A 49185-nucleotide genomic window follows, 5' to 3' on the forward strand; every position below is an offset into this window, starting at 1 on the left:
TCCCGAACGGCGTCTTCCCGAACGGCGTCTTCCCGAACGGCGGCCTCCAGCGCGGCGGCCTCCTGGGCGGCCGGATCGGGAGCCGGCTCCTCGGCGGCGTCCAGCACGGGCTCGGGCTCCGGCTCCGGCCTGGGAGCGTCGTCGGAGACCGGCTGCGCGTCGGCGTCCACGACCCGCTCGGCCGCCTCATCCTCGTGCGGTGTTTCGGGCGCGTATGGCGCTTCGGCCGCGTGCGATGCGGCCGCGTGCGATGCGGCCTCGTGCGGTGCAGGCTCGTGTGGTGCTTCGGCCTCGCGGGGGTCGTGGCGTTGGTCGGCGGTGAGCGCGACCTCGGACGCAGGCTCGACGTCCGCGACATCCGCGAGTTCGGCTGCCTGCTCCTCGGCAACCGGTTGCTCGGCGGCGTGCTCCTCGGCCGCGAACTCCGGGGCGGCGTGCTCCGGGAGGGCGTGCCGCTCGTCGGAGTCGCGGTCCTCGACGCCCTCAGCGGCGTGCTGCGCCGCGACCGGCTCGGAGACCGCCTCTTCGGCCCGCTCCTCGCGCTCCGACGCCGCAGCGGCCGACTCAGCCGCGTCGGCGACGTACGAGTGCTCAGGTTCGTGCGCGACGACAGGCTCGTGCGCGACGGCAGCGTGCTCGGCGGGCTCGTGCGCGACGGCAGCGTGCTCGGCGGGCTCGGAAACGACGGCCACGGGGGCCGGAGCCGCTTCCCGGGGACCGGGTGCGGCCTCTTCGCCGTGCGGGTGCGCGATGCGTACCAAAACAGCCGAGAACAGCGTGTTCAGCACCGGCCGAGCCTGGATGAAGGGCTGGTCGACCAGCTCCCTGCTGGTCAGCGCGAGCAGCCCGGCCCAGGAGCCGGCCCGGTCGAGGGCGATCGCCACCGCGGGCTCGTCGGCCTCCTCGGGATCGAGCACGTGCAACGCGGGCAGGACGTCGCCGATCGCCGCCGCGGGCCAGTGCTCCAGGGCGATCTCGGTGAGCAGCTCGCCCAGCGGCTCGGGGCCGATCGCGGCCAGGACGCTCGGCATGGGCAGGCTGCGCCACCACGCGTCCGGCAGGTCCGGCTGCCCGGTGAGTAGCGTGATCGTGGACGCGTCGCTCCACCTCAACGGTGGTACGAGGTCGCTCAGGCAGAAATTCATCCCGTTCCGTTCACCAGCCCCTCACGCCGCCGCAGCGGTGCAGCCATAATCACGCCGCCCACGGAACAGACCATAGTCCGGCAAATCAGCCCTACGCATCATGCACGACGCATCAACGTCGAACAGCGGCAAAGCGTAGACGCACGTAGTCGGCCATCCAGCCAGTCTCCCTGCGAAGTGCGGGCGCGGCCAGTTCGTTCACACGACGGAGCAGGGGCTCCACGATGTCGGGGGGAAGCCCTTCGAGCACCGATGCGGCGAACATGCGCACCCAGTCGGCGGCCCCGCCAGGACACTCGTCCAGGGGAGTGGGCCGGTCGAAGTACTCCAGCAACCTGACCACGAACCCCTCCTGCTCGAGGCGGCGGGCGTACTCGGCAGGCGTGGGAAAGTACCACGGGAGCTCGGGTTCGCGCAGGCCGTATTCGCGCCAGGCGGTCAGCATCGCCGCGGTCAGCTCCGCGCAGTTGCCCGCCCCGCCCATCTCCGCGACGAAGCGCCCGCCGGGCTTGAGAGCCTCGCGGACGCTGGCGATCACGGCGGCGGGTTCGCGGCTCATCCAGTGCAGCGCCGCGTTGGAGAAGACCGCGTCGTACGGGTTGACGACCGTGAAGTCGTGCCCGTCACCGACGATGAAGTTGATGCCGGGATACTGCGCGATCGCCTTCTCGATCATCGCGGCCGAGCCGTCGATGCCGAGCACCTCCGCGCCCCTGAAGGCGATCTGCCCGGTCAGCACCCCTGTGCCGCACCCGAGGTCGAGCACCCGCTCGCCGGGCCGCGGGTCGAGCAGGTCGACCAGCGGGGCGCCCTGCGTGGAGACGTAGCCGAAGCTGCTGTCGTAGGCGCGACTGTTCCACCGCTCCACGCTCGGTGTGTCATATCGCAAGACGATCAGCTCTCATTCGGTCAGACATCGGGCCCCCGTGGCCGTGCTGTCCGTTCACTTTAGAGCCTGATTGTCCCTACGACATATCAAGTCACTTCGGACTCATCCCACGCTCTTGGCCCACTCCTTCCTCAGGTATGCCTTCGCGGCGTCTGCCTGCGGAATCGTCATCAGCACGGGCGGTCCGGGCGCCTTGGGCAATTTCGCGGCCTGCTCGGTGTCGAGGGTGCCCTTCATGAGCATCGCCTCGCCGCGCGCGGGCCTGGCGAAGCCCTTCTGGAGCAGGTTCTGGCCCTCGTCGGAGTACAGGAACTCCTGCCACAGCCGGGCGGCGGCCGGGTGCGGGGCCGCCTTGCTGATCGCCTGCACGTGGTAGCCGCCGAGCGCGGCGTCGCGCGGGATCGTCACCTTCCAGGAGTCGGGGTGGGCCGCACCGCGGGCCGCGTTGAGGTGGTCCCAGGCCACGATCACGTTGGCCTTGGCCGGTTCGGTCAGCCGCCCGGCCTGCTTGAGCTTGCCGAACAGCGTCACGCCCTGCTCGGGCTGCGGCGCGCCCGCGCGCATGGAGGCCGCCATGACGCCGTCGAACGCCGCCGCCGAGCGCAGCGGGTCACCGTCCAGCGCCACCCGGTAGCCGGGCTTGAGCAGGTCGGCGAAGGAGGCCGGCGGCTTGACCGCGCGCGGGTCGTACCCGATGGACATGTAGCCGCCGTAGAGGGCGTACCAGCCGCCGGACGGGTCCTTGACGTGGTCGGGCAGGTCGTTCCAGCCCTGCACCTTGTACGGCGCGAACCGGTCGGCCCCGGCCACCGCCACGTCCATGGTCAGGTCGAACACGTCGGGCTTGAGGCGCGGGGCGATGTCGAGCTCCCGCCCGCTGCTCGCGCCGGGCTCCAGCTGGTTGACCTTGAGGTCGTACTTGTCGGCGAAGGCGTCGATGATCTCGCCGTAGTTGACCCAGTCGCGGGGCAGCCCGATCACGTTGAGCTCACCCTCGTGCCTGGCGGTCTCGGCCAGGCGGTCGATGCTGCCGAAGCCGGCCTTCATCGAGCCGGCCTGGGCGTTGATCGGCGGCAGGTCCTTGGTCTCCGTGGTGCCGGAGTCGGTGGACGACGCGCCGCATCCGGCGCTGGCGAGGATGGCTGCTGCGGCGGCGCAGGTACGTACAGTCACCCGACAAATACTTACCGCTGTATTCGCCCAGGTCGAGGAGGCGCGGCCGGAACGACCTTGGCGGCCACGAGTGTCTCTTCTGGGATCTCCACCACCGTGCCGTCCCTTTTGCGAACTTGGAGCACTCCGTCCGCCCACGACACGAGGATGCCGACCGCGTCGCGGAATCCACCGGGGACGCGCCTCCGCGTGGTGATTCGTGCGCCTATATCCTGGCTAGTAATCGCGATGACGAGGCGTCCGGCCACGAGTTTGCCACCCTCCGTTTCGGCCAGCTGGCAAGCACGGCAATACTAGGGCGTAGCAAACCGCGGTCAGATTCATGCCATGGTGCGGAGAAGAAGGAGCTCGAGGTGACCTACGTCATCGCGCAGCCTTGCGTGGACGTCCTGGACAAGGCGTGCATCGAGGAGTGCCCCGTCGATTGCATCTACGAGGGCGAGCGCATGCTTTACATCCACCCCGACGAGTGTGTGGACTGCGGCGCGTGCGAGCCTGTGTGCCCCGTCGAGGCGATTTTCTATGAGGATGACCTTCCCGAGCAGTGGAAGGACTTCTACAAGGCGAACGTGGACTTCTTCGAAGACCTCGGCTCGCCCGGTGGCGCCTCGAAGGTCGGCAAGATCGACAAGGACCACCCGGTGGTGTCCGCCCTGCCTCCGCAGGGCGAGGACCACTGAGCCGGTCACGCTGACGCCCGTGTACGGGGGCATCCGGGCGGATGCGCCCCGTTCGCGTGGCGTGCCCACGCGCCCCGGTACGGCAATGCGACACCCTGGAGAATCGTGAACAAACTGCCAGACTTCCCCTGGGATCGGCTGGAGCCGTACAAGGAGCGGGCGCTGGCGCATCCCGACGGGATCGTGGACCTGTCGATCGGCACACCGGTCGACCCCGTGCCGCAGATCGTCCAGAACGCCCTGGCCCAGGCGGCCAACAGCCCCGGCTACCCCTTCACGCACGGCACCAAGGCGCTGCGTGAGGCCGCCGCCGGATGGCTGGGCCGCAGGCACGGCGTCACGGTCGATCAGCAGGACGTGCTCCCGCTGATCGGCTCCAAGGAGTTCGTCGCCTGGTTGCCCACCTACCTGGGCGCCAAGCGGGTGGTCTTCCCCGAGCTGGCCTACCCCACCTACGACGTGGGCGCCCGGCTGGCGGGTGCGCACGGCACCGCCTCCGACAGCACGCTCGCGCTCGGTCCCGAACCCGTGGACCTCATCTGGGTCAACTCCCCAGGCAACCCCACAGGGCGCGTGCTGCCGGCCGAGCACCTGCGCAAGGTCGTGGCCTGGGCGCGCGAGCGCGGCGCGGTCGTGGCCTCCGACGAGTGCTACATCGAGCTGGGCTGGGAAGAGCGGCCGGTCTCGATCCTGTATCCCGACGTGTGCGGCGGCTCCCACGAGGGGCTGCTCGCCGTCCACTCGCTCTCCAAGCGCTCCAACCTGGCCGGTTACCGGGCCGGGTTCGTGACGGGCGACCCCGTCCTGGTCAAGCGGCTGCTGGAGACGCGCAAGCACGCGGGCATGCTCATGCCCCAGCCCGTACAGGCGGCGATGGCGGTGGCCTTCGCCGACGACGGGCACGCTGAGCAACAGCGCGAGCTGTACGCGGCCCGCCGCGCCCTGCTGCGCCCCGCCCTGGAGAAGGCCGGGTGGAGCATCGACCACTCGACGGCCGGTCTCTACCTCTGGGCGACGAACGGGCAGAGTGCCTGGGATCAAGTGGGCAAGCTCTCCGAAAACGGCATTTTGGTCGCGCCCGGTGAGTTCTACGGATCGGCAGGTGGACGGCACATCCGCATCGCCGTCACCGCCACTGACGAACGGATCGGTGCGGCGGTGCGCCGCCTCCAGTAGGATCGCCCGTCATAAGCCCCCAGAACGGGCTTGCACCCATACTTTTAACAGGCTTACGCCGATGCAGACCGCGAGTGGAGCGAGCTGATCGATGAGCGTGACCTCCATGGTCGTACTCGGGCTGAGCATCGCCACCGTCCTGCTGCTGCTCGGGGCCTTTTGGGCCACGCTGCGGCAGGACAGGAAGGGCCGCGACAGCGCGCCGCCCGCCGAGGTCGCCGCGATCGAGCCCCCGCTGGCGGCGCCGGTGAGCGTCCATGCGCATGCCGGCGCCGACTACACCGACCCCCGCACGATCCGGGTCGGCGATCGGATCGAGGTGCACGGGTCGCCCGCGCGCGTGCTCGGCGCCATGCACATCTCCTGGCAGGGGCAGCAGTGGGTGGAGTACCTGCTGCGTGACGCCAACCGGCGGCTGCAGTGGCTGTCGGTCGAGGTGCGCGCGGGGGAGCCGCCGCACCTGGAGGTGCAGCTCTGGACGGACGTGCCCACGGAGGGCATGGTCCCGGCCAAGAGCATGCTGATCATGGAGGGCATGGAGTTCTTCCCGATCGACCGGGGCACGGTCGCCTTCAGGAGCGAGGGCGACACGGGCAACCCGGACAGGGGACTGCTGGACTTCGCCGACTACCGGGCCGCCGACGGGCGGCTGCTGTCCTTTGAACGCATCCAGGGCCGCTCCTGGACCGCCAGCTACGCCCAGCCCCTCCCGCCCGGCTCCATCGCGATCGTCCGGCGCGCGTCTTAGGACAGCTCCACCCGCTTGGACCCCGCCTGGCCGCCCTGCTGCCAGCCCTCGACCTCGAAGCCGTTGGACCAGGTGGCCCCCTGGTAGCCGACGCGGGTCAGCGCGTACTTCTCGGCGTGGGCCACCGACCAGGCCGCCACCAGCCAGCCGCGTCGCTTGGTGACGATCGCCGTGCTGCCCAGCGCCCTGGTGAGCTGTTTGCGCGCCTCGGCGGTCTTCGGGCGCGGTGCGGGGGTCTTGCCGGAGGAGGGATACCAGCAGTGCAGGGCCTGCGGGACGCGGCCGGTGAAGGCGGCGGCGAGGATCTTCGCGTCCGTCTCGTGCGGGGCGTAGGCGTACCCGCCCGCCGAGCGCTGTACCTCCTGCGCAGCCTCCGCCAGCGGGATCTTCCGGTAGTTGTCGACCTCTTCCAGCGCCTTGAAGAACCTGTTGGTGGCGTAGACGGGGTCCATGATCTGCTTCTTGGTGCCCCAGCCCTGCGACTCGCGCTGCTGGAACACCCCGACCGAGTCACGGTCGCCGAAGTCGATGTTCTGCAGCTTCGACTCCTGCAGCGCCGTCGCGTACGCGATCACCACGGCCCGCTCGGGCAGCTTGCGCCGCGCCGCGACCGCCGCGATGGTCGCCGAGATCTGGGCCTGCTCGGGGAAGAGGTTGAGCACGCCGTCGTCGGTCTTGACGGTGCAGTACGCCTCCGGCACGGCCAAGGGTTTGGCCTTTTTCAGCAACTGGTACAGAACCGCGGATATGCCAATGGCGAGCACGACGACGATGATCGCGATAGTGATGACTCCACGGGAGAAGCGCAGGCGCACGCTGAAAAACTACCCTTCCGGATAAGCTCCGTGGCCATGAGTCACGTGAGCACCTCGTCACCGTTGCCCTCGGTGGTGGACGAGCTCTGGGAGCGCCGGGCGGAGTTGTCGCCCTCGGACGTCGAGGCGCGCCACCGGGTGGTCGGCGCGGTGGACCTGCTCGACCAGGGCAAAGCCCGGGTCGCCAGGCTCGTCGGCGACGAGATCGTGGTGGACGAGCGGGCCAGGCGGGCCATCCTCCTCAGCTTCAAGGTGCTCGGCATGGCTCGCTCACAGGTGGGAGATTTCCAGCACAACGACAGGATCCCGCTGAAGAGCTCGTTCGACGGCGTGCGGGTGGTGCCGGGGGCGATCGCGCGCTGGGGCTCCTACCTGGCGCCCGGCGTGGTGCTGATGCCGTCGTTCACGAACATCGGCGCGTACGTGGACGCCGGCACGATGCTCGACACCTGGGCCACGGTCGGCTCCTGCGCCCAGATCGGCAGGAACGTGCACCTGTCGGGCGGGGTGGGCATCGGCGGCGTGCTGGAGCCGCCCGGCGCGGTGCCGGTCGTGGTCGAGGACGACGTGCTGATCGGCAGCCGGGCGATGATCGTGGAGGGCGCGAGGGTGGGCCGGGGCGCGGTCGTCGGCGCCGGGACCATACTCTCCGGATCGATCCCGGTGATCGACACCGAGACCGGCGAGGAGCTGGGCCGGGGCAGGATCCCCGCATGGTGCGTGGCCGTGAGCGGCACGCGGCAGAGACAATTCCCCGGCGGCACGTTCGGACTGCCGTGCGTGCTGGTGATCAAGAGGCTGGAGCCGGGGCTGAGACACGACAAGGCGGCGCTCAACGAGGTGCTGCGCGAACACGGAGTTAATACCTGATGCTTGACCTGACCCAGGACGTACGCGACCTGACCGCCGCGATCGTGGACATCGAGTCGGTGAGCGGCGCGGAGAAGCCGCTGGCCGACGAGGTCGAGCGGGCGTTGTCGGCGCTGCCGCACCTCACGGTGACCAGGTCGGGGGAGACGGTCGTCGCCCGTACCGAGCAGGGGCACTCCGAGCGCGTGCTGATCGCCGGGCACCTGGACACCGTCCCCGTCGCCGGCAACCTGCCCAGCCGGGTGGAGGGCGACCTGCTCTACGGCTGCGGCACCTCCGACATGAAGGCCGGCGTGGCCGTCGCGCTCAAGCTGGCGGCCACCGTGCCCGCGCCCGCCAGGGACGTCACCTACGTCTTCTACGACTGCGAGGAGATCGAGGCCGAGCGCAACGGCCTGACCAGGGTCGCCAGGGACCACGCCGACTGGCTGGCGGCCGACTTCGCGGTGCTGATGGAGCCCACCGACGGCGTGATCGAGGGCGGCTGCCAGGGCACCCTGCGCGCCGAGGTCACGGTGCCGGGCAAGCGGGCGCACAGCGCCAGGTCGTGGTTCGGGGTCAACGCCATCCACGGCATCGAGCCGGTGCTGGCCAGGCTGAACGCCTACGAGGCGCGGCGGCCGGTGGTGGACGGGCTGGAGTACCACGAGGGGCTCAACGCGGTCGGCGTCAGCGGCGGGGTGGCCGGCAACGTCATCCCCGACCTGTGCGTGGTGACCGTCAACTACCGCTTCGCGCCCGACCTGTCGATCGAGAGCGCCCAGGACCACGTGCGCGAGGTGTTCGACGGCTTCGCGGTGAGCTTCGTGGACGCCGCCCCCGCGGCCCGCCCGGGGCTGACGCATCCGGTGGCGGCGGCCTTCACCGCGGCCGTCGGCGGCACCCCGCGTGCCAAGCTGGGCTGGACGGACGTCGCCCGCTTCTCCGCGCTGGGCGTCCCCGCCGTCAACTACGGCCCGGGGGATCCGAACCTGGCGCACCAGCAGGGGGAGTACGTGTCGCTGTCGAAGATCGTCGAGAGCGAGCGGGCGATGCTCGACTGGCTGCACATATGAAAGTGGCCTTCCTCGCCGGCCATTTGGCGGGGAAGACCACTTTCAGTCCCGAGCAGCACCCTCATGCGGTTAGACGCGGGTGGGTCGAAATTCGGTTCCACGCTTCTTTCAAGATTTTTTAGAGAGCTGTTCTGCCCGGGTTACCAGGGGTTTCGCCGCAGAAGGCAGTCTGAGTACCCGTACGAAAGCAGTCGCGTGCCGGAGGGGCTAGCGTGAGCCGCATGGAACAGACTCGTCGGGAACGCCGTCAGGGCCAGGCCGTGGTCCGCGGCAACCTCGTCCCCAGCTCCACCCACGACCAGCGGCTGCTGGCCCGCCACCAGGGCCCGTCCGACTGGGTGCACATGGATCCGTGGCGGGTGCTGCGCATCCAGGCCGAGTTCGTGGAGGGCTTCGGACAACTCGCCGAGTTGCCGCCGGCCGTCACCGTCTTCGGCTCGGCACGTACCAAGCCCGACTCGCCCGAGTACGGGATGGGCCGAAAGCTCGGCCGGTCGCTGGCCGAGGCGGGCTACGCCGTGATCACGGGCGGCGGCCCCGGCGTCATGGAGTCGGCCAACAGGGGCGCGCGCGACGTCGAGGGCGCGGTGTCGGTCGGGCTCGGCATCGAGCTGCCGTTCGAGCAGCGCATGAACGACTACGTGGACCTGGGCATAGAGTTCCGCTACTTCTTCGTCCGCAAGACGATGTTCGTCAAGTACTCCTGCGGCTTCATCGCCCTGCCCGGCGGCTTCGGCACGCTGGATGAGCTGTTCGAGGCGCTCACGCTGGTGCAGACGCACAAGGTCACCTCCTTCCCCGTGGTGCTGATGGGCACCGAGTTCTGGGGCGGGCTGCTCGACTGGATCAAGGGGACGCTGCTGAGCACCGGCAAGATCGCGGCCCAGGACCTCGACCTGATCAGCGTCACCGACGACGTGAACGAGGCCGTGCGCATCATCGCCGAAGCCGACCTGGCCCGTTCCAAGCAGCGCGAGGAGGAGCTGGAGGCCGCCGCCGTCCAGACCGCGGAGCCCCAATAGGCTCTCGTGACGTGAACATCTGCGTCTACTGCGCCTCCAGCCTCAACATCGACGACAAGTACATCGAGCTCGCCGCCCGTGTCGGCACCGAACTCGCCAGGAGAGGACACACCCTCGTGAGCGGCGGCGGCTCCATCTCCTGCATGGGCGCCGTCACCTCGGCCGCCCGCGCGGCCGGCGGGCGCACGATCGGGGTGATCCCGCAGGTGCTGGTGGACATGGAGGTCGCCGACACGGAGTCCCACGAGCTGATCGTCACGGCCGACATGCGGGAGCGCAAGGGGATCATGGACGCCCGCTCCGACGCGTTCCTGGTGCTGCCCGGCGGCATCGGCACGCTGGAGGAGCTGTTCGAGATCTGGACGGCGCGGGTGATCGGCATCCACGACCGGCCCCTGGTGCTGCTGGACCCCTTCGGCCTGTACGACCCGCTCAAGAAGCTCATCGACGGCATGTACGAGCAGGGCTTCACCCGCCCCGACGTCTTCGACGCGATCTCCTGGACCTCCTCCATGGAAGAGGCCTTCGACCACCTCGAATCGCGCACGCAGCCGGTCCGGCCGAGCGTCGCCGAACTCGGCGAGGCCACCGGCTGACCTGCGCGGCAGCCGCGCCACCGAGATCACGGACGCACCGCACGCGGCAAGTGCGGGACCTCGTGCCCCGATGGGTGAGTACGATGCCAATGTGCTGGTCATTCTCGCCATCGCCGCCATCGCCATTTTGGCCTGCGTGGTCTTGGTCTCCCTTGGCAGGGGCGGTGAGCTGACCGAGTTCCCGCCCGACGTGCCGCCGCTCGACCTTCCCGAGGCCGGGCAGCTCACGGCTGTCGATTTCATGGCGCTCCAACTGCCGGTCAACCTGGTCGGCTATCACACCCAGAGCGTCGATGAGACCCTGCGCAGGGCCGCCACCGCGATCAGCGCGCGCGACACCCGGATCGCGGTGCTGGAGCAGCGCGTCTCCGAGTTGTTGTCGAGCCGGTTGCACGCGCGGCAGGAGATCTACGCCGCGCCCGGGGCGGGGCCGCGTACCGAGCACGAGCCCGAGGCGCCGGCCGTGCCCCGCGAGCTGCCCGAGTCGGGCGACCCGGTGTCGGCCAGCGGCGCCACGGTGGCCTGGGACGGCGGCGCGCAACTGCGGCACCTGCCCGAGGAGCCGGAGTGGCGGGTGCCCGAGCCCGACGGGCAGGCGGAGGCGCCCGAGAGCGAGCCCGCCGCCGAGGCGAAGCCGGAAGACGAGCCCGCCGCCGAGGCAAAATCGAATGAACAGCCCGCCGCCGACGTGAAGGCGGACGAAGAGCCCGCCACCGAGGCCAAGGCGGACGAAGAGCCTGTCGCCGATGTGAAGGTGGACGAAGAGCCTGTCGCTGAGGCGAAGGTGGACGAAGAGCTGGAAGCCAAGCCGGGGGAGGGCGCGCCGGACGGCGAGGAGCCCGTGCGGGCGGCCGTCGCCAAGGACGGTGACGAGCGATCGTGAGTGAGCCGATCCGCTGCTTCTGGCCCGGCATCGCCGACCCGATGTACCTCGCCTACCACGACGAGGAGTGGGGCACCCCGGTCGAGGGCGACGACGCGGTCTTCGAGCGGGTGTCGCTGGAGGCGTTCCAGTCGGGCCTGTCCTGGCTGACGATCCTGCGCAAGCGGGAGAACTTCCGCGCCGCCTTCGACCGCTTCTCCATCGTCAAGGTGGCCGGCTACACCGAGCAGGACGTCGAACGCCTGCTCGGCGACGCGGGCATCATCCGCAACCGGGCCAAGATCGAGGCCGCCGTCAGCAACGCCAGGGCCGCCCTCGACCTGCCGGGCGGCCTGTCGGAGCTGGTGTGGCGGCACGCCGACCCCGGCTCACCCGTGCCCAGGACGATGGCCGACGTGCCCGCCGTCACCCCCGGCTCCAAGGCGCTGGCCAAGGAGCTGAAGAAGCACGGGTTCAAGTTCGTCGGCCCGACCACGGCCTACGCGCTCATGCAGGCGATCGGGCTGGTCAACGATCATATTGAAGGCTGCGTGGCCCGTGCGCGCTCAGCTCCACGCTGTGTGAGCGCCCCAGCGAGCCGCCGACCGCGACGGTGACGACCGGCTTCTTGCCCGTCCGCACCTTGACCGTGTCGTCGGCCCGGACCACCCAGCGCGCCGCGCGGTCGAGCGTGAGCGTCACGACGTCCACGGTCCTGCTCGGGTCGGCCACGGCCAGCAGGAGCCGTTCGCTGGCCCTGCGCAGCATCACCACGCACGGCGCGTCCGCCTGCACGATCCCGGCCTCGCCCGGCGCCCAGAACGTGGCCCCGAACAGCGCCCGCGTCTCTATGGCCTGCAGGCGGCCGGTGTTGGCCAGCACCCGGACGGGCCTGTTGCCGCGGAAGGAGCGGGTCCGCTCGCGGGTCGCGTTCGGCAGCAGGACGTAGGAGTAGCCGGCCTCCAGCGGATTGACGCCGTGGTCGAACCAGAACGTCACGTAGCGCCGCGTGACGGGCTCGAACGCGCCCGCGGTGTCGTCTCCGGTGTTGATGTCGCGCCAGCGGCCCGTACGCGTCTCCACGAGCATCCTGGCGCCCTCGAACACGTAACCGCCCGTCCCCGGCAGGTGGGCCCACCCGTCGCCCAGGTGCGGCCGGGCGTCCGTGGCGCGGTTCTCCATCACGGTCTCGATCGCACGGTCGTCGGAACTGCTGATGCCGCTGCCCAGCGCCACCACGGCCGAGTCCAGGAAGAACCACGACTTGTGCGCCCGCAGGCTCACCCCGTCACCGGCCAGCTCCATGGCGGTGACGCCGTAGCGGTCCTCCAGCACCACCCCGCCCGCCCACGCGTTGGCCGGGCGGTAGGCGCGGAAGTCGAGGTCCGCGCGCTCGCGCGGGTCCACCGTGGTCCCCGGCAGCCGGTACGGGTCCACCGTCGGCCAGAAGTCGTGCCCGTAGTGGCCCTGGTCGCCGGTGTAGATGTAGGTCATGCCGTCGCCGGTGTACCAGCCGTGCCTGTTCTCCCCGTTGATCGCCTCGTAGGCGGCGATCCGCTGTGAGGACATGCTGATCGCGACCGCCCAGCCGGGCCGCCGGTGCACCACGCGTTCCATCGAGGGGAACACGAAGTGCCCGTCGGTCGCCGGCGCGGCCTCGACGCTCTTGTCGTCCAGCACCGCGATCGCCCGCCGGGTCTCCGGCACGTCCGCGTGCCGCAGGTAGGGACGGACCTTGCCGCGCTCGATCCACCCCTTGGCCAGCTCCCTGAACCGGCCGCGGTACGGCTCGGGCGCGCTCTGCGCCAGCAGCAGCACCGCCCCGATCGCCCCGTGCCCGGCCACGCTGTCGGAGAAGGCCTGCCTGCTGGCCGCCCGCCCCCTGACGGTGTCCATGAGCAGCCCGTCGTGGATGAACGGCGCGAAGGAACGCTCCACCGCGTCCAGCACGACCTGCCGCCCGGGATCGGTGACCTGCCAGGGCGACCCGTGCAGCAGCGCCACGGTCTCGGAGACCGCGATGAGCAGGGAAAGCCCGTAGGAGCCCGTGTAGGCGACGTCGCCGTGCTGGATGAAGGAGCCGTCGGGGTAGAAGCCGTCGCCGGAGCCCGCGTAGGCGAAGACGCTGTGCCGCCCGCCGTCCCGTACGTCGGAGAGCCCGTCGCGCGCCTGCGCCAGCTTGTCCGCGCTGCGCCCCGCCACGCCGCGGAAGGCGACGATGGAGGCCTTGTCGGCCCGGTTGGAGCCGCTCTCGCTGGCCTCGGGGTATCCGGCGCGGCGGTCGGCGTCGGGGCAGAACCGGTCGATGGCCCGCAGGTACGCCGCCAGCCTGTCCTCGTCGAGCCGGTCGCCGAGCAGCACGCACACCCGGGCGAGCTGGGCGGGCGTGCCGATCTCCCAGAACCACCAGTTGCCCGTCTCCGGCAGCCCTTCGTTGTAGTGCCGCTCGTGGAGCAGGTCGAGCGCCCGGACCACCTTCTCCGCCACGGCGTCGTCGCCGTGCTGGGCGGTGCCGGGGGTGGCCCAGGCGGTGGCGATCACGCGCAGCCTGCCGTAGCTGCCCGTCACGTTCCCCGGCCGGCCTTCCAGCGGCAGGTCCGGCCAGATCAGGCCGGGCACCATCTGCGCCAGCCAGCCGGCGGCCTGCTCGCCCAGCGCGGACAGCGGCCGGTGGTAGGAGGGGTCGGAGGAGTCGAACGCGCCGCCCGTGAGCAGGGTCATGGCGGTCGTGCGGAGGGGCTCGAAGTCCTGCGGGGCAGGCGGCTTCGAGGCGTCGTCGGGGCGCATGGCGCTAGCTTTACCTATGCGAGCGTGATTGATCAGTTACTCAGCGTTGAATGTCGGGACTTCTTTCGCTAGGAACGCTCGCGTGGCGTTGCCGTGATCCACGGTTGCGACGCACATGTCCTGGATGTCGGCCTCCATGGCCAGCGTGTCGGGCAGTGCGTGCGTGGCGGCGTAGGCCAGCGCCCGCTTGGTGGCGGCATAGGCCAGGGTGGGGCCGCTCGCGAGACGTACGGCCAGCTCATTGGCGGTCTTGAGCACGTCGTCCGCCGGGACCACGCGGGTGACCAGGCCCAGCTCCAGCGCGCGGGCCGCGTCGAGCGGCTCACCGAGCAACATCATCTCGGCGGCGCGGCCCCGGCCGACCAGGCGCTGCAGCGTCCACGACGCGCCCGAATCGGGCGCCAGGCCGATGCCGGCGAAGGCCATCGCGAACTTGGCCCGATCGGAGGCCACCCGCAGGTCGCAGGCGAAGGCCAGGGACGCACCCGCGCCCACCGCCACGCCGTTGACCGCGGCCACCACCGGCTTGGCCATGGTGGTGATCAGCTCCACGATCGGGTTGTAGTGCTCGCGCAGGGTGTTGGCCAGGCCGCGGCCCTCCTCCAGGTTGCCGGCGTGCTCACGCAGGTCCTGGCCCGCGCAGAAGGCCCGGCCCGAGCCCGTGAGCAGGACGGCCCTGACCGCGCGGTCGCCGGCCGCCCGGCGCAGCGCGTAGAGCAGGGCCAGTTTGACCTCGACGGTCAGCGAGTTCATCGCGTCGGGGCGGTCGAGGGTGATGGTGGCGACGGCGTCGGCCACGTCATAGCGGATCAAGTCACAACTCCCTGTCCACGTCGTAGCGGATCAAGTCACAACTCCCTGTCGACGAACGCGGCGGCCGCGGGCAGCAGCCTGGTGGCCTCCTGCTCGAAGTAGGCCCTGGCCTTCTCCCCGGGCCAACCGGCGGGCAGCAGCTCGGACGGCAGGCCAGGGTCGCGGAACAGGAAGTTGCGCCAGCCGTGCACGAGCCGGCTCCGCGTGGCGAACACCTGGTCGGGCGGGGCCGCCTCGGGCAGCGTGCTGATCAGCGTGACAGCCTCGGCGTGCCAGTGCTCGTACGCCTCGCCGATGGCGGTCAGATCCCAGGCCCTGGCGACCAGCTCGCGCGGATCGCCCTCCAGCGCCGCGTCGAACCTGTCGGCCCGCACCCCCTCACCGTCGAGCAGGTTGTCCAGCTCGATCGAGGAACGCGGCCCGATCCAGGTCGTCTCCGACAACGACGCGTAGCCCAGGAACGTCAGATCGGCCCGCAGCCGCTCCCTGCGCGGCCGCTCCTTGACCGGCTCGAAGACGATCAGATGCCAGCGGCCATGCCAGGTCAGAGTCCCAGCTCGGTAAATTCTCAGCGCGGCCTCATCCAGCCGCCTGACACACTTCGGCGTCAGCCCGTAGCCCGCTCCGTGGGGCAGTCTCAGCGGGCGCAGCCACCCCTGACGCACCATGCGCGAAACCGCCGTACGGACCGCGGGAGCGGCGATTTCCAGGGGTTTCATCAGCCGCACGAGTGCGGCGACGGACGCCTGGCCACCGCGCGAGCGCAGATGGTCCCCATAGAGGTCGAACAGAGCGGCGCGAGCGTGCACGAAGTCCAGTTTGGACGTCATCGCACGCCTCGACAACGCATTCTGGGAGGAGATCGTTACCCATGAGGGCTCTCGATGCGGGAGAATAGGACATCACAGAAGACGTGAATGCGCCGACCACCCCTTTCGGGGGTCGGTAATCGCGGGCCGCGGGAGCCCAAGGCAGGAAGGGATGCACGCATGGCGGCGATGAAGCCGCGGACCGGCGATGGTCCGCTCGAGGTCACCAAGGAAGGGCGCGGCATTGTCATGCGGGTCCCCCTGGAGGGTGGCGGCCGGCTCGTCGTGGAGATCTCCGCCGACGAGGCAAAGGCGCTCGGCGAGGCGTTGAAGAACGTCGTCGGCTGAGCGCTCCCGACAGACAACTTGATTTACGACCCTGGCGTGGTCCGGCGCCAGGGTCGCTGACGTTTGAGGAGAAGGTCCGTGCCCATTGAGACCACTGCGACGGTGGTCGCCGAGGTTCCCGACGACGCCGAACTGCTGGCGGTCCCGTACGACTCCGGCCTCAGCCCCGCGGTCGAGCTGCATCTTCCCGTGTCCGGCCTGCTGGCCCACTACGACGCCAAGGGCGAGGCGGGGGAGATCGTCGAGGTTCCGGTGGCGCGGCCGGGCGGTGTGGGACGGGTCCTGCTGTACGGGGTCGGCGACGCCTCGCCGCGCGCCCTGCGCACCGCCGCCGCCGCGCTGACCAGGAAGGCCAAGGGCAAGGACACGCTGACCGTGGTGACGCCCGGCGGCGACGTGGCCGTGTTCGTGGAGGCGGCGCTGCTGGCCGCGTACACGTACAGGATCGGTGTCAGCGGACGGAAGCCGGTGCGCCGGCTGGTGCTCGCCGGGGCGGACGAGGAGCCGGTGCGGCGCGCGCGGACCGTGGCGGAGGCGGTGGCGCTGGCCCGCGACCTGGCCAACACCCCGGCCTCCGTCAAGGACCCCGCCTGGCTCGCCGAGCGGGCCGCCGAGGCCGGCGTGCCGGTCGAGGTCTGGGACGAGGAGCGGCTGCGGGCCGACGGGTTCGGCGGCATCCTGGCCGTGGGGCAGGGCTCGGTCAGGCCGCCCAGGTTCATCCAGCTCTCCTACACGCCGGATGAGCCGGCGGCGCGGCACGTGGTGCTGGTGGGCAAGGGCATCACGTTCGACTCGGGCGGGTTGTCGCTCAAGCCGACCGAGAACATGAAGACCCAGAAGACCGACATGGCGGGCGGCGCGGTCGTCATCGCCGTGCTGGGCGCGCTGGCCGCGCTCAAGGCGCCGGTACGCGTCACCGGGCTGGTCGCCGCCGCCGAGAACATGCCCTCCGGCACCGCGCAGCGGCCCAGCGACGTCATCAAGCACTACGGCGGGCGCACGGTCGAGGTGCTCAACACCGACGCCGAGGGGCGGCTGGTGCTGGCCGACGCGCTCGCCTACGCCGACGCCCACCTCGACCCCGACGCGGTCGTGGACATCGCCACCCTCACCGGGGCGATCACGGTGGCGCTCGGCCGCAGCATGGGCGCCGTCTACTCCTCCGACGACGCGCTGGCCGAGCAGCTCGTGACGGCGGGGCAGGCCGCCGACGACCGGCTGTGGCGGATGCCGCTGGTCGAGGACTACGCGGGCGCGCTGGAGTCGCCGATCGCCGATCTGGCCAACGTCGAGTCCGGCTCCAGGTTCGGGGCCGGGTCGATCACGGCGGCGCTGTTCCTGCGCGAGTTCGCGGGCGAGCGGCCGTGGGCGCACCTCGACATCGCCGGGGTCGGGCGCAGCACGGTGGACGAGGGCGTACTGACCAAGGGCGCCACCGGATTCGGCGTGCGTGTGCTCCTGGAGTGGCTCACCAGAAGCTGACCGGTGAGTCGGCTCAGTCGGCGATCTTGATGGCGGCGAGCAGGCCGTCGCCGAGCGGCATGAGCACCGAGCGCAGGCGCTCGTCCGACTGCACCAGCTTGCCCACCTCGCGCAGCGTCACCGTCTCAGGGTCGCGTTGCGCGGGGTCGGCCACGCGGTTGTGCCACAACATGTTGTCGAAGGCCACGATGCCGCCCACCCGCAGCAGGCGTACGGCCTCGGCCAGGTAGTCGACGTACTCGTGCTTCGCGCCGTCGGCGAACACCATGTCATAGCCGCCGTCCGACAACCGCGGCAGCACGTCGAGCGCGCGGCCGGAGATCAGCCGCACCCGGCCGCCGGAGAAACCGGCCTCCGCGAACGCCTGCCTGGCCAGCCGCTGGTGCTCGGGCTCGACGTCGACGCTCGTCAGAGTGCCGTCCGTACGCATGCCGCGCAGCAGCCACAATCCCGAGACCCCGCAGCCCGTGCCGATCTCGACGACCGACTTGGCGTTGACCGCGGTCGCCAGGAAACAAAGGGCCGCGCCGCCGCCGGGAAGGATGGGCACGGCACCCATCTCCAGCCCGCGCTGCCGCGCCGCGTGCAGAGTCTCATCCTCGTGATGGAACTGCTCCGCATAGGCCAGAGTGGCCTCCACCGGAGTGGTCATCGGCCTCCTCCCCCACTTTCGTGCGATTGGTCCACGAGATTGGCACCGATCGCAGCCTATGGGAGACGCGGCATCACGGGAACTCAGGAGGCCCGCAAGGCGTTGCAGGTTTAAACGGGCTTTGCCGGTCCGGAAGGCAGGCAGTGCGCACGAAGGGACGAAACCAGGCACTATGGCGGTAGCGGTGGTCCCAAAGAGAGGAGTTCTGGTGGACGAAAGCGACCACCAGACCGATACTCCCGTGTCGTCTGAATGGACTCCTCCGACGTGGGAGGAGGTCGTGCGGACACACTCCGCGCGCGTGTATCGGCTGGCGTACCGGCTGACCGGCAATGTCCACGATGCCGAGGACCTCACCCAGGAGGTCTTCGTCCGGGTTTTCAGGTCGCTGTCGAGCTACACCCCCGGCACGTTCGAGGGGTGGCTGCACCGGATCACGACGAACCTGTTCCTCGACATGGCGCGGCGCAAGCAGCGCATCAGGTTCGAGGGGCTGGCCGACGACGCCGCCGAGCGGCTGCGCGGTCGTGAGCCCTCTCCGGCGCAGGCGTTCGACGACGCTCATCTGGAGCCCGACATCCAGGCCGCCCTCGACGCGCTCGCCCCCGAGTTCCGGGCCGCGATCGTGCTGTGTGACATCGAGGGCCTGTCTTACGAGGAGATCGCGGCCACGCTCGGCGTCAAGCTGGGTACGGTCCGAAGCCGTATTCACCGTGGCCGGGCGCAGTTGCGGGAGGCGCTCGACCATCGGGCCCCCCGTAATTCTCAACTCCCCCCGACCGTGATCCGTGGGGAGGAAGTCTGACATGGCCCATCTTGGAGAACGCGTTTCGGCGCTGGTCGACGGTGAGCTCAACCACACAGAGCGCGAACGTGCGCTGGCTCATCTGACATTCTGCGCTGACTGCCGGCGCGAGGTGGAGTCGGTGCGGGCGCTGAAGACGCGCCTGCGCTCGCTCGACACCCCCGGCATGCCGGCCGACCTGACCATGTCCCTGCTCCGGATGGCGGAGCCGGGCGGGCCGCTGCCGCCGAGGGAGCGCCCTTTCCCCCACCGTACGTTCGGGGGCGTGCCCATTCCTGGGCCCCACACCATCGCCCCCCTGGACAACCGCCCGCGCAGGGACGCGGCCGGTGGGGCGTCGGGCCCTGGCCGCGGGGGTAGGCGGCGCACGACGTACGTGGCGGTCGGGATGGTCTCCGCGGCCGTGGCGATCGGCACCTTCTTCGCGGCCTCCGGCGTGGGGCAGAACAATCCGGCTCCGCCGGTTGAACTGTTCCAGCAGCAGGCTCGTACTACGCCTACGAACGCTCCATCGTCCGCCACACCTTGACCTTCCGGTCATGCCGGGGGAAAACGGTTGGCGTAGTCGGCGGCAGGCGGGGCATACGATCTGGGTTCGGGAATTGTCATAGGCAAGTCCTGACAAAAGCTTTATAGCCCTCGTATGCCGCAGGAGCGAGGATTGCGGTGGCCGAGCCAAGGAGTGGTGAGACTTAGATGACCGACGAGACGCGCTCCACCGAAGGACGCATGCCGTCGGACTCCCCCGAGCCACAGGGGCGGCCGGACTTCCTACCCGCCGACGACGGAACCGACCAGCAGGGCAGGCGGCCCGAGCCGCCCGCCTCCTTCGGCGGTTCCTGGGGCGACCCGTCGGGCCGCCCCAACGCCTTCGGCGCGCCGCCGTACGAGTCCTTCTCGTCTGACTCCCCGCCCTCTGGCGGCCCGTCCCCCTCTTTCGGCCCGCCTGACGGAGGAGCCCCCTACGCCGACTCTCCCGCGGGTGGCCGTCCCTACATCGACGCCCCGCCCCCGAGCGGCTCCCCGTACGCGGACATCCCGCCGCCCAGCGGCCCCGCCTACCGGGACGTGCCGCCACCGGCCGGCCCCTCGTACGAGACGTCCGCCCCCTCGTACGAGACGTCCACCCCGGACAACGCCACCCAGACCGGCCCCCAGTTCGGTGCCTCCTCCTTCGGCCCGCCTGACGGAGGCGCCCCGTCCTTCGGCCCGCCCGAGGGAGGAGCCCCCTCCTTTGGCCCGCCCGACGGAGGCACCCGTTCCTACGACAGCGGCCCGTCGTTCGGGCCGCCGGACGGAAGCACGCGCGCCTACGACGACAACCCGTCGTTCGGGCCGTCCGATGAGGGTGCCCGCTCCTACGACAGCGGTCCTTCGTTCGGGCCGCCCGATGGGAGCACACGCGCTTACGACAGCCCCTCCTTCGGTCCTCCCGACAACGGAACGCGCGCCTACGAGGGCCCGTTCTTCGGTTCGCCGGACGGGGGCGCACGTTCCTATGACGGCCCGCCGTTCGGTTCGGGTGGCGGCGGCCGGCCCCCCTACGGCGGGGGCCCGACCCCGCCGCCGCCTCCTCCCAAGGCGCTCGGCATGGGCCCCGGCTGGGCTCCGCCGCCGCCGGGCGGGCAGGGCACGACGGCCAGGCGAGGGCCGAGCACCGTCTTCATGATCTCGATGGCCGTGATCATCGCGCTGCTGGCCTCGCTGCTCGGCAGCCTGGGCACGTACGTGCTCACGAAGCCCTCCAGCTCCAACGACCCCTCCTACAGCCTCGGCCCGCTGCCCACCGGCGCCACCAACCGCGCGCCCGACTCGGTGGCGGGCGTCGCCTCGCGGGTGCTGCCCAGCGTCGTCTCGCTGGAGGTGGGCAACGGCAGCAGCACCGAGGGCGCGTCGGGATCCGGGTTCCTGATCAAGAACGGCTACGTGGTCACCAACAACCACGTGGTCTCGCTGGCCGCCAAGGGCGGCGAGATCCGGATCATGTTCAACAACCGCAAGACCACCTCGGCCCGCATCGTCGGCCGTGACCCGGGCTCCGACCTGGCCGTGGTCAAGCCGGAGGAGACGTTCGGCACGCCGGAGATCACCCTGGGCAACTCCGACCAGGTGGTGGTCGGCGACCCCGTCATCGCCATCGGCTCCCCGCTGGGCCTGACCGGCACGGTGACGACCGGCATCGTCAGCTCGCTCAACCGCCCGGTCATCGCCGGCGACGACACGGGCACCAGCAGCGAGGAGCCCGCCTACATCAGCGCCATCCAGACCGACGCGGCCATCAACCCGGGCAACTCCGGCGGGCCGCTGGTGAACGGCAGGGGCGAGGTCGTCGGCGTGAACTCGGCGATCGCCACGCTCGGGCGCTCGATGAGCAGCCAGAGCGGCAGCATCGGCCTCGGCTTCGCGATCCCGGTCAACCAGACGCGGCGGGTGGCGGAAGACCTGATCACGACCGGCAAGGCCAAGCGACCCAAGATCGGCATCGTGCTGGACAAGGACTACCGGGGCGTTGGCGTACGGATCAACTCCGAGCCCGCCGGCGGCCAGCAGCCCGTGACCGAGGGAGGCCCCGCCGACCAGGCCGGGCTGAAGGCCGGTGACGTGATCCTGGAGATCGACGGGCTGGCGCTGCAGGACGGCAACGAGCTGATCGCGCTGATCCGCAGCAAGGAGCCCGGCTCCAAGATCAGCATCAAGTTCCAGCGCGACGGCCAGGAGCGCACCGCCACGCTGACCGTGGTCGCCGAGGAGGGGCCCACCCCGACGCCGTCCTGACGGCCCTTCATCGACCGGGGTCCTCATCGACGATCCGGCAGCGCCGCGGGAGGCCCACCGCCCCCCGCGGCGCTTTCGCCGGTGACGAGCCCTTGAGGTCCCCTGGGGGCATGGGTGATATGGCCCGGGGCTGACGACCGACCTACCCCCTGGAGCCCTTAGTCTGTGGATAGGCCGGGGTTGTCCTCGGAGAGGGTTTGACTGCGGTAGGAGCTGACGGTGTTCGGACTCGGGTGGATGGAGATCGGAGCGCTGATCGTGATCGCGCTGCTCGTCTTCGGTCCGGAGAAACTGCCGCAGGCCGCCGCGCAGGCGGGCAAGACGCTGCGCAACCTGCGCCGGATGGCCAACAACGCGCGTGACGACCTGCGTGCCGGTCTGGGCCCGGAGTTCAAGGACTTCGACCCGACGGACCTCAATCCGCGCAATTTCGTCCGCAAGCATCTCCTCGACGACCTTGAGGACGACTGGAACAACAACAAGCAGGCTCAGCTGGAGCCGGTCGGGGTGACTCCGTACGGGGCTGAGCCGGTCGATGAGCTCGGCTACGGCGAACTGCCGCCCTACGACGCCGAAGCCACCTGACAAAGCCGCACACCGCCGTACAGCGGCACCCACCACCCAACCATCCGGCACCCGCACGTCAACCACCTCGGCAGCCGTATGCCGCCGTGTAGGGACACGAGAACGGGCCCGCTCGGTGAGCGGGCCCGTTTGTTGTCGGAAGCCGGGCCGGGCGGCCCGTGAAGTGGGGTCAGCGGTGCGGGGCGAGGCCGAGCTGCAGGCCCTTCAGGCTGGAGGAGCGCTTGCTCAGGGCGCCCGCGATGTTGCGCAACTCGCTGGCCGCGGGGGAGTCGGGATCGGTCAGCACCAGTGGCTTGCCCTCGTCGCCGCCCTCGCGCAGCCGCAGGTCGATGGGCACCTGGCCGAGCAGCGGCACCCGGGCGCCCAGCGTGCGGGTCAGCGCGTCCGCGACGGTCTGACCGCCGCCCTCGCCGAACACCGCGATGCGCTCGTCACAGTGGGGGCAGGGCAGCCAGGCCATGTTCTCGATGACGCCGGCGATCTGCTGGTGCGTCTGGGCCGCGATCGAGCCGGCCCGCTCGGCCACCTCGGCGGCGGCCATCTGCGGCGTCGTCACGACCAGGATCTCCGCCGACGGCAGCCGCTGCGCCACCGAGATGGCGATGTCGCCCGTGCCGGGAGGCAGGTCGAGCAGCAGCACGTCGAGGTCGCCCCAGTAGACGTCGGCCAGGAACTGGTGCAGCGCCCGGTCGAGCATCGGGCCGCGCCAGACCACGGGCGTGTTGCCCGGCGGCTTGAACATCCCCACCGAGATGACCTTGATGTCGTGGGCCACCGGCGGCATGATCATGTCCTCGACCTTGGTGGGCCGCTCGGCGGCGCCCAGCATGCGAGGAACGCTGTGGCCGTAGATGTCGGCGTCGACGATGCCGACCTTGAGTCCGTTCGCGGCCATGGACGCGGCCAGGTTGACGGTCACGGAGGACTTGCCCACCCCGCCCTTGCCGCTGGCCACCGCGAACACGCGGGTCAGCGAGCCGGGCTGGTTGAACGGGATCTCCTTCTCGGGTCCGCGGTCGCCGCGCAGCTTGGTCTGCAGCGTCTTGCGCTGCTCGGTGCTCATGACGTCGAGTTCGATCTGGACGCCGGTCACACCCTCGACCTTGGCGACGGCGTTGGTCACGTCGCGGGTGATGGTGTCCTTCATCGGACAGCCGGCCACGGTGAGGTAGACGCCTACGCGCACCGCCCCGTCGGGAGCGATCTCGATGCTCTTGACCATGTCGAGATCCGTGATCGGGCGACGGATCTCGGGGTCGATGACGGTGGACAGTGCCGCCGTCACCAGTTCCTGGGTTGGTGCCATCGAAGTCTCGGCACGAGGGAGTGCCGTCCCTCCTTAGTCGGTCTATGTGTGGCAGGCGCTGGAGCCCAGCGAGGGTGCCCCTCCATGGTATGAACCCGAGCCCGCGCGTAGTTAATTCCGCACGCTGCCGTTTGCTCATGCGTGGAGAAGTCCGCGCCGTCAGCGTCCTAAGGCTACCCCGGTGGCTCGTCCGCGCGACGAGAGCCTGCTGAACCCTATCGGCGCTCCGGCTCGCTCTCCCGCTCCTGGGCGTTGTCCCTGAGCTCCTCCAGCAGTTTGCCGAGCTCGGAACGCAGATAGTCGCGGGTGGCCACCTCGTTCAGCGCGATGCGCAGGCCGGCGATCTCGCGCGTCAGGTACTCGATCTCGGCCTGGTTGCGGTCGGCGGATTCGCGGTCCTGCTCGTACTGGATGCGGTCGCGGTCGTCCTGCCGGTTCTGGGCCAGCAGGATCAGCGGCGCGGCATAGCTGGCCTGCAGGGACAACATCAGCGTCAGGAAGATGAACGGGTAGGGGTCGAACTTCAGGCTCGGGGGCGCGGCCACGTTCCAGCACACCCAGACCGCCACGAACACGGTCATGTACACGATGAACCGGGCGGTCCCGAGGAACCGGGCGATCTGTTCGGACAGGCGGCCGAAGGTCTCCGGGTCGTAGTGCGGGCGCAGCGAGCGGCGCAGGGCCTTGGGCTGGTCGAGTCGGTCAGTCGTCACGGTCGTCGGCCCTCTCTCGCCAGTCTTCCGGAAGCAGGTGGTCCAGGACGTCGTCCACGGTCACCGCTCCGACGAGACGGCCCAGCTCGTCCACCACGGGGGCGGCGAGGAGGTTGTAGTTGGCCAGGTAGTAGGTGACCTGGCGCAGCGTGAACTCGGGCCTGATCGGCGTGATCGAGGGGTCGATCACGCCCCCGAGCAGCGTGGAGGGCGGTTCGCGCAGCAGCCGCTGGAAGTGCGCGACCCCCAGGTACGCGCCGCTCGGCGTCTCCGTCGGCGGCCTGGTCACGTAGACCTGGGCGGCCACCGCGGGCGTCAGGTCCTGCTGCCTGAGGTGCGCCAGCGCGTCGGCCACGCTGGCGCTGGGCGGCAGGACCACCGGCTCGCTGGTCATCACGCCGCCCGCGCTGTCCTCCGGGTAGGTCAGCAGCCGGCGTACCGGCTCCGCCTCGTCCGGCTCCATCAGCGCGAGCAGCTCGGCGGCCTTGTCCTCGGGCAGGTCGTGCAGCAGGTCGGCGGCGTCGTCGGGGCCCATCTCCTCCAGCACGTCGGCGGCCCGCTCGGGCGCCAGCGTGCCGAGGATGCCGATCTGGTCGTCGGGCGGCAGTTCCTCCAGCACGTCGGCCAGCCGCGTGTCGTTGAGCGCGGCGGCGATCTCGACGCGCCGCTTGCTCGGCAGGTCGTGCAGCGCGCTGGCCATGTCGGCGGCCCGCAGCGACTCGAACGCGGCGATCAGCCCGGCCGCGCCCTGGTCCTTCTGCAGCGTGTCGAACCCCGAGACCTCTTCCCAGTCCACGATGCGCGGCTCGCGCCGCCTGCCCTTGTACAGGGCGACCTTGGCGATCTCCCAGGTGGACGGCTTGGTCTCGGCCATGGCCACGTCGTAGACCGTCATGGGCTGCTCGCCGAGGTGTACGCGCAGGTCCAGCATCTGGCCGATGACCAGGGTCTCGGTGGCGCGCTGCTCGAACCTGCGCATGTTGAGCCGGCCGGTGAAGACCACGGATCCGGCCTCGATGCCGCGTACCCGGGTGATCGGCAGGAAGACCGCGCGGCGCGGCTGCATCTCGACCACGAAGCCGTGGACGGCGGGCCGGCGGCCGATGCGCAGCCCGGCCACGATGTCCCTGACCCGGCCGATCTGGTCGCCCGCCGGGTCGAAGACCGGGGTCCCGGGGAGACGGGCGACGAAGATCTTCACCCGGCCAGGCTACTTGATGGCCATGCGGCCCCATTGCACCCGGGGCGTCCGACATGTCAGTATCAAAACCGCATAACGGTAATTACTCAACTGGGGTGTGCGATGAGGTATGCGGGGCTCGCGCTCGCGTTCGTGTCCGCCTGGTGTTTCGCCTTCTCGGGACCCATGGCGAAATATCTCATCGCGGCCGGGGTGACACCGATCGAGGCGGTCTGGACGCGGATGGCCGGCGCGGGGTTGCTGCTGGTGGCCGTGCTGGCCGTCGTACGGCCGCGGGCGTTGCGGATCCCCGGGTCGCGGCTGCCGTTCTTCGCGCTGTACGCGGTCATGGCGGTGGCCGGGGTGCAGGCGCTCTACTTCGTGGCGATCACCCGGCTGCCTGTGGGGGTGGCGCTGCTGCTGGAGTTCATGGCGCCGGTGATGGTGGTGGCCTGGGTACGGCTGGTCCGCAAGGTACGGCTCGCGCGGCACGCCTACCTCGGCGCGGTCGTCGCCGTCGTCGGCCTCGGGATCGTCGTCGAGGCGTGGCAGGGGCTGCGGCTGGACGCCCTGGGCCTGCTGCTCGGGCTGCTGGCCGGCGCGTGCTGCGCCGGATATTTCCTGATGAACGATAGCTTCGGCGACGACGTGGACCCGCTCGGCCTGATCGCCTGGGGCATGACGGGGGCGGCCGTGGTGCTGATCCCGTTCGCCCGGCCGTGGAACATCCCGTGGGACGCCTTCACGGTCACCGCGGCGCCGGAGAGCGGGATGCGGCTGCCGGTGCTGGCCGCGTACCTGTGGATGGTGCTGATCGCCACGGTGGTGGCCTACATCCTGGGCGTCAACGCCGTGCGGCGGCTGTCGGCCGCGGTGGGGGCCACCGTGGCGTCCCTTGAGGTGATCGGCGGCGCGATCGTGGCCTGGGGGCTGCTCGGCGAGGCGCTCGGCGTGTTCCAGATCGTGGGCGGCCTGATCGTGTTGTCGGGCGCGCTCCTCGCCCAGATGGCCACGCCCGGCACCAAGCCACAGCCGGAACTGCCACAGCCGGAACCTGTGGCGGACCTGACGGCACCGGACGACCCGGCGGCCGAGACGGTCATCACCCGGAGCTGAGCAGCGCAGTCGGCCGGGGCGAGCAGCGCAGTCGGCCGGGGCCAGCGGCGCTGTCGGCCGGGGCGAGTAGCGCAGTCGGCCGGGGGGAGCCGCCCCGTCAGCGTTCGGGGGTGAGCCGCCAGACGGTGGACTCGCGGGCCCAGCGCTCGGTCAGGTGCTCGCTGTCGCGGGCGTTGAGCCGCTCCTTGGCCAGCACCGCCAGGGCGTCACCCGCCGCGGCCTGGTCAACGGCGGACACCGCCGCCTCGAACTCCACCAGCCGCGCCCCGTTGTCCTTGCTGCGCAGCGTGACGTGCACCCGGTCGAGCGCGTCGAGGCCGGGCAACTGCTGCTCCTCGCCCCCGGTCACGAGGTAGATGGCGCCTTCGTGCCAGGCATGCCAGGCCAGGCGGGGACGGTCGAGGGTGAGCCAGAGGATGCCGGACTTCTTGGCGCCCTCCTCGACGGCCGCGGTGTTGTCGCTCACGGACCAGACTGTAACCGGTCCGGCCGACACGTGGCAGGGTCCACTAGCGTGTGCGCATGCGCTCACGACGTTCTGTGCTCGCCGTGCCGGGCAGCAACCCCCGATTCCTGGAGAAGGCCCAGACCCTGCCCGTGGACGAGGTGTTCCTCGACCTTGAGGACTCGGTCGCGCCACTGGCCAAGGAGGAGGCGCGGGCGAACATCGTGGCCGCGCTGCGCGAGGGCGACTGGTCGGGCAAGACGCGCGTGGTCAGGGTCAACGACCTGACGACGCAGTGGACGTACCGGGACGTGATCGAGATCGTCGAAGGCGCGGGGGAGTTCCTCGACTGCCTCATGCTGCCCAAGGTGCAGGACCCGACCGAGGTCGTCTGGCTCGACACGCTGCTCACCCAGATCGAGAAGACCATGGGGTACGAGGTGGGCCGCATCGGCATCGAGGCGCAGATCGAGAACGCCCGCGGCCTGGTCAACGCCGACGCCATCGCCGGGTCGTCCGGGCGGTTGGAGACGCTCGTGTTCGGCCCCGCCGACTTCATGGCCTCCATCAACATGCGCACGCTGGTCGTCGGCGAGCAGCCGCCCGGCTACGTCGAGGGCGACGCCTACCACTACATCCTCATGCGGCTGCTCATGGCCGCCAGGACGCACGACCTGCAGGTGATCGACGGGCCCTACCTGCAGATCAAGGACGTCGAAGGCTTCCGCAAGGTCGCGAACAGGGCGGCCGCGCTGGGCTTCGACGGCAAGTGGGTGCTGCATCCGGCGCAGGTGGACGCCGCCAACGAGGTGTTCTCGCCGACGCAGGAGGACTATGACCACGCCGAGCTCATCCTGGAGGCTTATGAGTACTACACCTCCGTGGAGAAGCGCGGCGCGGTCATGCTGGGCGACGAGATGATCGACGAGGCATCCAGGAAGATGGCGCTCGTCGTGGCCGCCAAGGGGCAGGCGGCCGGGTTGAGCCGGACCAAGCGGTTCACGCCTTGAAACCGGCTCCTTCGTACGGGTTCACACCTTGAAGCCGACGGCGGTGAAGAACCAGAACGACGAGGTCAGCCAGAGTCCCACGAGCGCCGTGAACGCCAGCCCGCCGAACACGGGCAGTGTCCAGCCCGGCGTGCCGCGTTTGGGCAGGGCCAGCATCTTCGCGGTGAAGATGCCGTAGAACAAGCAGCCGAGCAACGAGTGCGCCAGTACGCGGGGCACGTCGTACTGCAGGCCCAGGGCGTACAGGCAGTGGAAGGCGACCGGGATCGTGAGGATGAACGCCAGCCGCCCCGACCATCGGTGCACGGCGTTCGGGATCTTGATCCCGAGCTTGCCCCACATCGACATGGCCGACACGACCTGCACGATCGCCAGCAGGAACGCGCCCGTGGTCAGCCACACCTTCATCGGCAGCGCCGCGGAGAAGCCGGCCACGCCGACCGCGAATCCGGTCGGCGTGTGCGCCCGGCCGTACACGCCGAGCGCGAGCACCACGAGGCCGCCGATGAGCAGGGGTACCAGTAACGAGGTCACGCCGGGCGAGCGGCGCTGCTGGTTGACGGCGGTCATTGCATCTCCTCGATGAAGCCGTCGACGTCCTTCGGGGTGACCGTGGTGCCGTCGATGGTCACGGGCGCGGTGGGCTGCTCGTCGTCCAGTTGCGGGATGTCGAGCTGCTGCTCTCCGACGAAGGCGGTGCCCACCTGGTAGTAGCCGCCGTTCGGGTCCTTGATCCTGATCCAGCCGGCGCGCAGCCTGGCGCCTCTGACGTTGGCGGTGGCCCGGTACAGGCCCGACGGCTTGACCACCGTCGGGGCCGCGAAGTCCCACCTCTTGCCGCCGACGGAGACCCACCCCTCGGCGCGGCCGTCGCCCAGTTCGGCCGTGACCTTCGAGGCGGCGTTCGCCACGCCCTTGAGCCGCAGCTCGCCGGCCGACTCGGTGCCCTTGAACCACGCCTCCGTCCTGCCGTCGCAGAAGTAGCCGACGGCCTTGCCGTTCCTGATGGAGATGGCGACGAGCGCGCCGGTGCCCTTCACCCGGCCGGCGTAGTCGGCCTTGGCGATCTTCTTCGGCTCCGTCTGTTCCTGTGACTGCTCGGCCGAAGGTTCGGCCGAGCCCTCCGCACGCGGTGCTTCCGCTGCGGTGTTGGCGGCCGTCTCCTCGGCCGCCGGTGTCGCGGTGTAGCTGGCGACACCCAGCCCCATGGCGAGCACGACGCCCGCCGCGAGGGTGATGACAGGTCCCAGCCTTGACATGGACTGCTCCCAGGGTCGAAATGCCTACGACTCCGAGCATCCGCCTAAAACGGTGGACCGTCTGTGAACTAATGCGCACCAAGCGGACAGAATGGGGTTATGCAGGAGAATCCAGGGCCACATCTTCCGTACGACACGCAAGCGGCCGGTTATCCGTACCGGCAACAACCGCCCTCCTGGTTCCTGCCGGTCCCAAGGGGCGCCCGCTTCGACCATCTGGCCAGGATTCCGGGCGTGCACCCGTGGCGGGCGATCGTCGGCACGTTGATCATCGGGGTCGGGTTCTTCGCGGTCGGGATCGCGGTCATCTTCGCCTACATGCTGGTGGCGGTGCTTTTCGACCTGCCCTCGCCGATGAGCGAGACCGGGGTGCCGGCCGGCACGCCGTTCGGGTTGTCCATGACGCTGCTGTCGATCGCGCCCGTGCTCCTGCTGGTGTTCGGCACGGTGGTGCTCATCCAGCGGCGCAGGCCCGGCACGGTCTCGTCCGTGGCCGGGCGGCTGCGCTGGTCCTGGATGGCGTACTGCGGCGGGCTGGCGCTGCTGGCGCTGGTGCTCGGGCAGGCCGCGCAGTGGCTGGCGCTGACGGTCTCCGGGCTTCCCGCCGAGATGTTCGGCTGGGCCGGGTGGTCCACCTTCCTGCCGCTGCTCATCGTGATCGTCCTGCTGGTGCCCTTCCAGGCCGCGGCGGAGGAGTACGTCTTCCGCGGCTGGTTCATGCAGGCCGTCGGGGCGCACGTGCGCAACCCGATCTGGGCCATCGTCATCGGTTCCGCGTTGTTCGCCTCGCTGCACGGGTACTCCTGGGCCGGGCTGGTCGACGTGTTCGCTTTCGGCGCCGTCATGGCCTGGCTGGCGGTGCGCACCGGGGGGCTGGAGGCGCCTATCGCGCTGCACGTGCTCAACAACGTCGTGGCCTTCGGGGTGAGCGCCGCCGCCGGCAACCTCGACGACGCCCTCGATCAGAGCAAGGTCCCGGTGCCCTGGCAGGCGTTGGCGGGAACCGTGGTACAGCTCGGGGTGTATGCGTTTGGTGTGATGTATCTAGCTAAAAAGCGGTCAATTAGCACCGTTTCGGAATAAATCCGGCGGTTGGTGCGGGGAATCTCGCTAGAGAGGTCTCGCTATTCCGGCTGAGGCATGCTGGTCTGGATGCTGTCGGGTCGGTCGCGGATTCTCTCTGTGATCTTCCTGGAACGGTCCGCACATGCGGCCCAGATCCACCTTGTACGACTAGTTCGACTAGGAGGTACGGCGCGTGGCCTCCGGCCCCAGCGAACCGCCACGGCGACCGCCGGAAGACGACGCCCCGCATTCCGAGGGCGCCGGCGAACCGAAGTCCCCTCCGGAAGAGCCCAGGATCAGCCATTCGCCGCCAGGTCCCACCGACGATCGGGCCAGGGGATTACCGCTGACCTCCCCCTGGGGGATGCCGCCCTTCGCCGCTCCCATACCGGAGGATGAGCCGCGGGAGCCGCCCAAGGGGCGCAGGCCGTACAGTTCGGCCACGGCGGAGGCGGAGATGGAGCCGCGCCGCCGGCCCCGCCGCATCGTCAACCGGCCGGACAAGCTGGTCGCCGGCACCCCGCACCGCCGCCACGACCAACCCGCCGCCGCGTCCCCGACCGCCGAGCCTTCCCCGGCCGCCGCGTCTTCCCAAGCCGAGTCTTCCCAAGCCGCGTCTTCCCCGGCCGCTGAGTCTTCCCCGGCTGCTGAGGTGACGGAGCCCGTCCCCAAGGCCGAAGCGCCCCGCGAAGAGGTGGAGACCGCACCCGCGGCGCCTCCCTACCGGCTGGTGTATCCGGTGCCGGAGCGGGCGGAGACGTCCGGAACCCCGGAAGAGCCCGAAGAGGACGCCGCCGAGGACGACACCGAGGTGCGGCGCGTCGGAAGCCCGCCGGCCGGCCGTCCCACCAGGCCCGACCTCCTCGTGGCCACCGGCCCGCAGGGCACCGGCGGACGCCACCACAGAGGTCCCGCCCCCGCCGCCGTACGCAGGGCCGGCCCCGTGCACCGGGGCAGCAGGGCCATCCCGGTCGTCCTGAGCGTGGCCGTGGCCGTGCTGGTGGCCACCGGCGTGCTCGTGTGGCAGTGGAACGACGAGGAAGCCCAGGGCCTGCGGCTGGAGGCGGGCACCGGCAGGTCGGGTGACGAGTTGTTCACCGTCCGGGCCGCGGGCGACGGCACCGACCAGAAGCTCAACGACATGACCTCGGTCGGCCGCGCGGTGGTGGCGGTCGGCAGCGACACGACGAGCCCGACCCCGCGCCCGCTATTCCTGTTCTCCCCGAACGGCGGCAAGACCTGGCGGCTCGGCCAGGTGAACGGCGCCTCCACGCCCACGGTCCGGCACGTCGTCGGAGGAGACGGACGCTGGCTGGCCAGCGGCGGCGACGGCGGCGCGGGCGAGCGCGGCCTGTGGACCAGCGCCGACGGTTTCAGCTGGACGGCCGTGCCGTCGGAGGCGCTGGCCGCCTTCAGGCAGGGCGACCACATCGAGGACATCGCCAGAACGGGCTCCGGATTCGTCGCGGTCGGGAGCACGACGGGCCCCGACGGCGGCTCGGGGCCCGCGGCCTGGCACTCGGCGGACGGCACGAGCTGGGAGCGCGTCGAGACCAGGGAGCTGGGAGTACGGCAGATCAAGGCCGTGGTCGCCAAGGACGACACGGTCGTGGCCATCGCAGTCCCCGCGGTCGGCGAGGGATCGCGGGTGCTGCGCTCGTCCAACGGCGGGCGCGACTGGCGCACGACCGGCTTCCAGCTCCCCGAGGCCACCGATCCCCGTGCCGGGACGGTGGCCGTGCTGCCCAAGCAGTTCGTGCTGGTGCCGACGCGGCGGCGGACGATCGAGGGGGACGTACGCGTCTACTGCTCTCCGACCGGGGAGCGGTGGTCGCAGTGCGGCTCCATCGGCGGCCTCGACTCGGCCAGCGTCGGCGTGGAGTCGCTGATCTCCTACCCGTCGGGCGTCGCGGCGATCAGCCAGGCCGGCCTCGGCAGCTACTCCGTGCTGACCAGCACGGACGGCCGGGACTGGGACAAGCGCACCGAGTTCGGCGACCTGAACGGCGCGACGCTGCGCGGGTTCACGATCGCCGAGGGCGGCACCCTGTTCGCCGGCGGCGACCAGGCGGCCTCCGACGTCGACAACCAGCTCGTCATCGTGTCCGCGCCCGCCCGCGGCTCCGCCTCCCGCGTACGGCTGGGCGAGGTCGAGGGCCTGACCAGGATCGCCCGCGAGACGAACGCGCTGGCGGGCCACGGCGGCCGGTACGTGGCGGTCGGCTCGGCCTCTGGCGACGCGGGCCTGTGGACGATCGAGAACTGGCAGAGCTGGAAGTCCATGAGCCTGGGCGGTTCTGGCAGGCAGTCGCTGGAGGACGTGGCGTACGGCAGCCGTGGCTGGCTGGCCGTCGGCGGCACCGAGACGAACGTGGCCGTCACCGACCCCCTCCTCGTCACCTCCACCGACGGCGAGAACTGGAAGCGGGTCGATGTCGCGGGCGACCTGGCCCGCCAGTCCGACCACTTCTACCTGCGCGCGAACGTGGTGGCGGCGGGCAAGGAGGGCTACGTGGTCGCGGGCGAGACGCGCGATCCGTCCGGCACGAACGGCGCCGCCATCTGGTTCACCCCGGACATGCGCAAGTACACCAGGTCGGAGAGGCTGCCCCAGGGTGGCTCCGGCGCGCGCATCCACGACGTGGCCGCCATCGGCGACGGCTACGTGGCGGTGGGCGGCTCCGGCGGCGCCGACCGGGAGAGCAGCGTGGTCTGGCACTCCGAGGACGGGGTGAACTGGACCGCCAGGGGAGGCGTGACCCCGGAGGACGCCTCGTCGGCCGGACTGCGCCGGGTCATGACTTATCAGGACAAGCTGGTGGCCATCGGCACGGCCATGACGGGCGGGTCCCGGCGCGCGTTCGCGGCGGTCTCGGACGATGAGGGCCAGACCTGGCAGACGGCCTGGCTTCCCGCGGAACAGGCGGCGGCGGTGTACGACCTGGCGGCGGGGGAGGAGGGGCTCGTGGCGGTCGGCTGGCACGGCGTGCCGGGAGAGGGCGACAGCGCGGCCTGGACCTCGCAGGACGGGCTGGCGTGGAACCGCATGGCGCTCACCAAGGACCGCCTGGCGGGCCAGGGGGCGCAGTGGTTGTCTGCGGTGGCGCTGAAGGGCTCGGAGGTGGTGGCGCTCGGCCGGTCCACGACGTACAACGCCGACCACCTGATCCTGTGGACCTCCAGCCTGACGTCGAGCCGATAGGGATCAGAGGGGCGGCAGGACGTGCCATTCCGTGAGCGAGTCGAGGAGGCCCTCGGAGAGCGGCAGCCGTACCAGGTCCTCACGGTCGCACCAGCGCACGTCGGCGGCGTCGTCCCCGGCGGCGGGCACCCCGGCCGTCACGGTGGCGAGATAGTCGCGGATCACGTACGTGACCCCGCCCGGTCCCGGCCGCTCCACCGTGCCGGCCAGGCGACCCACCGCCACGTGCAGGCCCGTCTCCTCCAGGACCTCCCGCCGCAGCCCTGCCTCGTCGCTCTCGCCGGGCTCCAGCCGGCCACCGGGAACGGACCACAACCCCTTGCCGGGCGGATGGCCACGCTTGATGAGAAGGAGTCGGTCAGAAGCGTCGAAAATGATCGCGCCCACACAATTTACGCGCACATGACCAAGATTACGACGGGATAACGGCCAGCGGCCTTGACGCGGCCGTGCCGGAGAAAGCACCGTGGGTAGTTGTGAGAGCGGCTCCAACCTGCCCACGGTGCTTTGGCCCGCTTCACGGGCCGGGCGCCTGGTCTAGTGCGTTTCGATGTGACACGCACGGTGATGTCCTGCCCTACCAGCCTCCATCGCCGCCGACCAGCACCGCGCTGGAGGCGATACGGAAGACCTCGGTGGTGCCCGTGTGGCTGCCGTGGCCGCTGCCCGCCGGCTGGCTGGTGACCGGCTTCGCCGAGGTGGGCGACCAGCGCACCGGCGCCCGCGCCAGCCTGGTCGCGCTGACCGGGCCTTCGCTGCTGGAGGGCCCCGCCGACCTGGTCGTCATCGCCGAGGAGCCCGGCATCGGGCTGGGCGCGGCGTTCGCGGGGCTGGACGGCCCCGACCCGGGCGAGGGCTTCGACTCGGGCCCGCCCAACGCCAAGATCGCGGTGCTCGGGCATCCCACGGCCCTGTGGTGCGTGGCCGGCGAGGACGACCGGGCCGTCTACGCCGGTGAGGCGATGGGCAACTGGTTGTGGACCATCGCCTGGCCCGCCGACGCCGGCTGCATGATCGGGCTGGCCGAGCTGTCCCTGCTCGACGCCCGTGACCACGAGCTGGACGTCCCATTCGGGGCGTTCTCCCCCAGACTCGAGGATTAGTACGCGCGAACGCGATTCGCGCTGTCATGCAGACGGGCTAGAGTTCGGAGGCGTGACAGCGCGTATCGAGCGAGTGGTGACCGAGGGCGTCGTCGACATCGACGGCACCGAGCACAAGGTCGAGAACAACACCTGGATCCTGGGCGACGACGAAGAGGTGATCGTCATCGACCCGGCGCGGGACGCCGAGAAGATCCTGGAGCAGGTGGGCGAGCGGGAGGTGCTGGCCGTCATCTGCACGGCGGGCCTGCCCGACCACGTCTCGGCCGCCATCGAGGTGGCCAGCAGGGACGAGGCCGTGGTCGCCCTGCACCCCAAGGACAAGCCCCTGTGGCGGGAGACCTGGCGGGAGACCTGGCCCGACATCGACATGGAGGACGACGGCATCTTCGGCGTGGCCGACGTGCAACTCGACGTCATGGAGACCCCCGGCGTCACGCCCGGCGGCGTCTCGCTCTACTGCGAGGTGCTCGGGGCCGTCTTCACCGGCAAGGCCCTGCAGGCCGACGGCCCCGGCAAGATCGGCGGCGAGTACCCCGCGCTGGCCGACCAGCTCACCTCCATCGGCGGGCGGCTGTTCACGCTGCCCGGCGACACGCGGGTGCTGGCCGTGCACGGCGACGAGGTCACGATCGGCGATCTGGAGCCGCACTTCGACGACTGGGTCTCCGGCTCGCTGACCCGCGTCGACACCGAGGTCCCGGTCGAGGGGCCGCTGACCGACGGCACCAGGATCTCCGGCGTCAGGCTCAGCCAGGACGACGACTAAGTGCGGCGTCCGGCGACCTCGCCGAGCGAGGCCGGATGAACGCCACCCAGGGCCAGCTCCCGCTGGAGGGCATGCCGCGGCGGCTCTATTCGTGTACGCCGTCGCGGTTGAACAGCTGGCTCGACTGCCGCCGGCGTTACCGGTTCACCTATCTGGACCGGCCGCAGCCCTCCAAGGGGCCCGCCTGGGCGCACAACAGCGTCGGGGCCAGCGTGCACAACGCGCTGGCGGGGTGGTGGCGTGAGCCGTACGAGCGCAGGACGCCCCTGACGGCGGCCATCCTGGTCACCAACGGGTGGATCAACGAGGGCTTCAGGGACGACGAGCAGTCGGGGCGCTGGCTGGGTCGCGCCCGCGACCTCGTGTCCGGATATGTAGCGACATTGGATCCGTCGGATGATCCGGTCGGCGTCGAGCGCACGGTCGCCACGCGGACCAAGGTCATCGCCGTGTCCGGGCGCATCGACCGGCTCGACCGGCGCGGCGACGAACTGGTCGTGGTCGACTACAAGACCGGCCGCCGGCCGCTCACCCAGGACGACGCCCGCTCCTCGCTCGCCCTGGCCGTGTACGCGATCGCGGCGAGCTCGATGATGCGCACCCCGTGCCGTACGGTCGAGCTGCACCACCTGCCCACCGGCGAGGTCGTCGAGTGGCGGCACACCGAGGAGTCCCTGGCCAGGCACCTGGGCCGGGCCGAGGAGGTGGCCACGGAGGCGTCGGTGGCCGACGAGCGCTACCGGGCCCTGGTGGCCGCGCCGCCGAAGGCCCGCCGCGCATCCTCTGGCGATCGGCAGCCGGTCGGACCCGCCGCCGTGCCGGCCGAGATCGACGAGCTCTTCCCGCCCAGCCCCGGCCCCATCTGCTCCTGGTGCGACTTCCGCCGGCACTGCGCGGAGGGCCAGGCGGCCGGCCCGGAACGCCAGCCTTGGGACGCGTTGGCCGAATAGCGGCCAACGCGTCCCGGCCAGGCGCCCGTCGCGGGTCGCCGTCCGGATGCCGCTGCCTGTCAGACGGTGGCTTTGGGCCAGCGGCGCGGGTCGGTCTGGCGGCGGTCCGGGATCGTGCTGCTGCCTGTCAGGCGGTGGCTCGGGGCCAGCGGCGCGGGTCGGTCAGGCCCTTGAGCCCTTTGCGCACGTCGTAGCCGGCCGCGCGCGCCCGTTCCCGCGAGGCGCGCAGCATGCTCCTGGTGGCCGGGCTGAAGGCGAGGTCGTGCACCGGCTCGGGCAACGCGTTCAGGCCGAACCTGAACGCCGTCAGCGCTGCCGTGACCGTCGCGCTGGGTATTTCGGGCAGAGCGCCGTACATCCGCCTGGCCCAGCCCGGCAGCGTGTAGTAGCACAGCGCGCCGAAGGGGAAGTAGGCCGGCTTGCCGGGGGACAACCTGCGCAGTTCGGGCGGCAGGCGCGGCCACAGCAGGAACCGGACGGTCGAGGCCGCCTCCGGCGTCACCCGCAGACTGGGGCGGACCTGCTTGAAGTAGGCGGCCATCTCCGCGCGCGAACCGGGCACATCGTCCAGGTGCAGGCCGACGTACGTGGCGCTCTTGCGCTGCTCGCGCAGGTAGCGGTCGGCCTGGCGCCCGGTGAGCCCCAGCCCGCCGCGCCTGGCCACCTCCAGGTACGACGACACCTCCGCGCAGTGCACCCACAGCAGCAGTTCGGGATCGTCGACCCGGTGAGTCCTGCCGGTGGCCGGGTCGTGGATGCGCAGCGCCCGGTGGATGCCGCGTACCCGCCTGCCGATCTCGTCGGCCTCACGCGGGCTGCCGAACGTCACCCGCCCCACGAAGTCGGCGGTACGGCGCAGCCGGCCGAACGGGTCGTCCTGGAAATCGGAGTTCTGCCAGACGCCCAGCATGGCCAGGGGATGCAGCGCCTGGAGCATGAGGCCGCGCACGCCGCCCACCCACATCGAGCGGTCGAGGTGCACCTGCCAGGTCGCGCTCTGCGGTGGCTGCGCGGCGATCTCTTCCATGGTAAGTAGAGAATTACATGGCTTTGGGCCTTATGTCCAAGTAGTGCTTCTCGGCCGAGTTCCAGAACCTGACCAGCGCCGCCGCGGTCGTCTCCGGCGCCTCCACGGCGGGGGAGTGCACCGCGCCCGGCACGACCACGCACTCGGCCTGGAGCCTGGCCGCCATCTCCGACTGGGCGTCGGGGGGCCAGCCGTCGTCGTGCTCGCCGTACAGCACCAGCGTGGACACCTCGATCTGGCACAACTCGTCGGTACGGTCGTGCATGGTCAGCACCTGCTCGGTCATGCAGGCCAGCGCGGTCGGCGCGTTGGCGAGCAGGCGCTTGTGCAGGAACCGCAGGATCTCGTCGGGTACGTCGGCCGCCAGCGCGTCAGGCTCGAACCTGCTGTGCCACACGTGCTCAAGACCCAGCACGGGCACCTCTTCCAGGATCTTCCTGCCGTTGTGCGCCCGCTTGCCCTCGATCGCGCCGGGACCCGAGCCCATCAGCGTGAACGAGGCGAACTTCGTGCGCCCGTCGATGACCGCCTCCCTGCCGACCAGCCCGCCGAAGGAGTGGCCCACCAGGTGAACGGGGTCGCCGCCGCCGATGACCTGGGCGAGTGAGTCGACGTCGGCGCCGAGGGCCGCGCAGGTGTAGGCGGCCGGGTCGTCGGGGCCCGGGGTCTCGTACTGGCCGCGCAGATCGATCGCCACCACCCGGCGGCCCGACTGGGCCAGGGTCATCAGGACCGCGATGAAATCCTCCTTGCTGCCCGTCACCCCGGGGAGCAAGAGCGCTGGCCAGCGCTCAACCACACCATTGACCGGAAGCGCCTCCAGGACCGCGAACGTGCCCTGTGACGACTCGATCTTCTGTGGTGTGACGCCTGGAGGCAGGTCGAGGAATCGCGGCGTACTCACGTGGGGCAACAATACCCAGAGGTCAGCGCCTCGACACCGGCATGGACACTACGCCGGTGCGAGTTCTGCGGAGTTGCGAGCTTTGCGCGCCCGCGCCACCCGCCCCGCCACCTCGCGCGACGCCCACACGCACCGACCCCTGGGAGAAGCTGTGCGCGCGCCTCACGCGATGCTGCGGCGCAGCACCCCCACCAGGCCCTCTCAGGCATGTTCGCGCCCCAGACACCCGCTCAGAGCCCTCCACGGGCCTCTGGCGGCCGGTCCTCGGGCTCGGACGGTGGTGGCTGCGTACATGCGGAAGGGCGCGCACCCTGGCTCGGGTGCGCGCCCTTCGGCGTGCTGTGCGGCGGCGGGTCAGCCCCGGCGGGGCGTCACCGCATGCGCGGGTCGGCCCCTGTGCGGGTCAGCCGGTGCGGCGGCGGTTGCCGCCACCTCCGCGGGGCTGGCGGCGCTGCTGCTTGCGCTCGGTCGCGGCCGACGGCGCGATGTCGTCGTCGTCCGTGGCCAGGTCAGGTGACTGGAAGATCACCGCGAACGGGCTGGCCGGAATGATCCGCTCCGGCTCCCTGCGCGCCGGCGGAGGCGGCGTCGCCATGAAGCTCGGCTCGGGCTCCGGCTCAGGCCGGGCGGCGACGGGCGCCGCCTGGCGCTCTCCGGCGGGTGCCGGCTGCCGCTCCACGACGGGCCGCTCCACGGCGGATGCGGCCTGCCGCTCGGCGGCGGGTGCGATCCCGCGTTCGGCGGCGGGCGCCGACCGGCGCTCCGTCACCGGCGCGGCGGACGGCCCAGTGGTCGTCTCAGCGGCCCTCTCTGTAGCCGTCTCAGTCGCCGTGTCGATGCCGGAAGGCTCAGTAGCCGCCCCCCGGCGCGTACGCGTCCGCTTGACCGGCGCCTCGGCGGCCTCCTCGGCAGGAGCCTCGACGGCGGCCTTACGCGTACGAGTGCGCTTGACCGGCGTCTCCGCGACCTCCTCGGCAGGAGCCTCGGCGACCGCGCCCCGGCCCGAGCCGGTGCCGGGAGCCGGCGCCTCAGGGGCGTCGGCGAGCGCCTGCTCGATGGCCGAGGATGCCGCGCCCCTGCGCGTACGTGCGCGCTTCTGCTCGGCCGCCCCCTGGATCTCATCGGTGGTGAAGATCGCCGGAGTCTCCTCCGTCTTGGCATCCACGAGCTCGACCTCCGGCCTCTCGACGGGTGCGGACTCCGCCATCTCACGTCCGCCACGGGTGCGGCGGCGCTGACGGGGCGTACGGGCAGGGCGCTCCTCGCGCTCTTCACGGCGCCGCCCGCCCCGCGTGCGGGTCCGGCCGGTCTCACCGAGGTCCTCGATGCGCTCGGCTGACAGCCCGGCGCGCGAGCGGCTGCCGTGCGGCAGCACGCCCTTGGTGCCCTCGGGGATGCTCAGCTCGGAGTACACGTGCGGCGAAGTGGAGTAGGTCTCCTCGGGCTCGGCGAAGTCGAGCCCGAGCATCTGGTTGATCATCTTCCAGCGGGTCAGCTCCTCCCACTCCACGAACGTGACCGAGATGCCCGTGCGCCCGGCCCGGCCGGTACGGCCGATGCGGTGCACGTAGGTCTTGTCGTCGGTGGGGCAGTCGTAGTTGACCACGTGGGTGACGTCGTCGATGTCGATGCCGCGGGCGGCCACGTCGGTGGCCACCAGCACGTCGATCTTGCCGTTGCGGAACGCGCGCAGTGCCTGCTCGCGCTGGCCCTGGCCGAGGTCGCCGTGGACGGCCGCGACCGCGAAGCCGCGCGTGTCGAGCTGCTCGGCGACCATGTCGCAGGCCCGCTTGGTCTCACAGAAGACCATCGTGAGCCCGCGCCCGTCGGCCTGCAGCAGCCGTGCGACGATCTCGATCTTGTCCATCCGGTGGGCGCGCCACACGATCTGGCGCACCTGCGGGGTGGTCTCGCCCTCGCCGCTGTCGAACTCGGCGCGTACGTGCGTCGGGCGGTTGAGGTATTTGCGGGACAGCGCGACGATCTCGCCCGGCATGGTCGCCGAGAACAACATCGTCTGCCGCTCCGCCGGGATCAGCTTGAAGATCCGCTCAATGTCGGGCAGGAAGCCCAGGTCGAGCATGCGGTCGGCCTCGTCGAGCACGAGGGTCGTGACCTGGCTCAGGTCGAGGTGCTTCTGCTTGACCAGGTCGAGCAGACGGCCCGGGGTGCCGACGATGACGTCGACCCCGGCCTTGAGCGCCTCGATCTGCGGCTCGTACGCGCGGCCGCCGTAAACGGTCAGGACCCGTGAGCCGAGCTTGCCGGCCGCGGTCACGAGGTCCTCGCTGACCTGCACGGCCAGTTCGCGGGTCGGCACGATGACCAGCCCGCGGGGCTTCTTGCGGTTCTTGCGCGGCTTCCCGATGCTCTGCAGCATCGCGATGCCGAACGCGAGGGTTTTTCCCGTGCCCGTACGTGCCTGACCGATGAGGTCCTGGCCGCTCAGGGCGAGCGGGAGTGCCATCTCCTGGATGGGGAACGGTGTGATGATGCCCTCGGTCTCGAGGGCATCGGCGATCTCTGGTGTGACTCCGAGGTCTCGGAAAGTCGTCAGCGTGGCCTGCCTCAGTCTCAAATGAAGGCGGGCCTGCCGGGACCGACGGGCGGAAAACAGCCCCGTGTCGTGGGTCCTCGCGGTAGAGCCAGCCCTCTCGCGTCATCGCGACCGCGGCACCCGGGGAATCGGGGGGTAATCGGGGAAAACCCCCGAATTTACACAGTGCGGTCGCACTTTCACAGAGCAGTGTACTCGATACCACAACGCTGACCGAGCTTGCGTATGTTCCCGAAGTTTCTCCGAAGTACGCTGCCTTCCATGAAGGAGTCCCCTGGAGTCGTCGACCTGCTGGGTGTGCTGGCCTACGCGGAGCTCAGCGCGTACGCGCGAATGACGGAGGACGCGGCCACGCTGGCGCCCTCCCTGGCCGACCGTGCGGCGCTGAGCGAACTGGCCGTCACCGAGTACGCCCACTTCCGTCTCCTGTGCGAGCGGCTGGCCGAGCTGGGTGCCGATCCCGGCGAGTCGATGTCGCCGTTCGTGGGCGCGCTCGACTCCTGGCACACCCAGACCAGGCCGGCCGACTGGCTGCAGGCGCTGGTCAAGACGTACGTGGGCGACGGCATCGCGCTCGACTTCTACCGGGAGGCGGCCAAGCTCCTCGACCCCTCGATCGTCAAGCTGGTGGATGAGGTGCTGGTCGACGAGGAACGTTCGCAGTTCGCGGTCGAGCGGGTCAGGGCGGGCATCGAGGCGGAGCCGGCGGCGGCGGGGCGGCTGGCGCTGTGGGCACGGCGGCTGGTCGGCGAAGCGCTCAGCCAGGGTCAGCAGGTGGCCTCTGCGCGTCCGGAACTGGCGCTGCTGCTGATGGAGTCGCAGGGTGAGGATCACACCGGTATTTCCCGCCTTTTCGCCAAGCTGACCGAGGCGCACAACCAACGCATGGCCGCGATGGGGATCTGACAAGCCTGCCAACAGGGCCGGTCGACTGGTTCGGTCTACGGGCCTGGTCGCTGGGCCTGATCGATGCGCCTGGTCTACGGGTCGGGTCGACGGGTCTGTCCATCGGGCGGCGCGAAGGCGCGAAACGGTTGTAGCGTGCCAGACATGAGGGCCTCGCGCCGCTACGGCAGTTCCAGTTCCTTGACGAGATGTGGGCCGAACCGCTGGACCTCGCGGGCTGTGCTGAGGAGGGGAAGCGCGGGCTGCCCGGCCACCAAGCCGAGGCGCGACGCCGTCCCCCGGCACCGTCCCCCACGAGGCTGCCGCCTGGCAAGACCACACCACACCAGCTAGGCCCGTTTTCCGCAGGTGCGTGATCGTCAACGGAGATCGCGAGGGTCGACCCCGAGCAGATCGAGCAGGTTGATCTGTGCCGGGGTCGGCTGGAGGATGATGGGTGGTGCGGTCCCGCTGCCAGGGATGATGCGCAGGGTAGCGAGCGCACGGAAGATCAGGTTTCCGGTGGGGATGGCGGGGCGACCGGCGTACAGGCCGTTGACCTTGCTCTGCCCGTGCGTGGCCAATGCCTGTCTGACCTGGCGTTCTACCAGGCAGAAGATGAGCAGAGCCAGGCAGATCACGGTGATCAGGGCGGCGATGCGCCGGTTGTTCTTCAGGTAGAGCGTGGTGACGGCCAAGGGCCCCTTGAAAGCGGCGTAGCGGCGTTCGACCGCTTCTTGCTTCTTGTACAGCAGCAGCACCTGTACGGCGTCGGCCTGCTCGGGGGCCAGGTTGGTCAGCAGCGCGTACCAGCCGTCGGTGGCAGCTTCGGCGTCGATGGCTGTCTGGTCGAATTCCCAGGTGAGTGTGGGTTTGCCGGTGCCGGCATCGGTGCCGATGGTGGTCCGCAGGTAGGCGGCGACCCGCCGCTGCTTGGCGATCACGGCCACCCGGTCGGTGACCTTGCCCGCGTCCGGATAGTGCCGCGAGCCCAGCCCGCGCCCCAGACGTTCCAGATCCTCGCGGGCACGCGACAGCTTCAACGTCCGGGCGTTGGACGCGGCTTGGGCCCGAGCCGAGGAGTGCACGAACACGCGTCGTACCGATACCACCGGGTCGCTCTTGAGCGGTCCGGCCAACGTCATCGCTTCTTCGGCTTCCAGTACATGCCAGGAGCTCCGCTGATCTGCGGCTTTACCCGCATCGCGCTGGGCGGTGTAGTCCACCGCGGTCGCCTGTTTGAGCGCCAGGCCGGCCAGGTCACCGGCCGGCACGTACGTCTTGGAGGCCGGAGCGATGAAACTCACCCGCCCGGCATCCATCGCGGCCAGGTTCCCATACGAGATCAGCTTGGAGTCACCGATCATGAGCAGCCGCCGGGCCGAGGCCAAGCGCTGTAACTGCTTCATCGCGCCCACGACCTGGCCGACCTCTCCCGCCCCGCCGTCGAAAGCCCGCGCGAACACCGGGATCGCACCGTCGCCGGTCACCGCGATCCCGGCCTGAATCTGCTTCAAGTCCGGCCGCCGGTCCTTGGGATGGCCGTACCTGGGGCGGGCGAATCCCTCCTCGGCCTGCTCGTAGTCGCCGTGCAGGGAGATGGACGTCATGTCCCAGTGCATGCGGCTGGTCTCGATCCCGAACGCTTCGATCGCCGCCAGCCCGACCGACCCCACCAGGTGATCGAGATGCGGGGCGATCGCGTCCAGCGCACGGCCGATCCGGTCATCATTGAGCAGGGCCGGATCGATGCCCAGCCCTTCCTCGACTGCCCAGTCCCGTGCCCATTGCTGCACGTGGACCAGCGGTGCGGGGGAGGTCAGCCGGTTGGTCACCAGCGCCTCGATGACCTGGCCGTGGGTGAGGTCGGCCAGGTCACGCACCGGGCAGGCGGCATCGATGAGTTCCCTGATCCGCAACCGGGTACAAAAGTCGGCCACCACGGGCAGCGCCCCGAGCATCTTCTCCACGCTCGGGCCACCGAACTGCGCTCGCTGTCTCACGGGCTCCGGGACTACCGTCTCCACCAGCAACGATCAAGACGCCGCGCCGGAGATGCCCCAAACATCCCGATCTGCGGAAAACAGGGCTAGGCAAGCCAGGGCACATCAAGGGCCCAGAACACGTCAGGGCCCAGACACGTCAAGGGCCAGGACACGCGCCAAGGGCCAGGACACGCCAAGGGCGCTGCCAGGCAGAACCCTTGACGAGCACAGCTGGACAGGACCCCTGCACGAGCACGGCTGGGCAAGGAACGAGCACGGCTGGGCAAGGAACGAGCACGGCTGGGCAAGAACCCAGAAGGGTACGGCTGGGCAGGACCCCGGGCAGGGGGCAGGACCCCGGCAGGGGGCGGCTGGGTAGGGCTCTTGAAGGGTACGGCGCGGCAGCCGTACCCTCCGTGTCCGAGCTGCTACAAAGTGCCGCCGAAACCGACAGGCCGTGACTCGTCCTCGCCGATCTCGACGAACCCGAGCGAGGCCACCGGCACCAGCACGCGCCTGCCCTTGATGTCGGTCAGGGCGAAGACGCCGCCGCGATCGACCGCCAGGGCGTTTCTGATCTCCTCTTCGACCTGCTCGGCGCTGAGGTCGGTCTCGACAACGAGTTCGCGGTGTACGGAGCGTACGCCGATCTTGATTTCCATCGTGGCTCCCTAGTCGAGCGGGCTGGCTCTACACCCATCGTCGCCGGTCTGGCCCGCGAAAACGCGATTGATCGCGCGCAGCGAACGGGGTTATGCCGTACGCGGAAAACCGCTGATGCCGCGCCAGGCCAGCCGGGCCATCAGCTGCTCGGCCGCGTCCTTCGGGATGGAGCCGTGCGTGGTGACCCAGTAGCGGGCGCTCACCTCGGCCATGCCCACCAGCCCGACGCCGAGCAGGTGCGCCTCGTCGCTGGTGCACCCGGTGTCCTCCTGGATGAGCACGCTGACCATTTCGGCGCACTCGCGCAGCGAGCGCTCCACCCGCTGCCGCACCGGCGCGACGTTACGCAGGTCGGACTCGAAGACCAGCCGGAACGCCTCGCCCTGGCTGGAGATGAAGTCGAAGAAGGCGCTGAAGGTGGCCTGCACGCGCAGTTTGTTCTCGTTGGTGGAGGCCAGCGCCTCCCGGCAGCGGTTGACCATATCGTCGACGTGCAGGTCGAGCAGCGCCAGATAGAGCTCCAGCTTGCCGGGGAAGTGCTGGTAGAGCACCGGCTTGCTGACCCCGGCCCGCTCGGCGATCTCGTCCATGGCGGCCGCGTGATAGCCGTTCTCCACGAACACTTCCTGCGCGGCGTTCAGGAGCTGCCGTCGTCGGGCCAGCCGGGGCAGCCGGGTGCCCCGGGGCTTGGCATCCGGGGTTGCGGTCACGCGGGTCTCCATTGCTCTCTCACGCGAATTGCTCTCTCACGCGAATGCTTACTCACCCGAACGGCTTTCTCAGGCGAATGGTTTCTCAGGTGGCTTACTCAGGTGCGCTTACTCAGGCGGGCTTTCTCGGGTGGCTCTCTCAGGCGAACCGTGCGGACATCCTACGTGCGGGCAGCCCACACGCCCGGCGGACAGCCGCCGGCGATGCCCCTCGCGCAGGTCACCGTCATCGAGCCGGGCTCAGCGATAGTCGTCGTCGTCGAGATCCACCACGCGGTCCTGCTCGGCCGCATCGGCGGGATCGACGTCCAGCGGCAATTCGCGGCGCGGCCGGCTCCCGTTCTGGAGCACCTCGCGGTGCTGCTCGGCGGCGTCGGCCTCGGGCGTCTCGATCGACAGCTCGCCCTCCTCGTCGGCGTAAGGGCCCTCGTCCCCGCGTATGTCCATCTCCGACATCTTCAGGTCCCCTCTCGGTGTGGACGTCAACCAGCCTACGCCCGGTCGAAAAGGTCGCCGCGCTTCTCGACCCTGGCGAGCACGTCGGGCGCGGTGAACACCAGGTCCTCCGGCCGTTCGCAGCCCTCGACCTCCTTCCACGTGAGCGGCGTCGAGACCGTGGGCTGCTCCCTGGCCCGCAGCGAGTACGGGGCCACGGTGGTCTTGGCCGGGTTGTTCTGGCTCCAGTCGATGAACACCTTGCCGGGCCGCGCCTTCTTGGTCATCACGCTGACGACCTGGTCGGGGTGCTCCTTCTCCAGGAGCTGGGCGAGCCTCTTGGCGTACGCGGAGGGCTCCTCGCGGCAGTCCCAGTCCGCGTACAGCTGCATGCCCTTGCTGCCGCTGGTCTTCGGGTACGCGGTCAGGCCCTCCTCTTTGAGCACCTCGCGCAGCATGACCGCCACCCTGGTGCACTCGACGATCGTGGCGGGCGGGCCGGGATCGAGGTCGAACACGAGCGTGTCGGGCGGCAGCGCCTGCCCGTCCTCGTCCACGCGCCACTGCGGCACGTGCAGCTCCAGCGCGGCCAGGTTGGAGTAGTAGACGAGTGTGGGCAGGTCATCCACCACGGCGAAGTCGATGGTCTCGCGGTTCTTGGTGCTGCCGGGGGCGGGCAGGTTGACCCGCCTGATCCAGTCGGGCGTGTGGTCGGGGGCGTTCTTCTCGAAGAAGGACTGGCCGGTCACGCCGTTCGGGTAGCGCTTGACGGTCAGGGGGCGGCCCCGCAGGTGCGGCAGCAGCACGGGGGCGACACGGCTGTAGTAGTCGATGACCTCGGACTTGGTGAAGCCGTAGTCGGGATAGAGGACCTTGTCCAGATTGCTCAGGGTCAGCTCGCGCCCGTCCACCTTGACCGGTACCTTCACAACGTCACCTCCGCGGGAAGTTTGTCGGGGCGCAGGCCGCGCCACACGGGGTGCCGCAGCCGCTGCTCGTCGGTCCACATCGTGTAGGCCACCTCCCCTACCAGATCGGGCCTAACCCACCGATTACGCCACGGAACCTCGTTGGAGAACGGGCTGCGCGGGATCTCCAGCGGCCGGAGCCTCTGGTAGAGCTCGTCCAGCACGACGTCGGTGAACCCCGTGCCGACGTGCCCGACGTACCTCAGCCCCGTGTCCGTGAATGCCCCCATCACCAGCGACCCGACCCCGCCCGCGCGGCGTCCCTTGCCGGGTTTCCAGCCGCCGATCACGACCTCGCGCGTGGTCAGGTTCTTGACCTTGATCCACCAGGGTGAGCGGGTGCCCGGCCGGTAGGGGGAGTCGAGCCGCTTGACGACCACGCCTTCGAGCCCCTGCTCGTAGGTGGCCGTCAGGAGGTCGGACTCGCCGGGAAAGTACGGGGGCGCGCCGACGTCCAGCTCGTCGAGCAGCGCGCGGCGGTCGCGGTAGGACAGGTCGAACAGCGCCGTGCCGTCGAGATAGAGCAGGTCGAACGGCATGTACGTGATCGGGTACAGCTCCAGCATGATCGGCTCGGGGTCGGTCAGATGCATGCGTCGCTGGAGGCGTTCAAAACTGGGCCGGCCGTGGGGGTCGAGCGCCACGAGCTCCCCGTCGATGATCGCGCCCTTCAGCCCGAAACCCGAAATTTCGGGGTATCGCCGCGTGTAGTCGACCCCGTGTCTTCCCGTCATCCTCATCCCGCCGTCAAGATGGATGATGGCGCGGATGCCGTCCCACTTGACCTCGAGGCCGTACTGGTCGCGTTCGGAGGGTAGTTCCCCAGGTACGGCCAGCATCGGTTCGACCGGGTATGGCATTGGTTGCCCCATGGGGGGTATGTGCCCAATGGCGGGCCTGTTGAGAGCTGAGGAGTGCCCATGCGCAGCATCTGGAAGGGCGCGATCTCCTTCGGGCTGGTCACGATCCCGGTCAAGCTGTATTCGGCGACCGAGCAGAAGGACGTGACGTTCCACCAGGTCCACCGCGAGGACGGCGGCCGGATCCGCTACAAGCGGGTGTGCACGCAGGACGGCGAGGAGGTCGCCTACGCCGACATCGCCAAGGGCTACGAACTGGCCTCCGGCGAGATGGTCGTGCTCACCGACGAGGACTTCGAGGACCTGCCGCTGAGCAGCTCGCGCAGGATCGACGTCCTGCAGTTCACGCCGGCCGAGCAGATCGACCCCATCTACTTCGCGAAGTCGTACTTCCTGGAGCCCGACGCCCAGGGGGCGAAGCCGTACGTGCTGCTGCGCAACGCGCTGGAGAGCTCCGGCCAGGTGGCGGTGGTCAAGGTGGCGCTGCGCCAGCGCGAGTCGCTGGCCACGCTGCGGGTCAGGGACGGCGTGTTCGTCCTGGAGACCATGCTCTGGCCCGACGAGATCCGCACGCCGGACTTTGCCTTCCTGGAGGAGGACATCGAGGTACGCGCCCAGGAGCTCAAGATGGCCGAGTCCCTCATCACCACAATGGAGTCGGACTTCGAGCCGAGCGAGTACCACGACACCTACCGCGAGGCGCTCCAGCAGGTGATCGAGGCCAAGGTGGCGGGCAAGGAGGTCGTCCCCGCCCGCGAGGAGGAGGAGGCCGGCCCCGCCGTGGACCTCATGGCGGCACTGCGGGCCAGCGTGGAGGCGGCCAAGAAGGAGCGCGGGGGCGAGCCCGCCAGGCCGAAGAAGGCCACCGGCAAGTCCAAGGACGAGGACAAGTCTAAGGACGAGGAGAAGACCCCCGCCAAGCGCAAGACGCGCAAGTCCGCCTGACCGGGGGCCTCAGGACCTCTACGGCCAGGTGCTGTCTTCCGGGCCTTTTCGTGCCTTTCTTCACTGCTTGCCCGGCCGCGACGGCCAGGTGATCGCTGTCCCAGTGCGCTGTCGGATGAAATGACGGCGAGCCTGCTGACACGAGGGTTCCCCCGCGCCCTCTTCCACATCGACGACTGGCACGGAAGCCGGTCGGTCCTCGTCGTGGATCCCAAAGCGGACATATGGGGATAATTCATGCTAATTCATGGGATAGACCTTTAATGCGAGCAATAAGATTGTTAATGCAGAGCAAAATAGAGACGTGACCGTTTGCCCGCTCATCCCCCGGAAATGACACATTGTGGATGGCTCTTTGGTGGCCGTCCGGACTTTGTTTCCGAAGCAATTCGGAAGCGCTGAGTACGGGGCAATCGATCCTACAGGGGGAAACGCAATGCCCAAGTTCAAGAGTGTTCTCGCGGGCCTCGCCTTCACCACGGCGATGGCCGGCAGCGTAGTGGGCGTGGGTGCGGCCACGACCACGGCAAGCGCCGGCGCTGCCACGCAGGTCAGCACCAGCACGTCGGTCCTGACCGGGAGCGGCTGCCGTACCTGGCGCCGTTGCGGATGGGGCTGGGGCCGGGGTCGCGGCTGGGGCTGGGGCAACCGGCGTCACCACCACAACATGCGCGTGAAGATCAAGGTGCACAACAGGAACTACAACCGTAACCACCACCCGAGGACGGACCAGGGCGCCGACGACAAATAAAGTCGGGCGACGATGACCGTTCGTTGATGGCGCAGGATGTTGTTTGGGGCGGCTCGTTCTTCCGTTCGCGGCTGACCTGAGTTTCATTTCCCTTCGTCTCCACGGGCATTTCTGGTGAGGGTCCTCCCGGCATCGGCCGGGGGGCCCTCGCTGTGTCATTTTCTTTTGTTTTCTCGCCCGCTTCTTGCTATGCCTAAAAGTGGACAATTCCGGTTTGTTGGTCTTTAGGTCGGATATATGGATGGTGCGGGTGATTGCTTTCTGTCATCCGTAGGGGGCAAATCGAATCC

At 70.1% G+C, this 49185-nt stretch carries 49 protein-coding genes; 25 read left to right on the forward strand and 24 right to left on the reverse strand.

The genetic code is table 11. The annotated features are described in order from the left end of the window. The 3 genes from AB0I81_RS56725 to AB0I81_RS56735 all read right to left on the reverse strand — a co-directional run. Nucleotides 1–1145, reverse strand: a 1145-nt coding sequence (locus tag AB0I81_RS56725) for a hypothetical protein (protein WP_360677414.1), incomplete at its 3' end; no start/stop codon positions are given. A gap of 112 nt (nt 1146–1257) precedes the next feature. Next, a complete protein-coding gene (locus AB0I81_RS56730; protein ID WP_360677416.1) occupies nt 1258–2034 on the reverse strand; it encodes a methyltransferase domain-containing protein in 777 nt (258 codons plus the stop codon). 102 nt (nt 2035–2136) lie between these two features. Next, a complete protein-coding gene (locus AB0I81_RS56735; RefSeq protein WP_360677418.1) occupies nt 2137–3207 on the reverse strand; it encodes an ABC transporter substrate-binding protein in 1071 nt (356 codons plus the stop codon). A 353-nt stretch (nt 3208–3560) separates the two neighbouring features. On the opposite strand from AB0I81_RS56735, the gene fdxA reads away from it, so the two are divergent. The 3 genes from fdxA to AB0I81_RS56750 all read left to right on the forward strand — a co-directional run bounded on the left by fdxA (nt 3561) and on the right by AB0I81_RS56750 (nt 5811). Next, nucleotides 3561–3887, forward strand: coding sequence for a ferredoxin (fdxA, locus tag AB0I81_RS56740; RefSeq protein ID WP_237101595.1), 327 nt, complete (start codon nt 3561–3563; stop codon nt 3885–3887). Nucleotides 3888–3992: 105 nt separating this feature from the next. Then, complete coding sequence (gene dapC, locus AB0I81_RS56745; protein WP_360677421.1) at nt 3993–5063, forward strand: succinyldiaminopimelate transaminase; 1071 nt, start codon at nt 3993–3995, stop codon at nt 5061–5063. A 91-nt stretch (nt 5064–5154) separates the two neighbouring features. Next, nucleotides 5155–5811 carry a DUF4178 domain-containing protein gene (locus AB0I81_RS56750; protein ID WP_360677423.1) on the forward strand — a complete coding sequence of 219 codons (657 nt, stop codon included), beginning with the start codon at nt 5155–5157 and terminating at the stop codon, nt 5809–5811. Here the strand turns inward: AB0I81_RS56750 and AB0I81_RS56755 are convergent. Further along, nucleotides 5808–6626, reverse strand: coding sequence for a hypothetical protein (locus AB0I81_RS56755; RefSeq protein WP_360677425.1), 819 nt, complete (start codon nt 6624–6626; stop codon nt 5808–5810). The two genes, AB0I81_RS56750 and AB0I81_RS56755, sit on opposite strands and share 4 nt — an antisense overlap. Before the next feature lie 36 nt (nt 6627–6662). Here AB0I81_RS56755 and AB0I81_RS56760 point away from each other — a divergent pair, with 36 nt between their 5' ends. The 6 genes from AB0I81_RS56760 (at nt 6663) to AB0I81_RS56785 (ending at nt 11648) form a co-directional block, all read left to right on the forward strand. Next, nucleotides 6663–7496 (forward strand): 2,3,4,5-tetrahydropyridine-2,6-dicarboxylate N-succinyltransferase, encoded by an 834-nt coding sequence (locus tag AB0I81_RS56760; RefSeq protein ID WP_360677427.1) that lies wholly within the window; start codon nt 6663–6665, stop codon nt 7494–7496. After that, on the forward strand, nt 7496–8551 hold the full coding sequence (dapE, locus tag AB0I81_RS56765; RefSeq protein ID WP_360677429.1) for a succinyl-diaminopimelate desuccinylase: 1056 nt from the start codon (nt 7496–7498) through the stop codon (nt 8549–8551). The genes AB0I81_RS56760 and dapE overlap by 1 nt, the downstream gene beginning before the upstream one ends. Before the next feature lie 221 nt (nt 8552–8772). Continuing rightward, nucleotides 8773–9573 (forward strand): TIGR00730 family Rossman fold protein, encoded by an 801-nt coding sequence (locus tag AB0I81_RS56770; protein WP_360677431.1) that lies wholly within the window; start codon nt 8773–8775, stop codon nt 9571–9573. A gap of 11 nt (nt 9574–9584) precedes the next feature. Beyond that, nucleotides 9585–10169, forward strand: coding sequence for a TIGR00730 family Rossman fold protein (locus AB0I81_RS56775; protein ID WP_360677433.1), 585 nt, complete (start codon nt 9585–9587; stop codon nt 10167–10169). Nucleotides 10170–10239: 70 nt separating this feature from the next. Beyond that, nucleotides 10240–11052 (forward strand): hypothetical protein, encoded by an 813-nt coding sequence (locus AB0I81_RS56780; protein WP_360677435.1) that lies wholly within the window; start codon nt 10240–10242, stop codon nt 11050–11052. 41 nt (nt 11053–11093) lie between these two features. Next, entirely contained in the window at nt 11094–11648 is a 555-nt protein-coding gene (locus tag AB0I81_RS56785) for a DNA-3-methyladenine glycosylase I (protein WP_360677510.1), read from the forward strand. Here the strand turns inward: AB0I81_RS56785 and AB0I81_RS56790 are convergent. Genes AB0I81_RS56790 through AB0I81_RS56800 form a run of 3 tightly spaced genes read right to left on the reverse strand, consistent with a single transcriptional unit; the run spans nt 11560 to nt 15461 of the window. Beyond that, nucleotides 11560–13818, reverse strand: coding sequence for a polysaccharide lyase 8 family protein (locus tag AB0I81_RS56790; RefSeq protein WP_360677437.1), 2259 nt, complete (start codon nt 13816–13818; stop codon nt 11560–11562). The genes AB0I81_RS56785 and AB0I81_RS56790 overlap by 89 nt on opposite strands. Nucleotides 13819–13854: 36 nt before the next feature. Further along, nucleotides 13855–14631 (reverse strand): enoyl-CoA hydratase-related protein, encoded by a 777-nt coding sequence (locus AB0I81_RS56795; protein WP_360677439.1) that lies wholly within the window; start codon nt 14629–14631, stop codon nt 13855–13857. A gap of 35 nt (nt 14632–14666) precedes the next feature. After that, complete coding sequence (locus AB0I81_RS56800; RefSeq protein ID WP_360677441.1) at nt 14667–15461, reverse strand: PaaX family transcriptional regulator C-terminal domain-containing protein; 795 nt, start codon at nt 15459–15461, stop codon at nt 14667–14669. A gap of 159 nt (nt 15462–15620) precedes the next feature. On the opposite strand from AB0I81_RS56800, the gene AB0I81_RS56805 reads away from it, so the two are divergent. Together AB0I81_RS56805 and AB0I81_RS56810 are read left to right on the forward strand one after the other, a co-directional pair. Further along, complete coding sequence (locus AB0I81_RS56805; protein ID WP_020545024.1) at nt 15621–15788, forward strand: DUF3117 domain-containing protein; 168 nt, start codon at nt 15621–15623, stop codon at nt 15786–15788. A 78-nt stretch (nt 15789–15866) separates the two neighbouring features. Next, nucleotides 15867–17270, forward strand: coding sequence for a leucyl aminopeptidase (locus AB0I81_RS56810; RefSeq protein ID WP_360677444.1), 1404 nt, complete (start codon nt 15867–15869; stop codon nt 17268–17270). Nucleotides 17271–17283: 13 nt separating this feature from the next. Here the strand turns inward: AB0I81_RS56810 and AB0I81_RS56815 are convergent, their stop codons facing one another. Beyond that, nucleotides 17284–17922 carry an O-methyltransferase gene (locus AB0I81_RS56815; RefSeq protein WP_360677446.1) on the reverse strand — a complete coding sequence of 213 codons (639 nt, stop codon included), beginning with the start codon at nt 17920–17922 and terminating at the stop codon, nt 17284–17286. A gap of 172 nt (nt 17923–18094) precedes the next feature. Between AB0I81_RS56815 and sigE the strand changes: the two genes are divergently transcribed. The 4 genes from sigE (at nt 18095) to AB0I81_RS56835 (ending at nt 22087) form a co-directional block, all read left to right on the forward strand. Further along, a complete protein-coding gene (sigE, locus tag AB0I81_RS56820) occupies nt 18095–18727 on the forward strand; it encodes an RNA polymerase sigma factor SigE (protein ID WP_360677448.1) in 633 nt (210 codons plus the stop codon). Nucleotide 18728: 1 nt separating this feature from the next. Beyond that, a complete protein-coding gene (locus tag AB0I81_RS56825; protein WP_360677450.1) occupies nt 18729–19256 on the forward strand; it encodes a zf-HC2 domain-containing protein in 528 nt (175 codons plus the stop codon). Between the two features lie 167 nt (nt 19257–19423). Beyond that, complete coding sequence (locus AB0I81_RS56830) at nt 19424–21502, forward strand: trypsin-like peptidase domain-containing protein (RefSeq protein ID WP_360677452.1); 2079 nt, start codon at nt 19424–19426, stop codon at nt 21500–21502. Nucleotides 21503–21721: 219 nt separating this feature from the next. Then, nucleotides 21722–22087 carry a sec-independent translocase gene (locus AB0I81_RS56835; RefSeq protein WP_360677454.1) on the forward strand — a complete coding sequence of 122 codons (366 nt, stop codon included), beginning with the start codon at nt 21722–21724 and terminating at the stop codon, nt 22085–22087. Nucleotides 22088–22256: 169 nt separating this feature from the next. On the opposite strand, the gene AB0I81_RS56840 is transcribed toward AB0I81_RS56835, so the two are convergent. The 3 genes from AB0I81_RS56840 to AB0I81_RS56850 all read right to left on the reverse strand — a co-directional run bounded on the left by AB0I81_RS56840 (nt 22257) and on the right by AB0I81_RS56850 (nt 25307). Beyond that, a complete protein-coding gene (locus tag AB0I81_RS56840) occupies nt 22257–23393 on the reverse strand; it encodes a P-loop NTPase (protein WP_360677456.1) in 1137 nt (378 codons plus the stop codon). A gap of 215 nt (nt 23394–23608) precedes the next feature. Continuing rightward, nucleotides 23609–24106 carry a DUF1003 domain-containing protein gene (locus AB0I81_RS56845; protein ID WP_360677458.1) on the reverse strand — a complete coding sequence of 166 codons (498 nt, stop codon included), beginning with the start codon at nt 24104–24106 and terminating at the stop codon, nt 23609–23611. Beyond that, the gene (locus AB0I81_RS56850; RefSeq protein WP_360677460.1) at nt 24096–25307 is read right to left on the reverse strand and encodes a CBS domain-containing protein; all 1212 of its coding nucleotides are present in this window, start codon (nt 25305–25307) and stop codon (nt 24096–24098) included. The genes AB0I81_RS56845 and AB0I81_RS56850 overlap by 11 nt, the downstream gene beginning before the upstream one ends. Nucleotides 25308–25409: 102 nt before the next feature. Here AB0I81_RS56850 and AB0I81_RS56855 point away from each other — a divergent pair, with 102 nt between their 5' ends. Further along, on the forward strand, nt 25410–26402 hold the full coding sequence (locus AB0I81_RS56855; protein WP_360677462.1) for an EamA family transporter: 993 nt from the start codon (nt 25410–25412) through the stop codon (nt 26400–26402). Nucleotides 26403–26499: 97 nt separating this feature from the next. Here the strand turns inward: AB0I81_RS56855 and AB0I81_RS56860 are convergent, their stop codons facing one another. Continuing rightward, the gene (locus AB0I81_RS56860) at nt 26500–26868 is read right to left on the reverse strand and encodes a hypothetical protein (RefSeq protein WP_360677464.1); all 369 of its coding nucleotides are present in this window, start codon (nt 26866–26868) and stop codon (nt 26500–26502) included. A 56-nt stretch (nt 26869–26924) separates the two neighbouring features. Here AB0I81_RS56860 and AB0I81_RS56865 point away from each other — a divergent pair, with 56 nt between their 5' ends. Next, nucleotides 26925–27857 (forward strand): CoA ester lyase, encoded by a 933-nt coding sequence (locus AB0I81_RS56865; RefSeq protein WP_360677466.1) that lies wholly within the window; start codon nt 26925–26927, stop codon nt 27855–27857. A gap of 21 nt (nt 27858–27878) precedes the next feature. Here AB0I81_RS56865 and AB0I81_RS56870 read toward each other — a convergent pair whose 3' ends face one another. Together AB0I81_RS56870 and AB0I81_RS56875 are read right to left on the reverse strand one after the other, a co-directional pair. Beyond that, the gene (locus AB0I81_RS56870; protein WP_360677468.1) at nt 27879–28427 is read right to left on the reverse strand and encodes a DUF6529 family protein; all 549 of its coding nucleotides are present in this window, start codon (nt 28425–28427) and stop codon (nt 27879–27881) included. Further along, a complete protein-coding gene (locus AB0I81_RS56875; protein ID WP_360677470.1) occupies nt 28424–29116 on the reverse strand; it encodes a hypothetical protein in 693 nt (230 codons plus the stop codon). Before AB0I81_RS56875 ends, AB0I81_RS56870 begins: the two co-directional genes overlap by 4 nt. A gap of 99 nt (nt 29117–29215) precedes the next feature. Here AB0I81_RS56875 and AB0I81_RS56880 point away from each other — a divergent pair, with 99 nt between their 5' ends. Both AB0I81_RS56880 and AB0I81_RS56885 read left to right on the forward strand, forming a co-directional pair. Further along, on the forward strand, nt 29216–30199 hold the full coding sequence (locus tag AB0I81_RS56880) for a CPBP family intramembrane glutamic endopeptidase (protein ID WP_360677472.1): 984 nt from the start codon (nt 29216–29218) through the stop codon (nt 30197–30199). A gap of 439 nt (nt 30200–30638) precedes the next feature. Then, complete coding sequence (locus tag AB0I81_RS56885; protein WP_360677474.1) at nt 30639–33383, forward strand: hypothetical protein; 2745 nt, start codon at nt 30639–30641, stop codon at nt 33381–33383. 3 nt (nt 33384–33386) lie between these two features. On the opposite strand, the gene AB0I81_RS56890 is transcribed toward AB0I81_RS56885, so the two are convergent. Then, a complete protein-coding gene (locus AB0I81_RS56890) occupies nt 33387–33770 on the reverse strand; it encodes an NUDIX domain-containing protein (protein ID WP_360677476.1) in 384 nt (127 codons plus the stop codon). Between the two features lie 89 nt (nt 33771–33859). On the opposite strand from AB0I81_RS56890, the gene AB0I81_RS56895 reads away from it, so the two are divergent. The 3 genes from AB0I81_RS56895 to AB0I81_RS56905 are packed head-to-tail and all read left to right on the forward strand — an operon-like array spanning nt 33860 to nt 36205. After that, entirely contained in the window at nt 33860–34486 is a 627-nt protein-coding gene (locus AB0I81_RS56895; protein WP_360677478.1) for a DUF6758 family protein, read from the forward strand. A gap of 52 nt (nt 34487–34538) precedes the next feature. Beyond that, complete coding sequence (locus AB0I81_RS56900; protein ID WP_360677480.1) at nt 34539–35255, forward strand: MBL fold metallo-hydrolase; 717 nt, start codon at nt 34539–34541, stop codon at nt 35253–35255. A 35-nt stretch (nt 35256–35290) separates the two neighbouring features. Then, nucleotides 35291–36205 (forward strand): PD-(D/E)XK nuclease family protein, encoded by a 915-nt coding sequence (locus tag AB0I81_RS56905; RefSeq protein WP_360677482.1) that lies wholly within the window; start codon nt 35291–35293, stop codon nt 36203–36205. A 127-nt stretch (nt 36206–36332) separates the two neighbouring features. On the opposite strand, the gene AB0I81_RS56910 is transcribed toward AB0I81_RS56905, so the two are convergent. From AB0I81_RS56910 to AB0I81_RS56920, 3 genes are all read right to left on the reverse strand, one after another. Further along, nucleotides 36333–37232, reverse strand: coding sequence for an oxygenase MpaB family protein (locus tag AB0I81_RS56910; protein WP_360677484.1), 900 nt, complete (start codon nt 37230–37232; stop codon nt 36333–36335). Between the two features lie 13 nt (nt 37233–37245). Beyond that, on the reverse strand, nt 37246–38136 hold the full coding sequence (locus tag AB0I81_RS56915) for an alpha/beta hydrolase (RefSeq protein WP_360677486.1): 891 nt from the start codon (nt 38134–38136) through the stop codon (nt 37246–37248). 403 nt (nt 38137–38539) lie between these two features. Beyond that, nucleotides 38540–40603, reverse strand: coding sequence for a DEAD/DEAH box helicase (locus AB0I81_RS56920; RefSeq protein WP_360677488.1), 2064 nt, complete (start codon nt 40601–40603; stop codon nt 38540–38542). Between the two features lie 351 nt (nt 40604–40954). Here AB0I81_RS56920 and AB0I81_RS56925 point away from each other — a divergent pair, with 351 nt between their 5' ends. Beyond that, the gene (locus AB0I81_RS56925; protein WP_360677490.1) at nt 40955–41599 is read left to right on the forward strand and encodes a ferritin-like fold-containing protein; all 645 of its coding nucleotides are present in this window, start codon (nt 40955–40957) and stop codon (nt 41597–41599) included. 359 nt (nt 41600–41958) lie between these two features. Here AB0I81_RS56925 and AB0I81_RS56930 read toward each other — a convergent pair whose 3' ends face one another. From AB0I81_RS56930 to ligD (AB0I81_RS56955), 6 genes are all read right to left on the reverse strand, one after another. After that, nucleotides 41959–43581, reverse strand: a complete 1623-nt coding sequence (locus AB0I81_RS56930) for an IS1634 family transposase (protein WP_360677492.1) — start codon at nt 43579–43581, stop codon at nt 41959–41961. 410 nt (nt 43582–43991) lie between these two features. Continuing rightward, on the reverse strand, nt 43992–44225 hold the full coding sequence (locus tag AB0I81_RS56935; protein WP_360677494.1) for a DUF3107 domain-containing protein: 234 nt from the start codon (nt 44223–44225) through the stop codon (nt 43992–43994). 90 nt (nt 44226–44315) lie between these two features. Beyond that, nucleotides 44316–44936: a TetR/AcrR family transcriptional regulator gene (locus AB0I81_RS56940; RefSeq protein WP_360677496.1), complete on the reverse strand. Its 621-nt coding sequence runs from the start codon at nt 44934–44936 to the stop codon at nt 44316–44318. Nucleotides 44937–45176: 240 nt separating this feature from the next. After that, a complete protein-coding gene (locus AB0I81_RS56945; protein WP_360677498.1) occupies nt 45177–45383 on the reverse strand; it encodes a hypothetical protein in 207 nt (68 codons plus the stop codon). A 44-nt stretch (nt 45384–45427) separates the two neighbouring features. Continuing rightward, the gene (gene ligD / locus AB0I81_RS56950) at nt 45428–46300 is read right to left on the reverse strand and encodes a non-homologous end-joining DNA ligase (RefSeq protein ID WP_360677500.1); all 873 of its coding nucleotides are present in this window, start codon (nt 46298–46300) and stop codon (nt 45428–45430) included. Beyond that, a complete protein-coding gene (ligD, locus tag AB0I81_RS56955) occupies nt 46297–47199 on the reverse strand; it encodes a non-homologous end-joining DNA ligase (protein ID WP_360677502.1) in 903 nt (300 codons plus the stop codon). Before ligD (AB0I81_RS56955) ends, ligD (AB0I81_RS56950) begins: the two co-directional genes overlap by 4 nt. 60 nt (nt 47200–47259) lie before the next feature. On the opposite strand from ligD (AB0I81_RS56955), the gene AB0I81_RS56960 reads away from it, so the two are divergent. Both AB0I81_RS56960 and AB0I81_RS56965 read left to right on the forward strand, forming a co-directional pair. Beyond that, on the forward strand, nt 47260–48144 hold the full coding sequence (locus AB0I81_RS56960; RefSeq protein WP_360677504.1) for a Ku protein: 885 nt from the start codon (nt 47260–47262) through the stop codon (nt 48142–48144). Between the two features lie 436 nt (nt 48145–48580). After that, a complete protein-coding gene (locus AB0I81_RS56965) occupies nt 48581–48895 on the forward strand; it encodes a hypothetical protein (protein WP_360677506.1) in 315 nt (104 codons plus the stop codon). The last annotated feature ends 290 nt before the right edge of the window (nt 48896–49185 follow it).

This window comes from Nonomuraea sp. NPDC050404 (genome assembly GCF_040655495.1).
Taxonomy (GTDB): domain Bacteria; phylum Actinomycetota; class Actinomycetes; order Streptosporangiales; family Streptosporangiaceae; genus Nonomuraea.

What these genes read in the sequence shown, in the direction of transcription:
- AB0I81_RS56750 (WP_360677423.1), top strand. Translation starts at nt 5,155, where the DNA reads ATGAGCGTGACCTCCATGGTCGTACTCGGGCTGAGCATCGCCACCGTC.
- AB0I81_RS56760 (WP_360677427.1), top strand. Translation starts at nt 6,663, where the DNA reads ATGAGTCACGTGAGCACCTCGTCACCGTTGCCCTCGGTGGTGGACGAG.
- dapE (WP_360677429.1), top strand. Translation starts at nt 7,496, where the DNA reads ATGCTTGACCTGACCCAGGACGTACGCGACCTGACCGCCGCGATCGTG.
- AB0I81_RS56770 (WP_360677431.1), top strand. Translation starts at nt 8,773, where the DNA reads ATGGAACAGACTCGTCGGGAACGCCGTCAGGGCCAGGCCGTGGTCCGC.
- AB0I81_RS56780 (WP_360677435.1), top strand. Translation starts at nt 10,240, where the DNA reads ATGGGTGAGTACGATGCCAATGTGCTGGTCATTCTCGCCATCGCCGCC.
- AB0I81_RS56785 (WP_360677510.1), top strand. Translation starts at nt 11,094, where the DNA reads ATGTACCTCGCCTACCACGACGAGGAGTGGGGCACCCCGGTCGAGGGC.
- AB0I81_RS56790 (WP_360677437.1), bottom strand. Translation starts at nt 13,818, where the DNA reads ATGCGCCCCGACGACGCCTCGAAGCCGCCTGCCCCGCAGGACTTCGAG.
- AB0I81_RS56800 (WP_360677441.1), bottom strand. Translation starts at nt 15,461, where the DNA reads ATGACGTCCAAACTGGACTTCGTGCACGCTCGCGCCGCTCTGTTCGAC.
- AB0I81_RS56805 (WP_020545024.1), top strand. Translation starts at nt 15,621, where the DNA reads ATGGCGGCGATGAAGCCGCGGACCGGCGATGGTCCGCTCGAGGTCACC.
- AB0I81_RS56815 (WP_360677446.1), bottom strand. Translation starts at nt 17,922, where the DNA reads ATGACCACTCCGGTGGAGGCCACTCTGGCCTATGCGGAGCAGTTCCAT.
- sigE (WP_360677448.1), top strand. Translation starts at nt 18,095, where the DNA reads ATGGCGGTAGCGGTGGTCCCAAAGAGAGGAGTTCTGGTGGACGAAAGC.
- AB0I81_RS56825 (WP_360677450.1), top strand. Translation starts at nt 18,729, where the DNA reads ATGGCCCATCTTGGAGAACGCGTTTCGGCGCTGGTCGACGGTGAGCTC.
- AB0I81_RS56830 (WP_360677452.1), top strand. Translation starts at nt 19,424, where the DNA reads ATGACCGACGAGACGCGCTCCACCGAAGGACGCATGCCGTCGGACTCC.
- AB0I81_RS56840 (WP_360677456.1), bottom strand. Translation starts at nt 23,393, where the DNA reads ATGGCACCAACCCAGGAACTGGTGACGGCGGCACTGTCCACCGTCATC.
- AB0I81_RS56855 (WP_360677462.1), top strand. Translation starts at nt 25,410, where the DNA reads ATGAGGTATGCGGGGCTCGCGCTCGCGTTCGTGTCCGCCTGGTGTTTC.
- AB0I81_RS56865 (WP_360677466.1), top strand. Translation starts at nt 26,925, where the DNA reads ATGCGCTCACGACGTTCTGTGCTCGCCGTGCCGGGCAGCAACCCCCGA.
- AB0I81_RS56870 (WP_360677468.1), bottom strand. Translation starts at nt 28,427, where the DNA reads ATGACCGCCGTCAACCAGCAGCGCCGCTCGCCCGGCGTGACCTCGTTA.
- AB0I81_RS56875 (WP_360677470.1), bottom strand. Translation starts at nt 29,116, where the DNA reads ATGTCAAGGCTGGGACCTGTCATCACCCTCGCGGCGGGCGTCGTGCTC.
- AB0I81_RS56880 (WP_360677472.1), top strand. Translation starts at nt 29,216, where the DNA reads ATGCAGGAGAATCCAGGGCCACATCTTCCGTACGACACGCAAGCGGCC.
- AB0I81_RS56885 (WP_360677474.1), top strand. Translation starts at nt 30,639, where the DNA reads ATGGAGCCGCGCCGCCGGCCCCGCCGCATCGTCAACCGGCCGGACAAG.
- AB0I81_RS56905 (WP_360677482.1), top strand. Translation starts at nt 35,291, where the DNA reads ATGAACGCCACCCAGGGCCAGCTCCCGCTGGAGGGCATGCCGCGGCGG.
- AB0I81_RS56910 (WP_360677484.1), bottom strand. Translation starts at nt 37,232, where the DNA reads ATGGAAGAGATCGCCGCGCAGCCACCGCAGAGCGCGACCTGGCAGGTG.
- AB0I81_RS56920 (WP_360677488.1), bottom strand. Translation starts at nt 40,603, where the DNA reads ATGGCACTCCCGCTCGCCCTGAGCGGCCAGGACCTCATCGGTCAGGCA.
- AB0I81_RS56925 (WP_360677490.1), top strand. Translation starts at nt 40,955, where the DNA reads ATGAAGGAGTCCCCTGGAGTCGTCGACCTGCTGGGTGTGCTGGCCTAC.
- AB0I81_RS56935 (WP_360677494.1), bottom strand. Translation starts at nt 44,225, where the DNA reads ATGGAAATCAAGATCGGCGTACGCTCCGTACACCGCGAACTCGTTGTC.
- AB0I81_RS56945 (WP_360677498.1), bottom strand. Translation starts at nt 45,383, where the DNA reads ATGGACATACGCGGGGACGAGGGCCCTTACGCCGACGAGGAGGGCGAG.
- ligD (WP_360677502.1), bottom strand. Translation starts at nt 47,199, where the DNA reads ATGCCATACCCGGTCGAACCGATGCTGGCCGTACCTGGGGAACTACCC.
- AB0I81_RS56960 (WP_360677504.1), top strand. Translation starts at nt 47,260, where the DNA reads ATGCGCAGCATCTGGAAGGGCGCGATCTCCTTCGGGCTGGTCACGATC.
- AB0I81_RS56965 (WP_360677506.1), top strand. Translation starts at nt 48,581, where the DNA reads ATGCCCAAGTTCAAGAGTGTTCTCGCGGGCCTCGCCTTCACCACGGCG.